General features: G+C 67.6%; 47 protein-coding genes and 1 pseudogene. 25 read left to right on the top strand and 23 right to left on the bottom strand.

Going from position 1 to position 46,065, the window contains the following annotated elements:
- Positions 1-110 precede the first annotated feature (110 nt).
- On the bottom strand, positions 111-440 hold the full coding sequence (locus ABZV44_RS43715) for a hypothetical protein (protein WP_354850718.1): 330 nt from the start codon (positions 438-440) through the stop codon (positions 111-113).
- A 104-nt stretch (positions 441-544) separates the two neighbouring features.
- On the opposite strand from ABZV44_RS43715, the gene ABZV44_RS43710 reads away from it, so the two are divergent.
- Positions 545-958, top strand: a complete 414-nt coding sequence (locus tag ABZV44_RS43710; RefSeq protein ID WP_354850715.1) for an alcohol dehydrogenase catalytic domain-containing protein — start codon at positions 545-547, stop codon at positions 956-958.
- 44 nt (positions 959-1,002) lie between these two features.
- Here ABZV44_RS43710 and ABZV44_RS43705 read toward each other — a convergent pair whose 3' ends face one another.
- Both ABZV44_RS43705 and ABZV44_RS43700 read right to left on the bottom strand, forming a co-directional pair.
- Positions 1,003-1,596: a TetR/AcrR family transcriptional regulator gene (locus ABZV44_RS43705; RefSeq protein ID WP_354850712.1), complete on the bottom strand. Its 594-nt coding sequence runs from the start codon at positions 1,594-1,596 to the stop codon at positions 1,003-1,005.
- 189 nt (positions 1,597-1,785) lie between these two features.
- Entirely contained in the window at positions 1,786-2,703 is a 918-nt protein-coding gene (locus ABZV44_RS43700) for an SDR family NAD(P)-dependent oxidoreductase (RefSeq protein WP_354850710.1), read from the bottom strand.
- Positions 2,704-2,823: 120 nt separating this feature from the next.
- On the opposite strand from ABZV44_RS43700, the gene ABZV44_RS43695 reads away from it, so the two are divergent.
- Positions 2,824-3,522, top strand: coding sequence for a TetR family transcriptional regulator (locus tag ABZV44_RS43695; RefSeq protein ID WP_354850707.1), 699 nt, complete (start codon positions 2,824-2,826; stop codon positions 3,520-3,522).
- A gap of 12 nt (positions 3,523-3,534) precedes the next feature.
- On the opposite strand, the gene ABZV44_RS43690 is transcribed toward ABZV44_RS43695, so the two are convergent.
- On the bottom strand, positions 3,535-4,719 hold the full coding sequence (locus tag ABZV44_RS43690) for a helix-turn-helix domain-containing protein (protein ID WP_354850705.1): 1,185 nt from the start codon (positions 4,717-4,719) through the stop codon (positions 3,535-3,537).
- Between the two features lie 126 nt (positions 4,720-4,845).
- Between ABZV44_RS43690 and ABZV44_RS43685 the strand changes: the two genes are divergently transcribed.
- The 3 genes from ABZV44_RS43685 to ABZV44_RS43675 are packed head-to-tail and all read left to right on the top strand — an operon-like array spanning position 4,846 to position 7,969.
- Positions 4,846-6,105 (top strand): acyl-CoA dehydrogenase family protein, encoded by a 1,260-nt coding sequence (locus tag ABZV44_RS43685; protein WP_354850702.1) that lies wholly within the window; start codon positions 4,846-4,848, stop codon positions 6,103-6,105.
- Positions 6,106-6,134: 29 nt separating this feature from the next.
- Positions 6,135-6,884: an SDR family oxidoreductase gene (locus tag ABZV44_RS43680; RefSeq protein ID WP_354850699.1), complete on the top strand. Its 750-nt coding sequence runs from the start codon at positions 6,135-6,137 to the stop codon at positions 6,882-6,884.
- A complete protein-coding gene (locus tag ABZV44_RS43675; RefSeq protein WP_354850696.1) occupies positions 6,881-7,969 on the top strand; it encodes a phosphotransferase family protein in 1,089 nt (362 codons plus the stop codon). The genes ABZV44_RS43680 and ABZV44_RS43675 overlap by 4 nt, the downstream gene beginning before the upstream one ends.
- 143 nt (positions 7,970-8,112) lie before the next feature.
- On the opposite strand, the gene ligD is transcribed toward ABZV44_RS43675, so the two are convergent.
- Positions 8,113-9,159, bottom strand: a complete 1,047-nt coding sequence (gene ligD, locus ABZV44_RS43670) for a non-homologous end-joining DNA ligase (RefSeq protein WP_354850694.1) — start codon at positions 9,157-9,159, stop codon at positions 8,113-8,115.
- Between the two features lie 111 nt (positions 9,160-9,270).
- On the opposite strand from ligD, the gene ABZV44_RS43665 reads away from it, so the two are divergent.
- Positions 9,271-9,939: a TetR/AcrR family transcriptional regulator gene (locus tag ABZV44_RS43665; protein WP_354850691.1), complete on the top strand. Its 669-nt coding sequence runs from the start codon at positions 9,271-9,273 to the stop codon at positions 9,937-9,939.
- 91 nt (positions 9,940-10,030) lie between these two features.
- Positions 10,031-10,696 (top strand): peroxiredoxin-like family protein, encoded by a 666-nt coding sequence (locus ABZV44_RS43660; RefSeq protein ID WP_354850688.1) that lies wholly within the window; start codon positions 10,031-10,033, stop codon positions 10,694-10,696.
- 127 nt (positions 10,697-10,823) lie between these two features.
- Here ABZV44_RS43660 and ABZV44_RS43655 read toward each other — a convergent pair whose 3' ends face one another.
- On the bottom strand, positions 10,824-11,522 hold the full coding sequence (locus ABZV44_RS43655) for a response regulator transcription factor (RefSeq protein WP_354850685.1): 699 nt from the start codon (positions 11,520-11,522) through the stop codon (positions 10,824-10,826).
- A 218-nt stretch (positions 11,523-11,740) separates the two neighbouring features.
- Here ABZV44_RS43655 and ABZV44_RS43650 point away from each other — a divergent pair, with 218 nt between their 5' ends.
- The 4 genes from ABZV44_RS43650 to ABZV44_RS43635 all read left to right on the top strand — a co-directional run bounded on the left by ABZV44_RS43650 (position 11,741) and on the right by ABZV44_RS43635 (position 15,197).
- Positions 11,741-13,408, top strand: a complete 1,668-nt coding sequence (locus ABZV44_RS43650; protein WP_354850682.1) for a cytochrome bc complex cytochrome b subunit — start codon at positions 11,741-11,743, stop codon at positions 13,406-13,408.
- Positions 13,409-13,577: 169 nt separating this feature from the next.
- The gene (locus ABZV44_RS43645) at positions 13,578-14,048 is read left to right on the top strand and encodes a hypothetical protein (protein WP_354850679.1); all 471 of its coding nucleotides are present in this window, start codon (positions 13,578-13,580) and stop codon (positions 14,046-14,048) included.
- Positions 14,049-14,074: 26 nt separating this feature from the next.
- A complete protein-coding gene (locus ABZV44_RS43640; RefSeq protein WP_354850676.1) occupies positions 14,075-14,227 on the top strand; it encodes a hypothetical protein in 153 nt (50 codons plus the stop codon).
- A gap of 52 nt (positions 14,228-14,279) precedes the next feature.
- Positions 14,280-15,197 (top strand): 2-hydroxyacid dehydrogenase, encoded by a 918-nt coding sequence (locus ABZV44_RS43635; protein ID WP_354850673.1) that lies wholly within the window; start codon positions 14,280-14,282, stop codon positions 15,195-15,197.
- 24 nt (positions 15,198-15,221) lie between these two features.
- Here the strand turns inward: ABZV44_RS43635 and ABZV44_RS43630 are convergent, their stop codons facing one another.
- Positions 15,222-15,815 carry a hypothetical protein gene (locus ABZV44_RS43630; protein WP_354850670.1) on the bottom strand — a complete coding sequence of 198 codons (594 nt, stop codon included), beginning with the start codon at positions 15,813-15,815 and terminating at the stop codon, positions 15,222-15,224.
- Positions 15,816-16,150: 335 nt separating this feature from the next.
- Entirely contained in the window at positions 16,151-16,744 is a 594-nt protein-coding gene (locus ABZV44_RS43625) for a dihydrofolate reductase family protein (RefSeq protein ID WP_354850667.1), read from the bottom strand.
- Positions 16,745-16,896: 152 nt separating this feature from the next.
- Between ABZV44_RS43625 and ABZV44_RS43620 the strand changes: the two genes are divergently transcribed.
- Complete coding sequence (locus ABZV44_RS43620; RefSeq protein WP_354850728.1) at positions 16,897-17,907, top strand: sigma-70 family RNA polymerase sigma factor; 1,011 nt, start codon at positions 16,897-16,899, stop codon at positions 17,905-17,907.
- Between the two features lie 115 nt (positions 17,908-18,022).
- Here ABZV44_RS43620 and ABZV44_RS43615 read toward each other — a convergent pair whose 3' ends face one another.
- The 4 genes from ABZV44_RS43615 to ABZV44_RS43600 form a co-directional block, all read right to left on the bottom strand.
- The gene (locus tag ABZV44_RS43615; protein ID WP_354850664.1) at positions 18,023-18,973 is read right to left on the bottom strand and encodes an alpha/beta hydrolase; all 951 of its coding nucleotides are present in this window, start codon (positions 18,971-18,973) and stop codon (positions 18,023-18,025) included.
- Between the two features lie 104 nt (positions 18,974-19,077).
- Entirely contained in the window at positions 19,078-19,734 is a 657-nt protein-coding gene (locus ABZV44_RS43610; RefSeq protein ID WP_354850661.1) for a TetR/AcrR family transcriptional regulator, read from the bottom strand.
- 33 nt (positions 19,735-19,767) lie between these two features.
- A complete protein-coding gene (locus ABZV44_RS43605; protein WP_354850660.1) occupies positions 19,768-21,327 on the bottom strand; it encodes a multicopper oxidase family protein in 1,560 nt (519 codons plus the stop codon).
- A 99-nt stretch (positions 21,328-21,426) separates the two neighbouring features.
- The gene (locus tag ABZV44_RS43600; RefSeq protein ID WP_354850657.1) at positions 21,427-21,837 is read right to left on the bottom strand and encodes a DUF6153 family protein; all 411 of its coding nucleotides are present in this window, start codon (positions 21,835-21,837) and stop codon (positions 21,427-21,429) included.
- A gap of 245 nt (positions 21,838-22,082) precedes the next feature.
- Here ABZV44_RS43600 and ABZV44_RS43595 point away from each other — a divergent pair, with 245 nt between their 5' ends.
- Positions 22,083-23,369, top strand: a complete 1,287-nt coding sequence (locus ABZV44_RS43595) for an MFS transporter (RefSeq protein ID WP_354850726.1) — start codon at positions 22,083-22,085, stop codon at positions 23,367-23,369.
- 61 nt (positions 23,370-23,430) lie between these two features.
- Here ABZV44_RS43595 and ABZV44_RS43590 read toward each other — a convergent pair whose 3' ends face one another.
- Positions 23,431-23,937: a nitroreductase family protein gene (locus ABZV44_RS43590; protein ID WP_354850654.1), complete on the bottom strand. Its 507-nt coding sequence runs from the start codon at positions 23,935-23,937 to the stop codon at positions 23,431-23,433.
- Positions 23,938-24,032: 95 nt separating this feature from the next.
- On the opposite strand from ABZV44_RS43590, the gene ABZV44_RS43585 reads away from it, so the two are divergent.
- The 5 genes from ABZV44_RS43585 (at position 24,033) to ABZV44_RS43565 (ending at position 27,313) form a co-directional block, all read left to right on the top strand.
- A complete protein-coding gene (locus ABZV44_RS43585) occupies positions 24,033-24,371 on the top strand; it encodes a hypothetical protein (RefSeq protein ID WP_354850651.1) in 339 nt (112 codons plus the stop codon).
- A gap of 77 nt (positions 24,372-24,448) precedes the next feature.
- Positions 24,449-25,645: an AI-2E family transporter gene (locus ABZV44_RS43580; RefSeq protein ID WP_354850648.1), complete on the top strand. Its 1,197-nt coding sequence runs from the start codon at positions 24,449-24,451 to the stop codon at positions 25,643-25,645.
- Between the two features lie 199 nt (positions 25,646-25,844).
- A complete protein-coding gene (locus tag ABZV44_RS43575) occupies positions 25,845-26,093 on the top strand; it encodes a hypothetical protein (protein WP_354850645.1) in 249 nt (82 codons plus the stop codon).
- Between the two features lie 9 nt (positions 26,094-26,102).
- Complete coding sequence (locus ABZV44_RS43570; protein WP_354850643.1) at positions 26,103-26,699, top strand: transglutaminase family protein; 597 nt, start codon at positions 26,103-26,105, stop codon at positions 26,697-26,699.
- Positions 26,700-26,806: 107 nt separating this feature from the next.
- Positions 26,807-27,313, top strand: coding sequence for a flavin reductase family protein (locus tag ABZV44_RS43565; RefSeq protein ID WP_354850640.1), 507 nt, complete (start codon positions 26,807-26,809; stop codon positions 27,311-27,313).
- Positions 27,314-27,491: 178 nt separating this feature from the next.
- Here the strand turns inward: ABZV44_RS43565 and ABZV44_RS43560 are convergent, their stop codons facing one another.
- From ABZV44_RS43560 to ABZV44_RS43550, 3 genes are all read right to left on the bottom strand, one after another.
- Positions 27,492-27,764: a hypothetical protein gene (locus ABZV44_RS43560; RefSeq protein ID WP_354850637.1), complete on the bottom strand. Its 273-nt coding sequence runs from the start codon at positions 27,762-27,764 to the stop codon at positions 27,492-27,494.
- 278 nt (positions 27,765-28,042) lie between these two features.
- Complete coding sequence (locus ABZV44_RS43555) at positions 28,043-30,349, bottom strand: glycosyl hydrolase family 65 protein (RefSeq protein ID WP_354850635.1); 2,307 nt, start codon at positions 30,347-30,349, stop codon at positions 28,043-28,045.
- Positions 30,346-31,119, bottom strand: coding sequence for a beta-phosphoglucomutase family hydrolase (locus ABZV44_RS43550; RefSeq protein WP_354850632.1), 774 nt, complete (start codon positions 31,117-31,119; stop codon positions 30,346-30,348). The genes ABZV44_RS43555 and ABZV44_RS43550 overlap by 4 nt, the downstream gene beginning before the upstream one ends.
- A gap of 134 nt (positions 31,120-31,253) precedes the next feature.
- Between ABZV44_RS43550 and ABZV44_RS43545 the strand changes: the two genes are divergently transcribed.
- The 5 genes from ABZV44_RS43545 to ABZV44_RS43525 are packed head-to-tail and all read left to right on the top strand — an operon-like array spanning position 31,254 to position 39,516.
- Complete coding sequence (locus tag ABZV44_RS43545) at positions 31,254-31,544, top strand: hypothetical protein (protein WP_354850629.1); 291 nt, start codon at positions 31,254-31,256, stop codon at positions 31,542-31,544.
- 14 nt (positions 31,545-31,558) lie between these two features.
- Positions 31,559-33,508 (top strand): aconitate hydratase, encoded by a 1,950-nt coding sequence (locus ABZV44_RS43540; RefSeq protein WP_354850626.1) that lies wholly within the window; start codon positions 31,559-31,561, stop codon positions 33,506-33,508.
- Positions 33,509-33,530: 22 nt separating this feature from the next.
- Entirely contained in the window at positions 33,531-37,997 is a 4,467-nt protein-coding gene (locus ABZV44_RS43535; RefSeq protein ID WP_354850623.1) for a cation-translocating P-type ATPase, read from the top strand.
- A gap of 47 nt (positions 37,998-38,044) precedes the next feature.
- Positions 38,045-39,070, top strand: a complete 1,026-nt coding sequence (locus ABZV44_RS43530) for a DoxX family membrane protein (RefSeq protein ID WP_354850621.1) — start codon at positions 38,045-38,047, stop codon at positions 39,068-39,070.
- 14 nt (positions 39,071-39,084) lie between these two features.
- Positions 39,085-39,516 carry a hypothetical protein gene (locus ABZV44_RS43525; RefSeq protein WP_354850618.1) on the top strand — a complete coding sequence of 144 codons (432 nt, stop codon included), beginning with the start codon at positions 39,085-39,087 and terminating at the stop codon, positions 39,514-39,516.
- Positions 39,517-39,563: 47 nt separating this feature from the next.
- Here the strand turns inward: ABZV44_RS43525 and ABZV44_RS43520 are convergent, their stop codons facing one another.
- A complete protein-coding gene (locus ABZV44_RS43520) occupies positions 39,564-40,334 on the bottom strand; it encodes an RNA polymerase sigma factor SigF (RefSeq protein ID WP_354850615.1) in 771 nt (256 codons plus the stop codon).
- Positions 40,335-40,431: 97 nt separating this feature from the next.
- On the bottom strand, positions 40,432-40,899 hold the full coding sequence (locus ABZV44_RS43515; protein ID WP_354850612.1) for a DUF6328 family protein: 468 nt from the start codon (positions 40,897-40,899) through the stop codon (positions 40,432-40,434).
- A 143-nt stretch (positions 40,900-41,042) separates the two neighbouring features.
- On the opposite strand from ABZV44_RS43515, the gene ABZV44_RS43510 reads away from it, so the two are divergent.
- Positions 41,043-41,198: a hypothetical protein gene (locus tag ABZV44_RS43510; protein ID WP_354850610.1), complete on the top strand. Its 156-nt coding sequence runs from the start codon at positions 41,043-41,045 to the stop codon at positions 41,196-41,198.
- A 75-nt stretch (positions 41,199-41,273) separates the two neighbouring features.
- On the opposite strand, the pseudogene ABZV44_RS43505 reads toward ABZV44_RS43510, so the two are convergent.
- The 5 genes and pseudogenes from ABZV44_RS43505 to ABZV44_RS43485 all read right to left on the bottom strand — a co-directional run bounded on the left by ABZV44_RS43505 (position 41,274) and on the right by ABZV44_RS43485 (position 44,572).
- Positions 41,274-42,441 (bottom strand): annotated as a pseudogene (locus ABZV44_RS43505) (SulP family inorganic anion transporter).
- 46 nt (positions 42,442-42,487) lie between these two features.
- Positions 42,488-43,012, bottom strand: coding sequence for a hypothetical protein (locus ABZV44_RS43500; protein ID WP_354850607.1), 525 nt, complete (start codon positions 43,010-43,012; stop codon positions 42,488-42,490).
- An 87-nt stretch (positions 43,013-43,099) separates the two neighbouring features.
- Positions 43,100-43,747, bottom strand: a complete 648-nt coding sequence (locus ABZV44_RS43495; protein WP_354850724.1) for a PAS and ANTAR domain-containing protein — start codon at positions 43,745-43,747, stop codon at positions 43,100-43,102.
- A 77-nt stretch (positions 43,748-43,824) separates the two neighbouring features.
- Positions 43,825-44,220: a CBS domain-containing protein gene (locus ABZV44_RS43490; RefSeq protein WP_354850721.1), complete on the bottom strand. Its 396-nt coding sequence runs from the start codon at positions 44,218-44,220 to the stop codon at positions 43,825-43,827.
- A gap of 97 nt (positions 44,221-44,317) precedes the next feature.
- Positions 44,318-44,572 (bottom strand): hypothetical protein, encoded by a 255-nt coding sequence (locus ABZV44_RS43485; protein ID WP_354850604.1) that lies wholly within the window; start codon positions 44,570-44,572, stop codon positions 44,318-44,320.
- 168 nt (positions 44,573-44,740) lie between these two features.
- Here ABZV44_RS43485 and ABZV44_RS43480 point away from each other — a divergent pair, with 168 nt between their 5' ends.
- The gene (locus tag ABZV44_RS43480) at positions 44,741-45,868 is read left to right on the top strand and encodes a glutamate--cysteine ligase (RefSeq protein WP_354850601.1); all 1,128 of its coding nucleotides are present in this window, start codon (positions 44,741-44,743) and stop codon (positions 45,866-45,868) included.
- The last annotated feature ends 197 nt before the right edge of the window (positions 45,869-46,065 follow it).

The raw sequence follows: 46,065 nt of genomic DNA, 5'->3' as shown, positions 1-46,065 counted from the left end.
ACACCCACCCCCCGCCCCCCCCCACAAATTTCGGCCCTCCAACCCCGGGCGCGGCGGGCGCCCTGGGCGGTGTCACCGCCCAGGCCGAACGTCTTGCCGCGCAGTAGTTGTCAGGCGGCTTGCGGGATCGCGACCGTGCCGCGCGGCGTCCGCGTCAGTTCCTTCCGGTCGTAGAAGGTGGTCGCCAGCACCCCGGAGATGACGCCGATGGCCAGGCCGATGGCGGTCATCCAGAATCCGCGTTCCAGTCCCGCGGCGGCGCGGCCGTCGAAGAACATCAGTGAGCGCACCGCGAGGTAGACCTGCCGCAGCGGCTCGAAGTCGGCCGATCGGCCGAAGAACCGCGGTGTCGCCTCGGCCGGGATGGTGCCGCCCGCCGACGGCATGCCGAGGATGACGAACAGGACGAGGTTGACCAGCACGCCCACCGAGCCGGCCACCGCGGTGCACGCCCGGATCGTGATCCACGACTCGAATGTTGACGGCGCTTATTTCGAGGGTAATGTAAGCGGTGTACACATTACGGTGACCGAAAGGGGATGACATGTTCGCGGTGACACTCGACGGCTACGGCGGTCTGGAGGTCATGAAGTGGTCGCAGGTGGACGACTTACCTGCCCCCGGCCCGGGGGAAGTGACAGTGGACGTGGTGGCCGCCGGAGTGAACCGTGCCGACGTCATGCAGCGCTACGGCCTCTACCCGCCGCCGCCCGGGGCCAGCGACATCCTCGGACTGGAGGTGTCGGGCATCGTCGCCGATGTCGGCGGCGACGTGCAGGACTGGAAGCCGGGCGATGCGGTCTGCGCGCGCCGACGGCTGTGGCCGCTGATTTCCGCGGGCACCGTCGCGCCGGTCGTGTCCGCCGTGGTGCCCATCCACGATGTCTCCGAAGCGCACCCGCTGCTGGATTCCGCCGATACCGTAGGCAAGGTGTTGTTGCAGGTACGCGAGCCCTGAGGCGCCCCTCCCCCACCGGCGAGCCCAGTCGCCCGCGGCCCGGATCAGGCGCCCGAGGGCTCGCTGGATGTGACCGTCGCGTCGAGCGCCGCGAAAACGGCGTTCCGGACGCGGCTTTCGACGGAATCGGCCTCGAACTTGCCGTGCAGGTACAAGAAGGCCAGGCCGTGGACCAACGCCCACAGCGCCGTCGCCAGGTCTTCCTCGCTGGCCGTGGGAAAGATCTGCCGCACAATCGATTTCACGTACTCGTGGATCGCGGTGGTCGCCGCCACCCGTTCCGGGCTGCTGGGATCGCACGGCTCGGAGAACATCACCCGGAAGAGCCCGGGCCGCGTCAGGGCGAACCGCACGTAGGCGACCGCGATCTCGGCGAGGTCCGCGGCATTGGCCGGCGCGGCGGCCGCGGCGACCAGTTGCGCGGTGAGCTCGCGGTAACCCACGGCGGCGACGGCGGACAGCAGGGCATCGCGATCGGCGAAGTGACGGTACGGCGCGGCGGTCGACACGCCCGCCCGCCGCGCGGCGGCGCGGAGCGAAAGCTCACCCGCACCGCTCTCCTCGAGGAGTTCCACAGCCGCGCGCACCAGCGCGCTGGGCAGATCGCCGTGGTGATACGGCGCGTTCGACGTTGCCATGGAACCAATTTAACAAGTGTTGACAGCGCTTACATCTCATCCTGACGTCAGCGTCTGCACACACGGTGGTCCATGTCAGCCTGATGTCGGCCGTGCTCGCCGATCAGGGTCTGCAGGTTCGCGCATTGCGCCGCTACACCCGGCGGCTGGAAGCACGGCGCGAGAATCGGCCACCTGCGACAAAGCCGGTCAGACCTCGAAGGCGACTCCGGTCAGCTGTTCGGAGACGGTCCACAGCCGCCGCTGCGCGGCCAGGTCGTGAGATCGGTTGCTGGAGGCCACGACTCGCGGATATCCCCGGACCTCTGCGAAGCCATCGGGGCCGAAGTACTGACCCCCGAGCACACCCGGATCCGTCGCGGCACGCAGTGTGGGCAGGGCGCCCTTCGCCGGGCTCTGTGTGACCAGCGGGGCCACCGCCGGTGCGAGCCACCGAATGACCGCCGGGGAGTTGCGCATGAGTTCCGTGTTCGAACCGCCCGGATGCGCGGCGACGGCAATGGTGTTGGCGCCGTGCGCGGTCAGCCGGCGCTGCAGTTCGTAGGTGAACATCAGGTTCGCCAGCTTGGACTGGCCGTAGGCGGCGACCCGGTCGTAGGACCGCTCCCATTGCAGGTCGTCGAAATGGATCTTGCCGCGGAAGCGGTGCGCGAGGCTCGCCACCGTGACCACCCGGGAATTCGGGGTCTTCAGCAACAGGTCGAGGACCAGTCCGGTCAGGGCGAAGTGCCCGAGATGATTGGTGCCGAATTGCAGCTCGAATCCGTCCGCCGTGTTCTGCCGTGGCGGGTACATCAGGCCGGCGTTGTTGATCAGGAGATCGATCCTCGGATGTGCGGCGCGCAGCTCCGCGGCGGCCGCGCGGACCGATTCGAGCGAGGCCAGGTCGAGGGCGAGCACGCTCAGGCGCGCGCCGGGCACGATCTCGGTGATCCGGGCAACGGCCTGTTTGCCTTTCTCGACGTCACGGACCGCCAGCACCACCGACGCCCCGTGCGCCGCCAGCACGCGGGCGGTCTCGAAGCCCAGTCCGGTATTGGCCCCGGTGACCACCGCGAGCCGGTCCTGCTGTTCGGGGACATCGTTCTCGGTCCACTTGTGCGCCATGGTTCCTCCGCTGCGGGAATCAATCGAAATTAAGGACCACCGGTCTTTTAACCGGTTGCGATCCACAGTAAGAGACCGCCGGTCTCTAGTCAACGAACCGGTGGTCGGTACCATCGGTGCGTGGGATTCCAGAGAGCGCGCACCCAGGAGCAACGGGAAGTGCGCCGCAGCACGATTCTGGATACCGCCGCGGCCATGCTCGATGACATGCCGGTCGCCGACGTGACCCTCAATGCGCTCAGCCGCCGGGTCGGGTTGGCGAAATCGAATGTGTTGCGCTACTTCGAATCTCGCGAGGAGATTCTGCTCGAACTGCTCGATCGGGGATTCCGCCGGTGGCTTGCCGAGTTGGCGGATGAATTGCCGGACGCCATCGATCCGCACTTGCCGGTGGAGGAACGGATCGATCGGCTCGCGGCCGTCCTGAGTTGTTCGCTGCAGGACCACACCGCGTTCTCGGATCTGGTGAGCGCCCAGGCGAGCGTGCTCGAGCACAATGTGTCGGTCGACGTGGTCGTTCGGTACAAGCGCTCCACCCTCGAGAACCTCACCATCCTCGCCGACCGGGTCCGCCAGGCGGTGCCCGAACTGGGCGACAAGGCATTGACGATCTGCCTGATGGGCGTGGCCATGGTTGCGGGCCTGTACGCCCATGCCCGGCCCTCGGCGAGCACGGTGGCGGCCTACGATGCCGACCCCGGCCTGGCCGCACTTCGCATCGACGTGTGCGCCGCGCTCGAAGAATCCCTGGCGACGCTGATGACCGGTGTTCTGCATCGTCCGAACGGCTCGAAATATCTTCCGCGCGAACCGAAATGAAGACTCGGGGCGTTATGCGCCGATGCCCGATTCGCGGTTCCGGCGGTAAGTGAGCAGCCACCAGGCCACGATCAGATCGTCGGTGCGGTCGAGGTTGAGGCCGGTGATCTCGGCGAAGCGCAGCAACCGGTTTCGGACGGTATTGCGGTGGAGGTAGAGCTTGGCGGCGGTTTCGTCGATACGACGGTCGCAGTCGAGGTACGCCTCCACCGTGGCAGCCACCTCCGCGCCGGCGCTGTGACGCAACAGCGGCGCGAGGTGCTTCGCGGCGAGCACGTCGACCGCCTCGTCGGGATACGCGAGCAACGGTAGCGGTCCCAGCGTCGCCAGATCGACCAGCCCGGTCCGATCGTTGCGGGCGGCGAGCTCGAGGGCCTGGCGGGCGTGACGATAGGACAGCGGAGCCTCGGTCAGCGGCACCGAAGGCCCCAGGGCCACCGTCCCCGCCGGGAGCGGGTCATCCGGTGTGTGCGGGAGCAGCGCGACCAGGTGGCGGTCGATGACCGTGTCGACGACCGGCAGTTTCGATGTCGATCCGCGTGCGCGCAGGTAGGCGAGCAGTTCGGAGGCGGCTTTCGTCTCATCCCAGGCGACATAGGCCACGTGGTAGCGGTGATCCGGATCCACCCGGTGGTGCCCGGCCTCGGCGGCGATCGCCGCCGAGGACAGGCTGCCGTCGACCAGACGGCGCAGGAAGTCGGCGCGCCGGGTGGCGCCGTCGATGGCGCGGTCCTGCAGGACCATGTGCACCGCGGTGGCCGAGGCGGTTGCCCACTCCCACATGAGGTCCTGCATGGCGTCGATCTCGGCCGCCGGTATCTCGGCGGCGACCGCGCGTTCACGGACGATGGCGAATATCCGGCGTGCCCCGATCTGGATGCTGTGCGCGACGAGCTCGAGCGGGATCTGCTGGTCGGCCCATACGCGAGCGAGGGCGGCCAGCTCATCGAAACTCGATTGCGCCAGGTCCGTGCGCAGGTGACGGACCGCGATCTGCAGCACGGCACGCGTGTTCTGCTCGATCGAGTCCGGGTCCACCTGGTCATAGACGGGAATGCTGTCGCGGTACAGGCGGGTGAGGTCCGCGGAGATCTGGCGCAGTTCCGGATCGGCCGCGGAGATCATCGACGCTATCCGGGCGGCGGTTTCCCTGCGGCCCGGCCCGAGTGGAACCGCCGGCCGGTCTGTGTTCGTCACCATCGCTTCCTCGTCAGCTCAGCATATGCATATGCACACCCGATGGGGTTCTCATGCCCATTCAATCGATGTTCGGACCCCACCAGAATGGCATATGCACATCTTGCCTCAGGAAATCGAGGAGTCATGGACTTTGCACCCAGCGCTCGCGCTGCCGATCTCGTCGAGCGCGTACGCCGTTTCGTGGACGACGAGATCCTCCCCGTCGAGCCCGGGTATCACCGGGAGCTTGCCGCGGTGCGCGACGCGGGCGGGGATCCGTGGCAGCCATTGCCGATGCTGGCCGAGTTGCGGGCCAAGGCCCGTTCGGAGGGCCTGTGGAACCTGTTCCTGCCGGCCGCGCACGCGGGTGAGTACGCCGCACGATTCGGCACCGACGGCGATGCGGGCCTGACCAACACCGACTACGCGCCGATCGCCGAGGTCACCGGTCGATCGTTCCTGGCCCCGCACGTATTCAATTGCAACGCACCCGATTCGGGAAACATGGAAGTCCTGTTGCAGTACGGGGATCAGGCTCAGCGCGACCGCTGGCTGGAGCCCTTGCTCGACGGTAGGATTCGCTCGGCGTTCGCCATGACCGAACCCGGGGTCGCGTCCTCGGACGCGACGAACATGGCGGCCACCGCAGTGCTCGACGGGGACGAGGTCGTCCTCAACGGCCGGAAATGGTGGACCACCGGGATCGGCCATCCGGACTGCGAGGTCATTCTCTTCATGGGGTTGACCGACCCGGACGCCGGCAAGCACCGCCGGCACACCATGGTGATCGTCCCCCGCGACACCCCCGGCGTCCGCGTCGAGCGGATGCTGCCCACGATGGGCCGATACGACGAGCCCTTCGGGCACGGCGAAGTCTCGTTCACCGATGTTCGTGTGCCCTCGTCCCATATCCTGCTCGGCCCCGGCCAGGCCTTCGAGATCGCGCAGGGGCGGCTGGGCCCCGGCCGCGTACACCACTGCATGCGCCTGATCGGACTCGCCGAGTCCGCCCTCGAAGCCGCCTGCCGTCGCGCACTCGATCGCACCGCATTCGGAAAACCGTTGGCGAACCTCGGGGGCAACCGCGAGCGGATCGCGAAGGCGCGCATCGCCATCGACTCCGCGCGGCTGCTGGTGCTCAATGCCGCATGGAAACTCGACACGGTCGGTGCCTTCGGTGCGCTCAGCGAAATCAGCCAGATCAAGGCGCAGGTGCCGGCGGTGGCGCAGGACGTCATCGACTTCGCCATGCAAATCCACGGCGGCGCAGGCATATCCGACGATTTCCCACTCTCCGCGGCGTGGACGGCCGCGCGGGCGATCCGGCTGGCCGACGGGCCCGACGAGGTGCACCTGGACCTCGTCGGACGTGTCGAACTCGCCAAATATGCCGAGCGCCGGTGAGAGAACCCGAGAAAGCGAGACGGCACTCCATGAGCAAGGGCACGATCATCATCACCGGAGCCAGTTCCGGTCTGGGCGAGGAGATGGCGCGCCAGTTCGCCGCGCGAGGGTATGACCTCGGGCTGTGCGCACGGCGTGTCGATCGACTCACCGCACTGAAAGATGAGCTCGCCGAGGCCCATCCGGGCGTCCGGGTCGAGATCGCGGCCCTCGATGTCACCGATGACGACGGCGTGCGGGCTACTTTCGGAGTCTTCCGCGCGGCCTTCGGGACCGTCGATCGGGTCATCGTCAATGCCGGCAGTGGCCTGGGCGCGGCGCTGGGCACCGGCGGCGCCGCAGCCAACCGCACCACAGCGATGACCAACTTCGTCGGCGCGCTGTCGCAGAGCGAACACGCGCTGGAGATCTTCCGTGCGCAGCAGCGCGGCCATCTGGTGCTGATCTCGTCGTTCTCGGCGGTGCGGGGGATGCGGCGCTCGATGACCGTCTACGCGGCCAGCAAGGCCGGGGTGGCCGCGCTGGCCGAGGGGCTGCGCTCCGAACGTATTCCCGGCGTGGACATTTCGCTGATCCTGCCGGGATACATCCGCTCCGAGATCAATGCCGCGGCCGCGGACCGCACCAAATTCATGGTCGACACGGTGCCCGGTGTCGCGTCCATGGTCGCCGCCATCGAGGCTCGCCGAGCCGTCGCGTATGTCCCGAGCTGGCCGTGGGTTCCGCTCGCGGTGGCCATGAAGGTGCTGCCCCTGTCGATCGTGAGGAAGCTGACGTGACATCGACCCCCGGCCCGACGCGGACGGAGGCCCGCCAGGTGCGGTCCGAGGACGCCTTCGACGTGGACGCGCTGGCGGCCTGGCTACGTACTCAGGTCACCGACGAAACGCTGACCGGTATCCCCGCGGTGCGCCAGTTCTCCGGTGGCGCTTCGAATCTGACGTACCTGCTGGAGTACCCGGGCCGTGACCTCATTCTGCGGCGGCCCCCGGCCGGGCGGCACGGCGAAGGGGCGCACGACATGGCCCGGGAGTACCGCGTGCAGACCGCGCTCGGGCCGGTGTTCGACTACGCGCCGTCGACCGTCGCGTTGTGCGAGGACCCCGAAATCCTCGGGGCCCCTTTCTATCTGATGGAACGGCTCGACGGCATCTTCCCCCGCAAGGAGTTCCCCCCGGACCTGGAGCTCACCACGCTGCAAGTCGGCAAGCTGTGTACGAACGTTCTCGACGTTCTGGTCGATCTGCACACGATCGATCCCGAAGCGGCGGGGCTGAGCTGGATGTCGAAGGGACCCGGCTACGTCGCCCGCCAGGTGGCCGGCTGGTCGAAGCGCTACCGACGGGCCAAGACCTGGAATGTGGGCTCGTTCGAATCGGTGATGGCGTGGCTGGCCGCCAATCAGCCGCCCGACCGCGGGGCCGTGCTCGTCCACAACGACTTTCGTTTCGACAACATCGTCCTCGACCACTCCGATCCGACCCGGCCCATCGGGCTGCTCGACTGGGAGATGGCCACCATCGGGGACCCGCTGATGGACCTCGGCAGCGCGCTCGCCTACTGGGTCCAGCAGGACGACGGCCGCGCGTTCAGGTTCTTCCGCCGCCAGCCCACCCACACCCCCGGCATGCTGACGCGCCGTGAGGTCGTCGAATACTACTGCCGGCGAACAGGAATCGGTCTCACCGATCGCGAATGGGCCTTCTACGAGGTCTTCGGCCTGTTCCGGCTGGCGGTCATCTGCCAGCAGATCTATTTCCGGTACCACCACAGGCAGACCACCAATCCGGCATTCCGGTTCTTCGGGCTCGCCGTCGTCCTGCTGGAACGCCGCTGCCGCAAGATCATTCACAGGAACAGGTGACATGACCGTCGACTTTCCCGAGGCGTCCGGTGCACGCCCCACCACCCCGACCCTGACCCGGATCCTGGCCGATGCCGCACACCCCGCCGCCTTCGTCGTACCCCGCGAGGTCGTGGACGCCGGGGTGAGCGCATGGCGCGGCACTACGGCTCTCGGCGGACTTCGCGTGGGTTCTTGTCGAACCGCAATCCACGCCACGATGGATGCCTGAGTCGGGCGTCGCTGGTCCAGCCGGTGAAGGTCACCTCGCCGACGAGTTCGGGTTCGACCCAAACCGCGTCGGGCACGGGAGCCGCGACCGAGGGCGTGTTGCGTTGCAGCGGTTGGAGTTTCGCACTCAGGTCGTCGAGCGTCGCCTGGGTGAAGCCCGTGCCGACGTTACCGATGTAGGTGAGCTCGCCCGTGTCGTCGTGAACTGCCATCAGTAGTGAGCCGATGTGACCGGCTCGCCGCCCGGCGCCCGGGCGCCAGCCGACGATGACGACTTCCTGATCACGAACGTTCTTGACCTTGATCCAGAGCGGGCTGCGCCGCCCCGGCAGATAGGGGCTGTCGAGGCGTTTGCAGACGATGCCTTCCAGCCGTAGCTGTCGCGATTCGTCGAGCACCGCCTCCCCGGGACCCTTCAGGCGGGGTGGCGTCTGCCAGTGCGGTCCGCGTAGGTCGAGTTGTTCGAGTAATTCCCGCCGCTGCCGGTAGGGCAGGTCGATCAGCGAGCGATCACCGACGTGGAGCAGGTCGAAGATCATGTAGGTGGCCGGGGTCGCAGTGGCCAGGGAACGAATCATGGCAGGGTTGCGCTGATGCATCCGCGGCTGAAGAGCTTCGAACGAGGATCGTCCATCCTCACCGAGCGCAACGATTTCGCCGTCCACGACGAAGGCGGGACTCGAGGGTCCGAGCGCGGCGAGTTCCGGCCAGGCCGCGGTGATGTTCTTGTCGTTGCGGGACATCAGCCGCAGATCATCGCTGACATAACAGATGGCGCGGATGCCGTCGAACTTGACTTCATAGTTCCATTTCGCGTCATCGCGGGGAACCACGCCGGCCGTGGCCAGCATCGGCGCGTAGCGCGGCAGCCCGGTCACTTCCGTCTCACTGCCATCGCCGGTCCTCTCGCGAACTCGAACGGTGTGTCTTGACAGCTGCTCGAATAATACCGACCGGTATGACATGTCGAGACCGTTCATTAGGCCAGGTTGTTCGGGAAATCCCCTCGATGGAGAGATCTGGCTCGATTGAGCCAATCACGTGCCGAGAAAACTGGAATATAGATTCCAGAAATTGCGATATCGTAGGTTATGAGCAGCACAAAGCCACGGCGCCTGACACCGAAGGGCGAGCAGACGCGGCAACGGATCGTGATGGCGGCAGCGCAGTTGATGTTCGAGCACGGTGTCGCCGCGACCACCGTCGAGGACGTCCGCGATGCCGCCGGGGTGAGCAACTCGCAGGTCTACCACTACTTCGCCGACAAGAACGCCCTGATCCGCGCGGTGATCGCCTATCAGAGCGACACTGTCGTCGGCGGGCAGGAACCCATGTTCGCCCGCTTGGACACCGTCGATGGTTTCCGGGCCTGGCGCGACTTCCTCGTCGCGCACCAGCGACGGATGCATTGCCGGGGCGGCTGCCCCCTGGGTTCCCTGGGTAGTGAACTGGCCGAGATCAATTCCACTGCCCGCGCCGATGTCGCCACCGCGTTCCGTCGCTGGGAATCCGGGGTTCGGTCCGGGCTGCGATCCATGGCCGAGGCCGGTCGCCTGGACCCCGCCGCCGACCCGGACAAACTTGCCACCGCCACCCTGGCCGCGCTACAGGGCGCGCTGCTGCTGACCCAGCTGCAACGCGATACCGCGCCACTGGAAATCGCCCTGGACACGATGATCGACCACATCGCGTCCCACACCCGACCCTCCTCGGACAATACCGAGAAAAGTGGCATTGATATTCCAATTTCTTCTCGATAGAAATGGAGTAGCGAATCCATTTTTGCCGAGCGCCGGGCCGAATGGGCCGGGTGCTTGCCTCCTCGCTTCCACTGCCTGGAAAGGGACGGATGTGACCAGCACGAACACCACCATCGCCCAGCGCGTCGAGCTCATGCACCAGTCCATGACCGGCCAAATCCCCGAGAGCGCCTTGGCCGCCTTCGGTGCCGAGCAGGCCGACCTCACCAGTGACGGGATCCCCGAGGGCGTCGCCCGGGCGGGAACCGCGATGCCGGACGCCGACCTCCTCGACGTGCATGGCAACCCCACCGGCCTGTACGCGGCCTTCGCCGGGAAGCCGGCGGTCCTCGTCATCTACCGCGGTGCCTGGTGCCCCTACTGCAACCTGGCCCTACGGGCATACGAAGAGCAGCTGGCGCCCGCCCTCACCGAGCGGGGCATCGGTTTGATCGCGCTGAGTCCGCAGAAGCCCGATGGCTCGCTGACCATGGCGGAGAAGAACGATCTGACCTTCACCGTGCTCTCCGATCCCGGGAACCAGATCGCCCGAGCACTCGGCGTCCTCACCGCACCCACCGACCAGGTCCGTGAAGCCCAGCGCAGCCTGGGCCTGGATCTGTCAGCATTCAACGCCGACAACGGATACGGCCTGCCGATGCCGACCGTACTGGTCATCGACGGTGACAGAACAATTCGCTGGATCGACGTCCATCCCAACTACGCCACCCGCACCGAAACCACCGACATCCTCACCGCACTCGACATTCTCGACTGACCGCCCGCGGGATGCCGAGCCGATCCTGCGCGGGATCGGTCTGCGGGCGTACCCCACCGTCGCGAGCCCCGCCGCCATGTCCGGGTGAAAGCGACGGTGAGCTTGATGCGGATCGGCCAGCGGCGAATCATGCTGGGGGACTTTCTATCCGGCCGCCGTCGCTACGCAGCCGATATCCCGCGCCGCGCACGGTCTCCAGCGATATCACGCCGAATGGACGGTCGATCTTTTCCCGTAGTCCGCGGATGTGGACGTCCACGACATTGGAACGCGATTCGTATGCGAAATCCCAGCAGTGCTCGGTGAGCAGTTCCCGGGTCAGCACCGCGCCGGGCTGCCGCGCGAACATCTCCAGCAGTGCGTATTCCTTTGCGGTGAGCACGATTTCATCGTCACCGCGCCAGCATCGCCGTGCCGCGGTATCGATGCGAAGATCGCCGACCCGCAGCACGGTCGGCCGTGGGACCGGGCCGCGGCGGATCAGAGCCCGCAACCGGGCGAACAGCTCGTCGAGATGAAACGGCTTGATGAGGAAGTCGTCGGCACCGTCATCGAGGCCCGTGACCCGGTCGCGCACCGCGCCGCGCGCGGTCAGCATCAGCACCGGCACCCAGACGCCCTCGTTCCGCAAGCGCCGGCACACCTCGAACCCGGAGAATCCGGGCAGCATCACATCCAGTACGACCGCGTCGTAGGCGCGGCTGGCCGCCGCACCGTAGCCATCGGGTCCGTCCGCCGCGACGTCGACGGCGTACCCCTCCTCGGTCAGCCCATGCCTCAGCAGCCGCGCCATCTTCGGCTCGTCCTCGACCACCAGTACCCGCATATGGATCAACCTCCCGCCCACACTCTCGGCATCGGCAACGCCGGGCAACCCCGACGCGAAAGTCCATCCCCTTCATGACCACGCCTACACCGCGCCTCCGGAACGCAGCGAGTTGATCTTCATGAATGCTTCATCTTCGCGGCGTAGACCAAGATCGACAAGGCGTTATGTCACGCTCTGCCGGGCGACGCGACCCGGCACGCCCAAGGAGACCGGTCATGGCACGGATCCGACGCCACACATCAGCTCTCGCCGTCCAGGCCAACGCGGCCGACGAGCGTTATCGTCTCGCGGCGTTCATCAAACGGTCGATCAACAAGGTCTTTCCCACGCACTGGTCGTTCCTGCTCGGTGAGATCGCCCTGTACAGCTTCATCATCCTGGTGCTGACCGGCGTCTATCTGACGCTGTACTTCGATCCGTCGATGACCGACGTGGTCTACAACGGGCCGTATCAGCCGCTGCGCGGAGTGACGATGTCCCGGGCCTACGAATCCACCCTGAACATCTCCTTCGAAGTCCGTGGCGGCCTGTTCATCCGTCAGGTCCACCACTGGGCCGCACTGCTGTTCGTCGCCTCGATGATCGTGCACCTGTTCCGCGTCTTCTTCACCGGCGGGTTCCGCAAACCACGCGAGGCCAACTGGGTCATCGGCGCCATCCTGTTGATCCTGGCCATGTTCGAGGGCTTCTTCGGCTATTCACTGCCCGACGATCTGCTCTCGGGCACCGGGCTGCGGCTGGCCTTCGGCGGCATCACGATGGGCCTGCCCATCGTCGGCACCTGGCTGCACTGGCTGCTCTTCGGCGGCGATTTCCCCGGCAACATCATCGTGCCCCGGATGTTCATCACCCACGTGCTGCTGATCCCCGGCATCATGCTCGCCCTGATCGCCGCCCACATCGCCCTGGTCTGGTACCAGAAGCACACGCAGTACCCCGGTCCGGCGCGAACCGAACGCAACGTGATCGGCACTCGGATCGTGCCGGTCTTCTCCCTGGACCAGGGCGCGTTCTTCGCGTTCACGCTGGCCGCGCTGGCGCTCATGGGCGGCCTGCTGCAGATCAATCCGATCTGGAACCTCGGCCCCTACAACCCCTCCCAGGTGTCGGCGGGATCGCAACCGGACTTCTACATGATGTGGACCGAGGGACTGGCCCGCACCATGCCACCGTGGGAACTGTATCTGGGCCGGTACACCATCCCGGCGGCATTCTGGGTCGCCCTGATCATGGGCCTGATCTTCGCGGTGCTGATCGTCTATCCGTGGATCGAGAAGCGCCTCACCGGCGACACCGCCCGTCACAACCTGCTGCAACGTCCCCGGGACGTCCCGGTGCGCACCGGCATCGGCGCCATGTCCATCACCACCTATGTGATCCTGACCCTGATGGGCGCCAACGACATCATCGCCTACAAGTTCCACATCTCCCTCAACGCGACCACCTGGGCGGGACGTATCGGCATCCTGGTCCTGCCGCCGCTGGCCTACTTCATCGCCTACCGGCTCTGCGTCGGATTGCAGCGAGCCGACCGGACCGTACTCGAGCACGGCATCGAAACCGGCGTCATCCGCCGCCTCCCCCACGGCGAATACATCGAGCTGCACCAATCACTCGGCCCCGTCGACGACCACGGCCATCCCATCCCGCTGGACTACCAGGGCGCAACGGTGCCGAAGAAGATGAACCGGCTCGGGATCGCCGGCAAACCCGGAAGCGGCAGCTTCTTCCTCGCCGACCCACCCGACCAAGTCGCGGCCATCCGCCACGCCGATCATGCCGCCGAATCGGCCCAGCTGACAGTCCTACGGACCTACCAGCAGCGCATCACGGAGCGCGAACAGTCCGCGGACGCGACACCGGATGGCCGTGGGCCGACATGAGATTCCAGCACCGGCACGCCAACTGACCACGATCCGACAAGGGCGCTCTCAACCCACACCGCAATTGCCGCAACGGAACCGACCGGCGCCGCAGACTCCCCCGGCGGGACTCGCCGGACAATCCACCGGTCCAGGGTTTGACCAGCGGATGAACGGGCATTGCCCCACTATGTTCACAATCATCGGGCTCATCGCTCTGCTGGGTGCTGTGACCGTGGGCGTGGCCGGGATCCAGGCCAACAGCGGTGGCGCACATGCGCTTCCCAATGGCTTCACCGTTTTCGACCACACCTATCACGGATCCGCCGGGCTGCTGTTCGCCTACGGAATGCTGATCGGCGCGATCGGCACGGCGGGATTCATCCTCACGCTGGCCGGAATCTGGACCACGTCGCGGCGCGGCACGGTCGCGCGGCGCGAGCTGCGCCAGTCGCGGCGCGAGATGGCCGCGGCGCGAATGGAACTCGCGGAACCGGCGCCGGCGGGCACGGCGGCGCGTAACGTGGAGCAGCCTCGAAAGCCGGCGGTTCCCATGGCCAAGACGACGCCGAAACGTGTATTCGCGAAGCCGAATTGGTCGGTCAACCGCTTCCTCAACCGTCCGGGGACACCCGCGAAATCCGAATCCGCCGCCAAATAGGACTCCGGTCCGCAGAGGACAATCGAATGCTCGCCGTGCTCGGCCTCGCATTGCTCGACGCGGGCTGGCTCATCGCCACCCCGGCCCTCACCGCCCTCGGCATCATCGTGCTGACCGTCGCCCTGATCCGCTGGCTGCTGGGCGCACCCGCCCGCTACCTCGCCCATCCCCGATACTGATCGGAACCGACCGCGCCGACCAGGATTCGCCCGGTCGGCTAGCGTCGCTGACATGACGGTGACGGTGCTGGTTCCCGACGACCATGGTTTCGCGACGATCTCCCGGCTCGAGGGGGCGCGGCCGGTGCGCTACACCCTCGGCGAGCCGCTGCCCGCCGGGGCGGATGCGGCGGAGGTGCTGGTGCCCGCGTTCCTGGCCGGCCGGCCCGAGAGCATGGCGCTGGCGCGGTCGCTGCCGAAGCTGCGGCTGGTGCAGCTGCTGACCGCGGGCGCCGAGGCCTGGGTGGGCGAGCTGCCGGATCAGGTGATGCTCTCGACGGCCCGGGGTGCGCACGGGGCGAGCACCGCCGAGTGGACGATCACCGGATTGCTCACGGTCTACCGGGAATTCATCGAATTCGCCGTGGCGCAGCGCGAGCACCGCTGGATCCAGCACCGCACGGACACCTTGCACGGCAAGCGAATCCTGATCATCGGTGCGGGTGATCTGGCGACGGAATTGCGGCGCATGCTGCTGCCGTTCGACACCACAGTCGAACTGGTCGGTACGCAGGCCCGGGAGGGCGTGCACGGCGTCGGCGAAATCCCCGACCTGCTCCCGCATTTCGATGCGGTCGTGCTCATGGTTCCGGTCACCACGGCCACCATCGGCATGGTCGACGCGGCGTTCCTGGCCCGCATGCCCGACCGCGCGATTCTCGTCAATGCCGCCCGCGGTCCGGTGGTGCGCACCGACGACCTGCTGGCCGAACTGCAATCCGGCCGGCTGCGCGCCATCCTCGATGTCACCGATCCGGAACCACTGCCCGCCGGCCACCCACTGTGGGACGCACCGGGCCTGCTGCTGACCCCGCACGTCGGTGGCAGCAGCAGCGGAAACCTGCAGCGCGGCTGGGCCATCGCCACCGCGGAGATCGCACGCTACCTGGCGGGCGAGCCGCCACAGAACCTGATCAACGGCGAATACTGAACCGGCGCAGCCGATCCCACCCCGTTACAGGGTGTCCTTCCCGATCGGCCGATTGATGCCACGCCACTCACGCTCCCAGCGCGCATAGCGTCTGGCATCGAAGACCGTGCCCGTGAACCACACGGTCGCGGCGGCCGCACACCACGTCTCGACCAGCACCGCGAGCCCGGTCCCGATCCCCTCCGCGGCCGCGGCTCCCGGCCGGGCGGGCGCCTGCGTCGGCTGCCCGTTCTTGATCCACACCGTCACCGTGGCGCCCGCGACCTGCGGCCCAGGCACGTCCACGGTGGCGGTCTCGGTCTTGCCGTCGCTGTTCCACTGCACGGGCGCCTGATACCGCGCCTGATTACCCGCGTAATGATCCGAATCCGGCAGCCGCACGGCATCCGCGGTCTCGGTGGCCGTCACCCTGACCTTCCCCGCATCCTGCGCCGCGATCCGATCCTGCGCGCCGGTATAGCTCACGCTCCCCACCGCCCCCGCCACCGGCACCGCCGCGGCCACGACCACCACGGCCACCGCCCGCAGCACCACCTCGGCCCGATCCGAGACACGCAGCAGCGGATTCCGGTTCCACGGCCGCACCCGCCAGAGCCGAGTCGGCAACGAAGGACGCATCGACACCTGGACCGCCTCTCTCCACGCGCCGTCGTACCGCTTACATAGGTAGCTCTACCCCATTCGATACGCCACCAACCGGCCGAACGTCAAGGTCAGCGCGTCGCGACTCCTCTACGGACCAGCCAAATCCCACGTCACGCACATCGGCGGCCGAAGCACCTTCGCTAGTCGACGACCCGGTACAGCGGCGGCCGGAAGATGTGCGGGCGTCCCGAGTGAGCAGCTCCGGAGCGCCCGCCTCGCCGGCGCGAGTGGGTCTCGTTCACGACCTACGACAGCATCCGCGATCCCATCGACCCACCCGCCATCAAGCTTCTCCCCGAATTCAGCCGTTAGCCTTGCACGAATTCGTAGGTGTTGAGCACCAGGCCGTCACCGATCTTTCGTGTGTCGACCAGGTGCAGCGGCTTCTTGTCGCTGGTCTCGTCGAAGAGACGCAGGCCGGTTCCCAGCACGACCGGGAAAACTACCAGCCGCAGTTCATCGGCCAGGTTCTGTTCTGTCAGTGTGCGCACGAGCTGATAGCTGCCGTAGACCAGGATTTCCCCGTCCACTGTCCGCTTCAGCTCCGAAATCTCCTTTACCGCAGCGCCGTTGAGGACCGTGGTGTTGCTCCACTGAGAATGTTCGAGAGTCGACGATACGACGTACTTGGGGATGCTGTTCATTCTGTCCGCCCACTCGCGGCTCACGCGGATCTCCGCGCCATCGCGCATGCGGGACTCGAACCACTCACCGCTCCGCCTGCCCAGCAGTAGCGCCTCGGCACCCAGCAGTTCCTCCGTCTCGTTGGCGGCCCAGTCTTCGAGGTCCTTGCCCCCTACGAACTGGTGGAACCAGCCGCCCAGTTCGAAGCCTTCCTGGCCGTCCGGGTCCTGGACCACTCCATCGAGTGTGGCGTTGGTGCTGATGACGATCTTTCCCATTTCCGTGCTCCTTTGACAATGTTGTCGGCTATCACTGGTCCAGACGCCGCGGCATCGGAAAAGGAGGCGCTCCGCGACCGCCCCGTTCGTGCCTCGGCCGGCGTCCATACGGTGTGGAACTGCACACAAGGAATGAGGTGGCGGGAGTGGAGTTGGCGAGAACGGACCTGATGTCGAGGGCACAGGGCGGCGATGGCGAGGCATTCCGAGCGCTGACCGAGCCACACCGTCGCGAGCTACAGGTGCACTGCTATCGGATGCTCGGATCGTTTCAGGATGCCGAGGACGCTCTCCAGGACACGATGCTCGCCGCTTGGCGAGGTCTCGAACGATTCGACGGGCGCGCCTCACTTCGCACCTGGCTCTACCGCATCGCCACCAACCGGTGCCTCGACGCGCTGCGCTCTGCTCGCCGACGTCCTGCGAAGCAGTGGGACATCCCGGGAATCGAATTACCGGAACCCACTGGACTCGGCGAAATCCACTGGCTCGAGCCCTATCCCGACGCCCTTCTGGATGGAGCGATCAGTGTGCCGCTCGGTCCGGAGGCGCGCTACGAGCAAACCGAATCCATTTCCCTGGCCTTCGTGACCGCCCTGCAGATCTTGCCGCCTCGCCAGCTCGCCGTCCTCATCCTGCGCGACGTCCTCGGATTCCACGCGAACGAAGTAGCCGACATGCTGGACACGACCGTCGAATCGGTCAAGAGCGCCCTCAAACGCGCGCGTGCGGGAATGCAGCGCCGACTGCCGGTGACTACTGCCCGCGAGCAGCCGCCCGCTGGCAACTCACCTGCGGAGGATGCGATCGTGGCGAAGTTCGTCAGCGCCTACGAATCTGCCGACATCGACGCGTTGGTGGCTCTGTTGACCGACGACGTCTTCATGTCGATGCCACCGATGCCGCTGGAATACCAGGGCCGAGACATCGTGGCCCGCTTCTTCGCACTCATTTTCGGCTCGGCACAGAGATTCGAACTGGTGCCGACGCGAGCCAACGGTCAGCCGGCCTTCGGGGTCTACCGATACCCCTCCATCGGCATCCACGGATCCGGCCTCTTCGTCCTCACTCTCGCGGGCGACCGGATCGGCGCCATGACCCGCTTCGAAAACACAGTCCTCCCCATATTCGGCCTGCCGCAATCCCTCCCGAGTGCACAGTAGACCGCTGATGTGAGCCCGCTCGGGCCGCGACGCGATGGTCATGCTCGGTGAGGAGGAGCGTCCGGAGCGGGCTGTTGTGTGAAATCGGTTCGGTGACAGTGAAATTCGATACGAGTCAAGGGCGGGTACCGGCTTCGGGCCGGTCGGCCGTGACGTCGCTGGTCGGGTGCGGGGTGAGGAGATGTCGGTTCAGGAAGGACAGTTCTGCTTCGACGGTCTCTTCGTGGGCTTCCAGATAGGTTGCGTAGTGACCGCCGGGTACGCGAACGAGCTCTGACTTCGGGGCTTGGGCGGCGACGCGGAGTGCGGGGGCGGTGAGGGCGGATTGGTCCTGGCTGCATGCGATGACCAGGACGGGGCAGTGGATATGGGAGGCGTGGCGGCCGGGGCGGTACAGGGCGGTGCGCAGAGCCGAGCGGGCGGCTACGCACTGTTGCCAGGCCGGGTATTTGCCGTGGGGGTCGAGCGCATGCGGCATGTCCGGGGCGTCCGGTGTCGTGAGGGCCGCGATGGTTCCCGGAGCGCCGACCAGGGGAATCAGCAGGGGTGGCCTGCCGATCAGACCGGCGGCGATGTCGAGGAGGGCGCGGCCGGTGAAGCGCAGCAGGGCGAGGGTCTTCTGGTAGCGAGAGGCGTTGCGGGAGATCGCGGGTCCGTCGGCGTGCGGCGATTGGGCGATCGCGGCCGCCACGCCCGGGTGATGCGCTGCGATGTTCAGGACGTGGCCGCCGGACAGCGAGTGGCCCCAGAGGGCGAGCTTGGCGGGGTCGACTTCCGGTAGGGCCGAGGCGAATTCGATGGCAGCCCGCCAGTCGTCGAGTTGCTCGCGGATGCGGACGAGCTGTCGGGGCATGCCGCCGCTTTCGCCGAGGTGCCGATAGTCGAAGGCGAGGACGGTGAATCCGGCCCGATGGAATCGTTCGGCGAAACGGTCGGTGCCGGGTTCTCTGGTGACCGCGATGGCGCCGGCCATGATCACGCAGGCGCCGTTGGTTCCTGGATAGTGCCAGGCCACGCATTCGTCACTGCCGCTGGTGAAGCGACGCTTCTCACGTTCGATGGACATTCGCGCACCGGCCTTTCGGTGGGTCCTTGACACCATGAAGTGAACCACCTGGTTCACTTCATGTCAACGGCCGGGACCCCGCTGTAATACCGTGCGGGACAGAGCTATTCGACGGCGGCCTCTTCCCGGTCCAGGACACGGGAGAGCGCCTCGAGCCCGGCCTCGGCACCGGCGGTATCCCCGCTGGTCAGCCAGTCGATCAGGAAGCCACGCAGGGCCGCGAGGATCAGCTCGGCCACCTCCCGCTTCCGGCGCTCCGGCCAGGCCACCGGGCACAGCGAAAGCAACAGCGGCAGATACTGTTTCGAAGCCTCTCGGCCCAGTGCGGCATGCCGCTGCGGGTCGTACATCGCCAGTCCGATGGCCTGATCGAGAACTCGCAGCCCGGTTTCCGCGTCGACGAGCACCGGCCACAGCGCCCGCACCCGCGCCGACAGCGTCGGTTGCTGCCGGTCGAGGATCGCGAAGGCGGCGCCGATCCGCCTGTCCCGCAATCGCACGATCGCCTGCGCGAGCAGGTCGTCGACGCCGTCGAAATGGTAGAGCAGCACCTTGTGAGTGGTACCGGCCGCCCGCGCGGCCCGCCGCAGCGAGAAATCCACCAGGCCGTTGGCCGCGAGATCGTCGGTGACGCGGTCGAGCAGGTCGTCGCGCCGGGCCGTACCGCGGGCCGAACCCGTGGATCGCCGGTAGCCCGCGGGCCCCGGAGCGCCGGGCTCGGTGTCCGCTTCCTCGCGCTGGGACGGTGTCGTACGGGCCATGCGGATGAACCTACCCGCGGCGGGGCGGCGGGCTCAGCGCACGTAGGACAGGATGCTCATCATGCCCGCTTCTCCGTGGTAGGCGTTGTGGCAGTGCAGCATCCACTGGCCGGGGTTGTCGGCGTCGAGGTCGACTTCGACCGTCTGCATGGGCAGCACGATGGAGGTGTCCTTGCGCGGCCCCGATCCGGCCCGGTTGACGAGCTGGAAGGTGTGGCCGTGCAGGTGCATGGGGTGGTACATCATGGACTGGTTACGGAAGCGCAGGCGGATCCGTTGCCCCTGGGAGACATTCAGGGCGGTGTGGTCGGGATAGGCCTTGCCATTGATGGTCCAGACGTATTTCTTCATGTCGGAGCCGAGGGTGACGTCGAGGGTCTGATCGGGCTGCTTCGCCTGCAGGCGAACCGGTTCCGCGGCGGTGAGGCGATCCGCCGTCAGCGGCGCCACCGCGAGTTCGGCCGGCTGCACGTCGGCCGGGGGTGGGGTGCCGCCGCCGGTGCGGATCAGCGCGAAGCCGCGGCCGGTCTTGCCTTCCGCCGCGGCGACCAGCGGGAAGACGCCGTCCGCCAGTTCGACGATGGCGTCGTAGCGTTCGCCCATGCTGATGAGCAGGCTGGAGGTCGTGATCGGCTGCACCGGGAAACCGTCGGTGTGGGTGACCCGCAGCTGGTGTCCGCCGACGGCGACCCGGAACGCCGTGTCCGCGGCGGCATTGATGATCCGCAGCCGGATGCGCTGCCCCGGTCGCGCGGTGACGACGGTGGGATCACTGCCCAGGCGGCCGTTGATCAGGAAGTACGGGTAGGTGACGTCGCCGGCGTCGGAGCCGAGCGGCGCGTTCGGGTCGGCGGTCGTGGACATTCCGCCCGAGCCCATGGTCGTGCCGTCGTGGTTCATGCCAGGCATCCCGCCCATGGCCATGCCCGCCATGCCCTTGTCCCGCAGGGCCTGCAACTCCTTGTCCGGGTCACGCCCGTTCACGCCGTCGAGCCAATCGTCGAGCACCACAACGGCTTCGGTGTCGTAGTCGCGGCCGTCGGCCGGATCCTCGACGATGAGCGGCGCGTACAGGCCGCGGTCGAGCTGCACCCCGACGTGCGGGTGGAAGAAGTAGGTGCCGGAGTCCGGCGCGGTGAACTCGTAACCGAAGCGGCCGCCGGCCGCGATCGGCGCCTGGGTGACGTCGGGGACGCCGTCCATATCGTTGCGCAGGGCGATACCGTGCCAGTGCACCGTGGTCGGCGCCGGAAGCGCGTTGATGAGGTTGGCGCGCACCACCTCGCCTTTGGCGATGCGGATTTCCGGGCCTGGCACCGTGCCCCCGAAGGCCCAGGTCGGCACCTGTACGCCACCGAGGTCGAGGGTGGTCGGCTCGGCGCGCAGCGTCACGTCGCGGACGGTGGCGCCGGCCGTGCGACGCGCGGCCTCCGCGGCCCGGACCGCCTCGGAATCGGGCTGCACGAGGCTGGGCGCGCCTGCCGTGTTCTTCGCGCACGCGGCCAGGGTCGCGGCCGCCGCGGCACCCGCTCCGAGCGCTAGGAATCCCCGCCGGTTCAGTGGCGACGCGAGTGGAAATCGATTGGAGGACATGGCTTCTCCCTGGTTGGTCGAATGTGGGGCACGCCGCGCCGTGGTGGGCGGCGGCCGGGATCACGAAGTCGGCCGCGACCGGTGGGCGCGGCGGACCTGTCAGATCCGCAGAATCGACAGTTCGGCCAGGGTGGGGACCGCCCACGGCGGTGGGCGGGCTCGGTGGATTCGCAGGGTCGGGAAGTTCGGTGGGCGGGCGTCACGGGGCCGGTCTCCGGCCCAGTGCAGCAGCACTAGGCCGATCGCGACCGTCACCACGGAGAGGACGAAGAATTCGCAGCCGTGGGTGAGCCCGTGCCCGCCGGGCTTGTCGCCGTGCATTCCCGCGTCGTGTCCCGGCTGCGGGGCAGAGGGCATCGCCATCGTCGCTGCGGACATCTCGGAAACCGGCGTGCCATGGTGTACCGAGAACACACCCGCATGCATGGCGGCGATCCCGAGCAGGAGCGCCAGCACTCCGAGCAGCCGGACGCATCCGGTCGCTCGCGGCGCAACGCGCTGATCAGCCACGTCAGCCAGCATAGCCCGACTTGACATGTCACCCCCCTGGGGTATTCGCCGCGAACCTGATGCGCGGTGGCCCACATCACGGCGCACCTACTTGAGCATACCCCCTAGGGGTATTAAATTCCCCCGTATCGAACCACCCACCCACCGAGGAGCCACGAGATGTGCGAATGCGAATGCGACTGTCCCCGCCCCCGCGACCCGCCCCAGCCCGTCTCCAGGAAGTGATTCCGATGCGTTCCGCGCCCATGCTCACCTCGCTCCTCCGCAACCGCGACTACCTGCGGCTGTTCACCGCCCAGGTCTCCGGGCTCTTCGGTACCGGATTGACCACCGTCGCACTGGGATTGCTCGCCTACGACCTCGCCGGCGGTGCTGCCGCCGGTGTCCTCGGCACCGCGCTCACCATCAAGATGCTTGTCTACGTCACGGTCGCGCCGATCGTGGCCGCGTATGCCGATCGCTTTCCCCGCCGGGCCTTTCTGACGGCCCTGCACCTCACGCGCGCCGCCGTCGTCCTGGCACTGCCGTTCATCGACCAGATCTGGCAGATCTACGTGCTCATCGCGGTCCTCCAAACCGCTTCCGCCGCATACACACCCACCTATCAGGCGGTCATCCCCGACATCCTGCCCGATGAGCGGGAATACACCCGGGCACTCTCGGCCGCGCAGCTGGCCGCCACCATGGAGACCCTGCTCAGCCCGATGCTCGCCGCCGCCGCACTGACGATCATGAGCTTCCACTGGCTGTTCGTCGGTACCGCCATCGGATTCGCCGTCTCGGCCGCACTGGTCATCGCGACCAGGATCCCGGACGCGACCGCCACCAGCGGAGACTCGTTCCGGGAGCGGATCACGGTGGGCCTGCGGATCTTCGCCGCGACGCCACGCCTGCGCGGGCTGCTCGGCCTGAACCTGGTGGTGGCCGCCGCGGGTTCGATCATCATGGTCGACACGGTCAACTACGTCCGCGACACCCTCGGCGGCACTCAGACCGGAGTGGCAATGCTGCTGGCGGCCAATGGATTCGGCACCATGCTCGTGGCCCTGTCACTCCCCCGGGTGCTCGATCGCAGCGGCGCTCGCCCGGTCATGCTCACGGGCGCGGCCATCCTGCTGGCCGGTCTCGGCGCGGCCATCGCCCTGTCGCTCGCCGGCTCGGGTGGCTGGCGGTGGGGCGCGGCCATCGCGGTGTGGGCGACCGTCGGCGTAGGTACCGCCGCGATCCTGACCCCGACCGGCCAGGTGCTGCGCAGCTCCTCGCAACCGGCCGACCGCCCCGCCGTCTTCGCCGCCCAGTTCTCGCTCTCGCACCTGGCCTGGCTACTCACCTACCCGGTCACCGGATGGCTCACCACCACAACCGGATACACCACCACCTGGGTGACGCTGGCGGTGTTCGCCACCATGGGAATCACGGTCGCCCACCGGATGTGGCCTCGCCACGACCCGGAGCAGGTGATTCAACTGCACATCGAGCCTGGCCCTCAGGCGACCGCGGACCAACGACCCGAACTCGCCGCCGCGGCCTGACCATCCCGATCGCCGCGTCGCCCAGCGTCCGGGCGGCGCGGCGGCATACATCTATCGACCGCTACTTCCAGGTCAGCAGCTCACCGACCGAGAGCCTGCCGCTCGGAATCGCATTCGGCGCACCGGCCGGCAGCGGATCCGGGTACCCGAGGGCGATGACATGCCGCGGCAGCCATCCCGGTGCGAGCTCGAGCAATTCGGCTGCGCGAGAAACATTCTCGGCGGGATACAGCGTGGTCGGGCAACTGCCGAGCCCCTGTTCGGCGGCGGCCAGACACAGCGACTGGGTCAGCCGGCCCATGTCGAACTCGGTATCGGCGAAGCCGTTGTCCTGCGAGGCCAGGACCAGCACCAGGGGCGCGGCGGCGAGATGGACGGCATAGCCGCCGAGCCGGGACAGCTCACGCCGCGCCGCCGAATCGGTGACGGCGACGAAGCGCCAGGGCTGCCGATTGCGCGCGGAGCCGGTCCAGCGGGCCGTGTCGATGATGCGCTCGATCACGGGGAGCGATACGGGATCCGCCCGGAAATGTCGCACCGCCCGCAGTCCCCGGATCGCTTCATCCACTCGGCAACCCTATCGGCTCGAGCGGTGCGCGGAGATTGCCGACCCGATGTCCGGGTACCCGCCGAACATCGGCACCTGCACCGAAGAGGAGGAACATGCCCGATCGACAACAAGATGCAGCACAACCCGACAGCGCCGGGCAGCACGGCGACCGCACCGAGCAGTTCCCGGACCACGCCAGGACCACCCGATCACACGCGGGTGAGTCCATGGTGGACGCGCGAAACTGGCCCGGTCTCATCCTGTTCGCGTTCGGAATCATCGCGCTCGTGGCCGCGTTGGCCGCGGCCGGTTACGGGTTTACGGGGCGGGCGGTACTGGCCGGGGTGGTCTGCGTCGTATGGCTGGCCTCGGGCGCAGCGCTGGTGATCAGCGAGCATGTGCGGGTCAAGCACGGCGAAGGTCGAAAGCTGGGCGATCCCGGCGGCCACTGAGCGGAAACGGGACTCATATCGGGGCATCGCTGACGGACGACGGCCAGCGCCCGCCTTCCCGACCGGATAGAGAATCGATGAACGACGAAAAAGCGCACAATCATTGGGTAGCGCAGCCGCATTCCGACAGTGAACCGGCGCCGATTTCGGAAGCCGAGGAGCGTGCTGCCGAGCTGTCCAGCGATCAGCATCCGCTGGGCAGGCCCGGACGCAGGTTCGACCGGCACTCGCCGTTCATGGTGGGACTGATGGCCTCCGCGGGTGTGCTGGTCACTGTGGGGACCGTGCGTGTCGTGCTCACAGCCCATCAGGCGCTGCTGCTCGTCGCCGCGGCGCTGTTCCTCGCCATCGGCATGGAGCCGGCGATCTCGTGGCTGGTGCGCCACCATGTCCGCCGCGGTTTCGCTGTCACGCTGGTGTTCCTGATCGTGCTCGGCGGCCTGGCCGGATTTCTCTGGGCCGCGATCACACCGTTGATCGGCCAGGGTCAAGGCCTGATCCACCATGCGCCCGACGCCCTGCACCATCTCGAGGACCGCTACCCGCTGGTCCGGGAGGCAACCGACCGCTTCCACCTCGACGAGTGGCTGCAGCACGCAACCGGCGCCGACTTCGGCAAGGTGTCACAGGGACTGGTCGGAGCGGGCAGGGTGGTCTTCAGCTGGGTCACCGCCACGATCCTGGTCGCGGTGCTCACCGCGTATTTCTCGGCGAACTTCCCGGCCTTGCGCGCAAACCTCTATCGGCTGTTTCCGCGGGAACGCCGGCCCCGCGCCATCCTCATCGGGGACGCGATCTTCGCCAAGGTCGGTGGTTACGTGCTGGGCAACCTGCTGATCTCACTGATCACCGGAATCCTCACCTTCATCTGGCTGGCCGCCTTCGGAGTCCCGTTCCCTCTGGTGCTGGCCGTGCTGGTCGCGGTGCTCGACCTCATCCCCCTGATCGGCTCCACGCTGGCGGGTATCGCCATAGCGCTTGTCGCGCTGACGGTTTCGCTGCCGGTCTGCCTGGCGACCGTCGTCTTCTTCATCGCCCTGCGCTGGCTCGAGGACTACCTGCTCGTCCCCCGCATCATCGGGCGCACGGTACAGGTCCCCGCTGTGCTCACGGTCGTCGCCGTCCTGGTCGGCGGCTCGATGCTCGGCGTCCTGGGCGCACTGCTCGCCATCCCCACCGCCGCGAGCCTGCTCCTGCTGGTCCGGGAGTTGCTCTACCCCAGGCTGGACCGACCCCAGGCTTCCGGTGCGGCCAACCCGCCCGATAGCCGGTGAGCCGGTCAGGACGACCCGTTCGAGTCGGTCTCGGTCGCGGTGCGGTCGTCCACCCCGTCGTTGAGGTACCGTCGCCATGGGCGGTGGGCCTCGTACGGACCGCAACTGCCGCCGTGGTCCCGCATGCGGACCGCGTAAGCAGGCGAAAAATGGGCAAACCGCTAGCGCCGGTCAATCCACCATCGTTCAGGAGGCTGTCATGGTCGACGAAGGTGTCTATCGAGTGCGGTTCTGCGAGTCGTGCACCGCGACCGCCGAGGAGGCCACGAAATTCCACGATCTCCTCAGAGCCCTGGGTGGAATGGTGGTCTACGGCACCTATCCCGGCCCGCTCGTGATCGGCATCGCGGTGGAAGCCGCCGAGCACGTCGCGTCCTTCCCGTTCGTCGAATCCGTGGTGTCGGTCAGCGACAACTCGGCGGTGAGCGGCCAGCCGACGCCGCACTAGGGTGGACCGGTGTCCTTCGCGCCCGTGTCGATGCTCAGCCCCTCGGCCTATCTCTCCGGCGATCCGATCGTCGAGGTCGATCACCCGGCGGTCCGGGCGCTCGCCCGCGAGATCCGATCGCAGTCCGACAACGATATCGACTGCGCCCGAAGGGCATTCGAGTGGGTACGGGATGAGGTCGCGCACTCCTACGACGCGCAGGACTCCCGTGTGACGCTACGCGCCTCGGACGTGCTCGAGCAGCGTGTCGGCCTCTGCTACGCGAAGTCCCACCTGCTCGCCGCGATCCTGCGCGGGCAGGGCATCCCCACCGCGCTGTGCTATCAGCGGCTCACCCACGGTGACGGGCACGTCCTGCACGGCCTCGTGGCGGTTCATCTCGACGGCGCCTGGCATCGCCAGGACCCGCGCGGGAACCGGGCGGACATCGCCGCCGAATTCTCGCTCGGCACAGAACGACTCGCCTTCCCGGTCGACCCGCAGTTGGGCGAGATCGACTACCCGCACCTGCACCGCACACCGGCAGACGTCGTCGTCGATGCTCTGCGGCAGGCGACCGACATACTCGCCGTGTACGACGCCGGATTGCCGTCGCAACTCACCTGAATCGGCGTCGTTTCCACTCACGCGGCATACAAACCAAATGGTCTGTGTAGGCTGAAGCCCGGCTCCTGGACCACTGTCCCGACCGGCCCGAAACGGGGAGGTGCGGCGTGTCACGCGAGGTCGACGATTCCAGCGGCGCATTCGATCTCACCGTCGCGGCCGCCGACGCACCGGTGTGGATCGTCACCACCCTCGCCGACGGCCACCGCGCCGGCTGCCTCGTGGGGTTCTCCACACAGGTCAGCATCGAGCCGCGGCGATTCCTCGTCTGCCTGTCGAAACGGAACCACACCTATCGTGTCGCGGCCCGGGCAGACCACCTGGCGGTCCACCTACTGTCACACGAGTCCCTCGCACTGGCGCACCTCTTCGGCTCCGAGACCGGACTCGAGCTCGACAAGTTCGAACACTGCGACTGGCAGGAGGGTCCGCACGCGCTGCCGATCCTGACGGCCACGGCCGGCTGGTTCGTCGGCGAGATCCTCGACCATGCCGATTTCGGCGACCACGTCGGCTTCCTTCTCGCCCCCACCGCGGCTCGACCACCCACGCCGGACACTCCCCCGCTCCGCTACGCCGCGGTCGCCGGCCTCATCCCCGGCAACCAGCCCTGAGACCGGTCACATGGCCATGTTCGGGAACATCATGTTCCACATCTGTCGGATCATGTCCATTATCTGTGTCCACATCACGGTAATCACCTCCTGATCATTGCGAGGTCCTCCGCCTACGCGATACGCGTCGGCGTCGAAGGTTTGCGAGGCGATCGCGCGGCCGGAGTGAACCGGCGGTTCAGCGCTCCGCCCGGTGCTCCGGTGCGATCAGGATGTCCGAGCCCTGTAAACGGGTGGCCAGTAGTTGCTTGCCCAGCTCGCCGCCCGTGCGGCTCTCGGTCTGGGCGCGGCGGAAGAAGTCGGCCAGTTCGGTACCGGCGTCGCGTTCGGCGTCGGCGATGAAGGTGTCCAGCCGGAGCGCGTTGTCCAGCGACGCCTCGACGAACCAGATCAGGTTGTAGTCCTTGTCGCGGGTACCGGTGATGATGCCGGTTTCGCTTGTCTTGCCCATGGCGTTGGTTCCCTTCCGCCGAGTGTTCGTTTCATCTCCCCGCTTGCCGCTTACCCTCGCCCGCGCCGGGTAAGCGGGCGGTATGGAACTTGTACATCTCGATCTCCGTGCCGGACCGTACGCTGTTCCGGTTCCACCGATACGGCCGTCGGAACCGATCCCGCCGGTGGAGCCGGGGCAGCCCATTCCGGAACCCGCGCCGCCCGTGCCCTTCCCCGCACCCGGGCCACCGATTCCGGCGCCGCCGGATCCGCTTCCGGAGCCCGGGCCATCGGAACCTATTCCGCAGCTGCGCCCGCGGTTGCCGTCGGGTTGGGCAGGTCCACCGGGCTGTCGGTCAGGGTGATGCGCCGGCCGTGGTGGGTCAGGGTGACGCTGTCGCCGGATTCGAGTCGGTAGGTGGTCGACTCGGCGGTGATGTGGACGGATATCCGGCTGCCGTGCCACAGGATTCGGAAGCACAGCCGATTCAGCTGCTCCGGGAGGCGCGGGGCGAAGCCGAGGTCGCCGTCGAGGTCGCGCATGCCGCCGAAGCCGCCGACGCAGCTGATCCAGGTACCTGCGACCGAGGCGATGTGGACGCCTGCGGCGACGTCGTGGTGCAGGTCGTGCAGATCGGTGAACGCGGCCTCACGGAAATAGTCGTAGGCGAGCGCGAGGTGTCCGATCTCGGCGGCGAGGACGGCTTGGGTGCACGCCGACAGTGAGGAATCGCGGACGGTCAGCGGGTCGTAGTACTCGAAGTTGCGGATCTTCTGATCGCGACTGAAGGCGTTGGGGCACAGGTACATTGCCAATACGAGGTCGGCCTGTTTGACCACCTGCTGGCGATACAGATCGAAATACGGATAGTGCAGCAGCAGTGGATAGTTCTCCGGCGGGGTGGCGGCGAAATCCCATGGGGCGTACCGGGTGAACCCTTCGGACTGCTCGTGTACCCCGAGTTCGTCGTTGTAGGGCAGATACATGGAGTCGGCACAGTGACGCCAGCGGGTGAGCTCCGCGGGCTCCACACCGAGTCGTTCGGTCAGATCGGGCCGCCGCGTACAGGATTCGGCGGCCTCGCGCAGGTTCCGGGCCGCCATCAGATTGGTGTAGATGTTGTTGTCGGCCAGGGCGGAGTACTCGTCGGGGCCGGTCACGCCGTCGATGCGGAAGTCCCCGGCCGAGTCCTCGTGCCCCAAGCTCACCCACAACCGCGCCGTCTCGACCAGCAGCTCGACACCGCACTCGGTCTCGAATTGCTCGTCGCCGGTCGCGGCCAGGTAGCGGGCGGTCGCGTCGGCGATATCGGCATTCACGTGGACGGCCGCGGTGGCGGTCGGCCAGTACCCGGACGCCTCCTCACCGTTGATCGACCGCCACGGGAACATCGCCCCGGCCTGCCCCAACTCCCGGGCCCGCTGCCGCGCCTGCCCGAGGGTCGAGTGCCGCCAGCGGAGCGCGTCACCCGCCGCCATCGGCATGGTGTACGTGAGCACCGGCAGCACATAGGTTTCGGTGTCCCAGAATGCGTGGCCGTCGTATCCGGGACCGGTGAGGCCCTTCGCGGGAATCGCCCGCGCCTCACCGCGCGCGCCTGCCTGCAGCACATGGAACAGCGCGAATCGCACCGCCTGCTGCAGTTCGGGGCTGCCGTCCAGTTCGATGTCGGCCTGCGCCCAGAAGTCGTCGAGATAGACGCGCTGACGGTCGAGCAGCTGCTGCCAGCCGATCTCCAGCCCGGCCGCGAGCGCGGCCTCCACCTGGGCCCGCAGCGCGGACGCCGAGCGCCGCGCCGACCACCCGTAAGCCAGAAACTTGGTGAGGCACAGGCGATCCCCCGCGGGCACGCCCGCGGCGATCGTCATCCGGGCGAGGTCGTTCTCGGCGTGCACATCGCAGCGGGTGGCCACCGCGACATCGAACTCGTGGTCCATCGCGGCCGCCATGCGCAGCTGCGACCGCCGGGTGTGATGGACCAGCACCGCGGAGAGGTCGCGCGCCACGGCGCACTCCCCCACGAGCGGGTGATCGAGCGCAGCGGCCAGGCGGGGATCGTCCGGTTTCGCCGGATCCGGTTCATTGGCGAGCAGATCCGACTGCACGACCACTTCGAGATCACCATCGAGCGGCTCGACCTCGTAGCGGATCGCCGCCAGTGCCCGCTCGGTGAACGACACCAGGCGTTCCGAACGAATCCGCACGCGGCGGCCGGTCGGCGAGGTCCACACGGTGGAGCGGCGCAAGGTGCCGGACCGGAAATCCAGGACGCGGTCGTGCTCGACCGTAGTGCCATAGCGCAGATCCATCGGCTCGTCCTCGACGAGCAATCGGATGATCTTGCCGTCGGTCACGTTGACGACGGTCTGGCCCTCCGCCGGATAGCCGTATCCGGCTTCGGCGTACGGCATCTTCCGGGATTCGTAGAAGCCGTTGAGGTAGGTGCCCGGTTTGCCGACCGGTTCGCCCTCGTCGAGGGTGCCGCGCAGGCCGATGTGCCCGTTGGACAGCGCGAAGATCGATTCGGTGCGTTGCAGCGCATCGAGATCGAGCCCGCACCAACGCAATTCCCAGGGCGCTACCTCGAATCTCGCATCGCTCATGAGGATTCCCGTAAGTCGGCCAGGTCGTGGACGACGACGTCGGCTCCGGCCCGGTACAGCTGATCGGTATGGTCCGGGTCGCCGGTACGGTCGACGCCGACGACGAATCCGAACGCGCCCGCGCGGCCGGCCTCCACCCCGGCGACCGCGTCCTCGAACACCGCCGTGGCCCGGGGATCGACGCCCAGGGCGTCCGCGCCCGCCAGGAACCCATCGGGTGCGGGCTTGCCGGGCAGGTCACGCTCCGCGAAGGTGTTCCCGTCGATGCGGATCTCGGCATAGCGGTCCAGACCGGTGGCGGCCAGCACCGCCGCGGCGTTCGCCGACGAGGATACGACGCCGATTCGCAGCCCGGACTGCTGCACAGCGGTAAGATAATCCACCGACCCGGGGTAGGCGTGCACGCCTTCTCGTTCGATCAACGTGTGCACGAGTTCGTTCTTCTTCTCACCGATACCATGCACGGTCTGCGCGTCGGGACCGTCTTCGTCAGAACCCTCGGGCAGCTCGATATCTCGCGACTTCAGGAATTCGCGCACCCCGTCCAACCGAGGTCTCCCATCCACGTACAGTTCGTAGTCCCGCTCCGAGAAGGGCTGGAATCCAGCGCCGCAGCGCTGGTGCAGAAAGCCGTCGAAAGCGCTCTTCCACGCCTGCTCGTGCACCCCGGCGGAATCGGTCAGCACGCCGTCCATGTCGAACAACACCGCGCTGATCGCATGCGGCAGCCCCAGGCGGCGGGTCCTGGTGTCCCGGTCGTCGTGGTCCATACCGGTGCCTTACCCGCGGCAACCCCGGACAAACACGATTCCCCCGGCGCGAGATGTTTCGCGGTGATTCTTCCGGTTACTCGACCGACTGCCGGCAGTCCGGCCGGCGCTCACGACAGCGGAAAGGCAAAACCATGCTGATGCTCACCCCCACTGCCGTCGAGGCAGTCCGCGATATCACCTCCGGAGACGGCGCGCCGCAGGACGCCGGACTGCGGATCTCCACCCCCGATGACGCCCAGAGCTTCCACCTGGCCGTCGCCGCCGAGCCGTCGCAGGACGACGAGGTGCTGACTGCCGAGGGAGCCCGCGTCTTCATGGACCGCAAGGCCGCCGAATTCTTCGACGACAAGATTCTCGACGCCGGCCTCGACGCGAAGGGCAATGCCACCTTCGTGGTCGGACCGCAGGCCGCCACCTCCTAGACTCGTCCGCGACGATGTCGGCGAATCTGGCTCGGAAACTGATCGAGTCGCACCTGGTGTCCGGTGCGATGAAGCCGGGTGCGGAGATCGCGATCAGGATCGACCAGACGCTGACCCAGGACGCCACCGGCACCTTGGTGATGCAGGAACTCGAGGCCTTGAACCTCGAGCGGGCGCGCACCGAGGTCAGCGTTCAGTACGTCGACCACAATCTGCTGCAGACCGATGAGAAGAACGCCGAGGACCACGAGTATCTCCGCACGGCCGCCCAGCACTTCGGCCTGTGGTTCTCCAAGGCGGGCAATGGTGTATCGCACCCGACGCACATGCAGCGGTTCGGTATACCGGGCAAGACTCTCGCGGGTTCGGATTCGCACACTCCGGCGGCCGGCGCGCTGGGCATGCTGGCCATCGGAGTGGGCGGATTGGAAGTGGCGCTCGCGATTTCGGGTCGGCCGCTGCACCTGAGGATGCCCGAAGTGTGGGGTGTCCGGCTGGAAGGCGAACTGCCGCAGTGGTGTTCGGCCAAGGATGTCATTCTCGAGATGCTGCGCCGCCACGGCGTGAGCGGCGGGATCAACCGCATCATCGAGTACCACGGCCCGGGCCTGTCGAGTCTGTCGGCGATGGATCGCCATGTGATCGCGAACATGGGCGCCGAACTCGGGGCCACCACAACGGTATTCCCGAGCGACGCGGCCGTGCAGGCCTTCCTCCGCGAGGAGGGACGCGAGAACGAGTGGGTCGAGCTGGCCGCCGATGCCGACGCCGGTTACGACCTCGAGGACTCGATCGACCTGTCCACTCTCGAGCCACTCATCGCGAAGCCGTCCTCGCCCGGCAACGTGGTGCCGGTGCGCGAGGTCGCGGGCACCGATATCGCGCAGGCGGTGATCGGCTCCAGCGCCAATCCCGGCCTGCGCGATTTCGCGATCGTGGCGGCGATGGTGGCCGGGCGGCAGACCGTGCCACAGGTCAGTTTCGACGTGAACCCCACCTCGCGGGAGATCCTCACCGATCTGACCGCGATGGGTGCCGTCACCGACCTGGTGGCCGCCGGGGCCCGCATCCATCAGGCCGGATGCCTGGGCTGCATCGGCATGGGCCAGGCGCCGGCCGTGGGTCGCAACTCACTGCGCACCATGCCGCGCAACTTCCCCGGCCGCTCGGGCACCAAGGAGGACTCGGTCTGGCTGTGCTCGCCGGAAACCGCCGCGGCGTCGGCGCTCACCGGCGTGATCACCGATCCACGGGAGTGGGCGCGCACCGTGCGCATGGACTATCCGAAGCTCGACCTGCCCGCACGCGCCGCGATCAACACCATGATGCTGGTCGCCCCACTGGATCCGGAACAGGCCCGGCAGGTGCGGCCGGTGAAAGGGCCCAATATCTCCAGTCTGCCGCCCCTGGCCCCGCTGCCCGAACGGATCGAGGCGCCGGTGCTGCTGAAGGTCGGCGACAATGTCTCGACCGACGAGATCTCTCCCGCCGGAGCACGGGCACTGCCGTTCCGATCCAACATCCCCAAGCTGGCGATGTTCACCTTCACCCAGATCGACGAGACCTATCCGGAACGGGCACAACGGGTTTCCGAATCCGGCCATCTGATCGTCGGCGGCGAGAACTACGGTCAGGGCTCCTCCCGCGAGCACGCCGCGATCACCCCTCGCTATCTCGGGCTGCGAGCGGTCATCGCCAAATCCTTCGCCCGCATCCACTGGCAGAATCTGGCCAACTTCGGTGTCCTGGCACTCGAATTCGCCGATCCCGCCGACTACGACGGCATCGACCGTGACGACTTCCTGCGCATCGACGATCCGGGCGAGATCGCGCACAGGACGACATTGCAGGTGCTCAACATGAGCAAGGAAACGACTTTCACCGTCCGGCATCGTCTTTCGCCACGACAGGTACAGGACATCCTCGCCGGCGGCCTGATACCCCGCCTGGCGCAACGCGCATGACCGACGCGGAAGGGAGGCGTTCGTGCTGTCCCGCCTGATCGGCCTTACCACCGGTACGGCCCGGGGGCTCGCCCGTGGCCTGGGAACCGCGGCCGAGGTCGGCGCACTAGTGCGCCACGATCTCGGAACGCTGCTCGATCCCAGCCTGCACCGCGACCGCCGGGTGGCACGTGTAGGTGATCGGGTGTTCGTGGAAGTGCACGGCCTCGGTTCCGAGCGCGGCCCGAAACTGGCCGCGGAACTGCGCGGCACCTTGCGCGCGGTCCCCGGCGTCCAGCACGTACGGACCAATGCGATCACCGGGCAGGTCATCATCACCACCGATGCCGACATCGCCGACCTGGTGGCGGCGGTGGCCGGGATCGAGAGTGACTTCGGGGTCGCCGACCGTCCCTGGGATCCCACCACCCCGCATCCCGGAGACCTGGAACCCGCGCTGTCCGCGGCCATTTCGCTGGCCGGCGACACCCTGGCCCTCGGTCTCGCGGTCGCCGGCGCGCTGACTCCCCGGCGAGCACCCGTTCAGTTCTTCCAGGCCGCCGCCGCCATGTTCGATACGCAGCCGCGGCTGCGGGCCGTGCTGGAACAGCGCATCGGACTCGCGCGCACCGACCTGCTGGTGACGACCGCCAATGCTCTCGGGCAGGCGGCCGGTGAGGGTGTGGGCAGCCTGCTCGTGGACGCCGGGCAGCGAGCGCTGGTCCTGGCCGAGGCGGGGGCTCGGCACGCTCGGTGGCGGCAGTGGGAGCTGGACGGGGATCACTCCCGGCGGCTCACCGGGCCCCGGGAGCCGCTGCGACTCGGCCCCCGCCCCGTCGAGCTACCGCCGGGACCGGTCGAGCAGTGCGCGGACGAGGTCGCCACCGGATCGGCGCTCGCCGCCGCCACCGCCCTGTTCGGCCGCGGCGCCGCCGACGTCGCACCCACGCTGGGTCTCGCCGCGCCGAAAGCCGCACGCACCAGCCGGGAATCGTTCGCGGCGGCCGTCGCCATCCGCCTTTCGCTCGCCGGGGTGGTGACCGTCGATCCCGGAGTGTGGCGGCGGTTGGACCGGCTCAGTGCCATTGTCATCGACGGTGAGGTGCTGCTCGGCTCCCACCGCCTGGTGCTCGACGCCGAGGCGGCGGACGAGCGTGAGCTGCGGCGGATCTGGAGCGGCGCGCAGGAGCGACTCTGGATCGCCGACGACGCGGATTCCCCGGCCGCAAGCGATGATTCGGACGCCGATGGACCGCTACGCCTCGTCGAGAAGGAACAGCCGGGATCGGATGGACTCACCTGGTTCGACGTCCACGATGGTTCCCGGCAGATCGGGCGCGTCCTCGTCGGACATGAACTGCATCCGCATGCCCAGGCTATCCTGCTGGCAGCTCGTGACGCCGGGTTGCGAGTGATTCTGGCCGGGACACCGGACACCGCCGAATTGCGCTCCTCCACGGACGAATTCGTTCCCCACACACAATCCCTGCACGACCTGGTGCGCCGATTGCAGGAGCACGGCCATGGCGTCGCGGTGGTCTCCGCGTCAGCGGATCGCGCGCTCGCGGCGGCCGACGCGGCGATCGGCGTGGTGCGTTACGACCCCGCGGGCGGGCGGCAGTCCCCGTGGGCGGCCGACGCCCTGTGCACCGACCTGGCGCAGGTATTGGGTGTCCTGGCGTCGATCGCACCCGCACGCAATGCCAGTGCCCGGGGCCGCGCCCTGGCCCTGTCCGCGGCCTCGCTGGGCGCCCTGCTGGTCGCGGCCGCGCCGCAGCGCCACAACGAGCAGTTCCCGGTCACGGCCGCTCAGGCCACCGGCCTGCTCACCGGCGGCGTGAGCGGTTGGCAGGCAACCGATTCCGACCTCGACGCCGCCGGCGCACCCCTGCTGCCCTGGCACGCACTCGAAGCGCACGAGGTGCTGACCCGGCTGCCCGAACCGGAGCCGGCCACCGAAATCTCCCGGCCGCATCCGCTCACACCGATCCTCGACCGGGCGACCGCGGCCGTCGCACCGTTCGGCCGGTTCGCCGGGCAGCTGCGCGCGGAGGTGGCCGACCCGCTGACGCCGATCCTGGGCGTCGGCGCCGCGGCTTCCGCGATCCTCGGTGCGCCGGCCGACGCACTGCTGGTGTCCTCGGTGATGACCGTCAATGCCGTGGTGTCGACGGTGCAGCGCCTGCGCGCCGAAGCCGCATTGCGCGATCTCCTGCACGGCGAGGAGCTGCACGCCTGCCGAATCGAACGGCGGGACGCGCTGGAGCGGAGCCCGGACGATTTGGAAGACCTTGCCGGACAGCGTATCCCGGCCGAGAACCTGCACGTCGGCGATATCGTGCTGGTGCGCACCGGCGATGTGGTGCCCGCGGACGCCCGGCTGCTGTGCTGCGACGACCTCGAGATCGACGAGTCCGCACTGACCGGCGAATCGGTCACCGTGGAGAAACGAGTGGCCGCGACGCCCGGAGCCGCCCTGAGCGACCGATACTGCATGCTGTTCCAGGGCAGCACCGTCGTCAACGGCATCGCGGCGGCGATCGTGGTGGCCGTCGGCGCCGACACCGAGTCCGAACGTGCTGCCGCGGCGGCGATTCCACCGCGCCGGAGCGGCGTCCAGGCGCAGCTGCGCCGCCTCACCGATCAGGCGTTGCCCACCACCTTGGCCGGCGGGTCGGCGGTGACCATCCTGGGCTGGCTGCGCGGCCGGCCGCTGCGTGCCGCTCTGGCCGAGGGCGTGGCGGTCGCGACCGCCGCCGTCCCGGAGGGGCTCCCGCTGGTCGCGACGGTGGCGCAGTCGGCGGCCGCCCGGCGGCTGTCGCGCAGCGGAATTCTGGTGCGCGCCAGCCGGACCGTCGAGGCGCTGGGCCGGGTCGACACCATGTGCTTCGACAAGACCGGCACCCTGACCGAGGGCAGGCTGCGGCTCACCAACCTCGCCTCACTCGATCGAGAATGGGAGCCCGGAGATGCCGATCCCGCCGCCCGGCAGCTGCTGCGCGACGCCGCCCACGCCTGCCCGGATCCCGACGGCCCGATCGTGCACTCCACCGACCGCGCCGTCCTGGACGCGGCCGCCGACCTGCCCGCCGGCGAGGGCTGGGAAACGGTGGAGGAATTGCCTTTCGAGTCGAATCGGGGCTTCGCCGCCACTCTCGGCCACAACCCGCAGCGGCTGCGCCTGGTCGTGAAAGGTGCGCCCGAAGTGGTGCTCGACCGCTGCGCCCGGGTGCGGCAGAACTCCGGAAAGCCCTCCAGCACCCCATTTTCCGACTCCGACCGCGAACGGGCCGACCACCTGGTGCACGACCTCGCGGACCGGGGTCTGCGCGTGCTGGTCGTGGCACGCCGCGAGCTGCAGTCGGCGCCGGACGATATCGAGAGCGCGGTCGAGAAACTCACCCTGATCGGCTTCCTGGGCCTGGCCGACACGCCGCGCCCGCAGGCGCAGCCATTGATCACCGCCCTGCGGCACAACCGGATCGGCGCCCGCATCATCACCGGTGACCATCCGGTCACCGCGGCCGCGGTGGCCCGCGAACTGGGTATCGAGGCCACCACCGTGACCACCGGCGCGGAACTCGACGAGCTCGATGAATCGGGTCAGGCCGACCTCATCGAACACAGCACGGTTTTCGCCCGGGTGAGCCCGCGGCACAAGGTCCGTATCGTCTCCGCGCTGCAGCAGAGCGGTCACGTGGTGGCGATGGCCGGCGACGGCGGCAACGATGCCGCCGCCATCCGCACCGCCGATATCGGAATCGGTTTGGCCGCACGGGGTTCCACGGCCGCCCGGAACGCCGCCGATCTGGTGCTCACCGATCCGGACCCGCTGGTGCTGCTCGAGGCGCTGACCGAGGGGCGCAGCATGTGGCGGCGGGTCAGCGACGCGGTGGGTGTGCTGGTCGGCGGCAACGCCGGCGAGGTCGCGTTCACCGTGCTGGGGACCGCGGTGGCCGGGCGCGCGCCGCTGGGGACCCGGCAGTTCCTGCTCGTCAACCTGCTCACCGACATGTTCCCGGCCATGGCCGTCGCGGTGTCGCCCGACCCGGCGGCCGAGGAGAACGCCGAAAGCTCCAGCCGCGCCGAGGAACTGGGCGCGCGCCTGGCCGCCCGGCCGCCCGCCGATCTGGGCGCCGAACTACTGCACGCCATCCTGTCCCGGGGCGCCACCACGACCGCGGGCGCCACCGGGGCCTGGCTGGTCGGCCGATACACCGGGACCGCCCGCCGGGCGAGCACCATCGGGCTCGTCGCCCTGATCGGCACGCAGCTGGGCCAGACCCTGCTGGCCGCCCGGCACAGCCCGCTGGTGTGGTTCACCACCGCCGCCAGCGGCGCCGTCCTGGTCACCGTCGTCATGACGCCGGGCATCTGCACCTACTTCGGCTGCCGACCGCTCGGCCCGGTGGGCTGGGCGATCGCCGGCGGCGCGGCCGGCATCGCGACCGCGATCGGCGCGTTTGACGGCGGGCATGCCGGGAACAGCGACAACGTCAGGCCCACGTAAGGAACGTCAAGCCCACGTAAGGCAACCCTTCCGGAAAGGAGTCCACCATGCTGCGGCGAATTGCCCACCCCATGCTCGCGACCGTCTTCGTCGTCGACGGAATCGACACTCTCGCCAATCCGGATCCCCGGGTCAAGACCGCGACCGCCGCGGTGCAGAAGGGCGAGCAGAAGCTCCCACCACAGCTGGCGAAGTACCTGCCCGACGATCCGGGGCGCGTGGTCCGGATCAATGCGGCGGTCCGCATCGGCGGCGGTGTGCTGCTGGCGCTCGGGAAGCTGCCGCGGCTGTCCACCGCGGTGCTCGCCGCGACCGTGATCCCCGCGGCGCTGTCCGAACCGGGATATTGGACCGAGGAGGACCCGGAGCGGCGCGCGGCGAAACGCACTGCGCTGCTGAAGGATGTGAGCCTGCTGGGCGGCCTGCTCATCGCCTCCACCGATCGGCAGGGCAAGCCCTCGCTCGGCTGGCGCGGCCGTCGCGCTCTCGACAAGCTCCACTCGGAAACCGGCCCGGCCCATGATCGCGTCGCCCAGCTCGCCGATGCCGCGAAGGAACACGGTCCGGAACTGGCCGCGACGCTACGGGAGCAGGGCGAACGCCTCGCCGAGTCCGCCCGTGAGCATGGTCCCGAACTCGTTGCGGCAGTGCGTGATCGGGGCGAACGCCTCGCCGAGTCCGCCCGCGAGCATGGTCCCGAACTCGTTGCGGCAGTGCGTGATCGCGGCGAACGCCTCGCCGAGGCCGCACAGCACCGCGGCGAACAGCTCGCGGAGACCACCCGTGACGTCGGCGCCCAGTGGGGCAGGACCGCCTCCGATCGCGGCGGCCAGCTCCTCGATGCGGCCCGCGAGCACGGCGGCCACCTCGCCGAGAGCGCACGGGAACACGGCGGGCCGCTGTCGGACACCGTCCGGGAGCACGGGGCACAGCTCGCCGGAACAGCGCGGGAGCAGGGCGCACAGCTGGCCACCACAGCGCGCAAGCGCGGCAGGCGGCTCGCCCGGGCCGCCCGGGAACGCGGCGAGCGGGCAGCGGACGCGGCTCGCGACGCCGCCGGCCGGACACGATGACGGGAGTCGGCGCCATGACGTCTCAGCACGTCGTATCCCGAACGGCCCGACCGGGTTTGTGGCTGTGCGCGGCGGCGACGGCGGTCGCCGTCGCCGCCGGCTGCGCGAACAGCACGGCACCGGGCGTTCCGGGAACCGGTGCGCCGCAGCCCTCCGGGCAGTCGTCCGGCGGGCCCACCATCACCGCGGATGCCGCGAAGCAGCTCTGCGACATGATCCGGCCCGAGGTCGACAAGTGGCGTGCCGACGGCCCCACCGAGGCACGGCTGAAATTCAATGCCACCGTTCAGGATTGGGCGTTGCGCAACAACGGCGTGAATTTCGCGGTGATGCGCAATCGCTCCGTCATCGACCAGACCACCACCGCCACCTGCCCGGATGTCCACGACGCGGCCATGCAGGCGATCCAATTGCCGGACCTGGCTTCGGGATTGGTGGGCTTCTGACATCCGCCGGGGCGACGCGAGCCGCCCCGGCGAGATCGGTCACGAGCTCAATTCGCGAGGGATTCGGCGCGGAGCTGTCCGAGGGTCTTGGCCAGAATGCGCGAGACCTGCATCTGCGAGACGCCGAGGCGTGCGGCTATCTGATTCTGGGTCAGCGACTCGAAGAATCGCATCACCAGGACCCGGCGCTCCCGATCCGGCAGCTCGGCGATGAGCGGGCGAACCGCGAGCAGCTGGTCCACATGTTCATAGCCCGTCTCTTCGGCCCCCAGCGCGTCCAGCATCGCCAGCGGAGTGTTCTCCCCGTCATCCGGGCAGGCCGCTTCCAATGAGGCGCTCTGGTAGGCGTTGGACGCCAGCATCGCCTGTGTCAGCTCTTCCGGATCGACGTCCAGCTCGGCGGCCAGTTCGCGGGCCTTCGGCATCCGGCCCAGGCGCTGCGCCAAGGTCTCGATGGCGGTGCCCAGCCGGACCTGGGTCTCCTTGATTCGCCGCGGCACCCGCACGGCCCAGGTGCTGTCCCGGAAATAGCGGCGGACCTCACCCATGATGGTCGGCACCGCGAAGGACAGGAAGCGGGAGCCGCGATACACATCGAAACGATCGATGGATTGGATCAGCCCGAGCCGTGCGACCTGGAGCAGGTCTTCGAACGCCTCGCCGCGACCGGAGAACTTGCGTGCGATGTGATCGGCCAGCGGCAGGCAGCGATCTATCGCTTCCTCTCGCAAGGCACTTCGCTCGGGAGCATCGGTTTCGACGGCGACAGCCAGTTGTTTGAGCAGCGGCTCGATATCGTCGTAGCTGTCACCCGTCATCGGAATCACCCCGTATTCGGCTGAACTGCATGAAGAAGGGGTACCCAGTCCACGCACCATTGAACGCCTTCTTCGCAATTGACCGCAAATTACCAGGTCAGACGCTTTTGCCACGGTGCTGATGCCAGGGATGGATCACCCATATCGCCGTGAACAGCGAGCCGAAAACAATTCCTGCCACGATCCCCGCCCAGGTCCCGCCGACGGTGTCGAAAATGAGCACGGACACCCCGGTGAGTGCGATACCGAACAGTCCCAGACCCACGATGGCGTAACGGTGAGCGGCATTCACGACATTCTCGATCCGATGCCGCCGGAACAGCATCCGATGCGCGGCGACCGGCGCCACCAGGCAGATGGTGGCACCGATCGACGCGGCGACGATCACCAGATACAGCACACGCAGCGGCCCGGACAGCGTTCCGAACCGATTCTGGAACGGAATCGTCAGCAGGAATCCGGTCAGCAACTGCACGCCCGTCTGCACCACGCGCAACTCCTGCATCAGGCTGTTCCAGTTCCGATCCAGCTGCTCGGTAGCGGTTTCATTCCGGCCGCCTCTCATTGGATTCGATTACCCGCGACCACCGGGATCAAGCGCTGTGGCAGCAGATATGTCGCCGCTCAGCAAATTTCGGTAACCCGAGTTTGAGCGCCCGTGCGCCGGGAACAGCATGGATGTATCAATCGCCCCACAAAGGAATAATCATGATCATCCTGGGCCTCATTCTGCTGATCGTGGGAATTGTTTTCGGCCTCTCGATCCTGACGACCATCGGCGTCATCCTGATGCTCGTCGGCGCAGCGGCCTGGCTGCTCGGCATGGCCGGCCGCCCGATCGGCGGACGCTCCCACTACTGGTGATGCAACGGGCGACCCCCTGACCGATTCGATTGCGGGTCAGGGGGATACCGCTCCCAAACGATCTCGCCACTCGGTTCACTCCGACGACGGTCCCGGTTTCTCGCGGCGATACGCGTCCACCGCCGTCGGCAGTGTCGGGTAGAGGCGGTTCGGTCCGATCCGGTCGATCAACCCGGCGGCAGCCAGCGCGTCGCGCAGGTCCTGCTTCACCCGGGCAATCGCGAAAACGATTCCACGAGAGCACAGTTCCTCTTGTAGTCGTACGAGCGCATCCAGCGCGGTGAGATCTACTTCGACATTCGCCTCCGCGTTGAGGACGAACCAGCGGATGGCGGCTGAACCGTCGGTGCCATCGGCTGCGGCCAGTGCGCGGCGCCGGAAGTCCTCGGCATTGGCGAAGCACAGGGCGCGTCGTAACGGTAGATCACCAATCCCGGAACGGTTTCGGCCTCGGCATAGTCGTCGACGTCGTGCATTCCGGCCAGTCCAGGGACGAAACCCTGAACGGCGTCAGACCAGGCGCCGGAAGTCCCGCCGGCACCTCGCCGACGACCGCTATGCCGTGATCCCGCAACGAGAACACCACTACCGCGAGCGTCCCGGCGAGGATCGCCAGCAATGGCCACGGTACCCGGGGGAGAAACTGCGTGAGCACCAGCAGAGCGACCAGTGTGGTTGTTGCGAGAATAGCTGTCGGCCAGTTGATTTCATTCATGTGCCGGACGAATGAGACCACTTGATCAGGCACCGTCTCTCCCGCCACGGCCACCCTCGTGACCCGGCCGAGTTGCCCTGCGATCATGATCCCGGCCGTGCCCGCCAGAAACCCGACCAGTACCGGCTTCGACAGCAGGTCAGCCAGCAGACCCAGCCGCGCGAACGCGCCGACCAGGCAGATCACACCTACCCCCAGCGCCAGCATCGCGGCGAGCGCGGCATACCGCCGCGCATCGCCCGCCACTATCGGCGCGAGCGTTGCAGCGGTCATCAGCGCAGTCGCCGACTCCGGCCCCACCGAGAGCTGCCGGGACGTCCCGAACAGCGCATACAACATCAAAGGTCCGATCGACGCCCACAACCCGACAACAGCCGGCAGTCCCGCGACCGTGGCATATGCCATGATCTGAGGCACCAGATACGCGGCAACGGTGATTCCCGCCAGCACGTCCGGCCGAACCCACTCCCGCCGGTATTCCCGGAACTGCTTCAGCCCCGGCATTATTCGCGTCGGCCCAAAGTTCATGGCACCCGGCCACCCCGCGCCGCATTGCTACTCACCGAACTGGCTGTCACCAGTCATCGGTTTCATTCCGTGATCGACTGAATCGCACGACTACGGGGTATCCGGCGAGCGCCACATTGAATTCCAACGTCGTAGTCTGTATCGAATCGGTCAGCATGCCGAGTGCCTTCCGGGTGAATCCATCCTCCTCCAGTGGGCTGTCGGTCTCGCACACCGTGGTCACCCGAATTCGGATTCTCCTGGCGTCATAGCGGAATTCGCACTCGATCACCGCACCGTGCACAGCGGACACCATCAGCTCGCTCGCGACTTCGTCGAGGGCGACGCCGACATCGGTCATCACATCGAGGGTGAAATCCGCTGTCAGCATGATGTTTTCGGTCACCGTGCGCAGCAGCCACAGGTATGACACCTCGGCGGGAACGTGCAATCCGACCGTTCCCGGATCGGATTGCCGCGCCGACTCGAAGTACGGTACGAATCGTTCGGCATCAGGGTCCGCGATCATCCTGACGGCCACGGCGTCCGGTACCCGACCGCCGTTTCCACCCTTGTTCCGAGGTGAGTACATGTGCGTCCACCATTCACTGGTGCCGCTTCCGATCACGGCTGTTCACTACTCGCGTACCCGTTCTGCGAGGCGGAAAACACCGTGGAATCAATAGCCTTCGACGAATGGCGTGGATCGAATACGTTCGTGGACCGTCAGCAGCAGATGGTCGAACCTCGTCCGGAGCCGGGCACTCGAATCGGCGACCGAAGGCAAATCCGCGACCAGCTGGGTCGCGAGCACACGCAATTTGATGTTGGTTTCCTGAGACCGCCAGATCAGAATGCGAAACGCCTGGTCCGCGCTGATGCCGTAGACGAGCATGAGCGCGCCCTTGGCCTGCTCGACCACCGCGCGCGCGGCGTACAACTCCGGCAGCCGGTGGTCGAGAGTCTCCTGGCTGTGCTCGGCGAGCGTCTCGGTCATGTCCATGTAGTACCCGGCGGTTCCGACCACCTGGCCTGCTCCGTCGAGCATTTGATCACCGACAACCAGGACGTCGTGCACTTCCCCGGCGGTGTCGATGATGCGGTGGCGACTGCAGAACGGCTCCGCGTTCTCGACCGAACGGGCAATGGTGCCGGCCACCTGTTCCCGATCCTCCGAATGCTTGTGTGCGAGAAGAAGTTCCGTGGTCGGCTGCACGCTTCCAGGTGGATAGCCGTGCATCTTCGCCACCTCGGCGGACCACTCCCACCGCTGATCATCGAACCAGAAGCGGAAGCCACCGACGAGACACGGGCCTTCCACACCCATCACCGATTGGAACGCCCGGGTGCCCTCGGGTGAGATACCGCCACCCTCTGCCACACCGCGATTATCCGCCCGCCCGGTCATTCTTGGGAAATCGCTTCCACAACTTCACCGGAATCCCGGTGGCTGAGTGTTCGCGCGATATCGGCCTGGGCAATGATGCCGACCAGGTGGTCATTTTCGACCACCGGAAGCCGCCGCACCTGGTGCTGAGCCATCAGCTGCATGACGGTGGACACGTCGTCGTCGGCCTCGGCCACCACCAGCGGGCCATCGACCAACTCCCCCACCTTCACGTCGAGCGGATTCTCGCGCTGGGCCACCACGTTCACAGTGATATCCCGATCGGTCAGGATGCCGTGCAACCGAGAGTCCTCGCCGACGATCGGCAGGGCGCCGACGCACAGTTCCGCCATCATGCGTGCGGCGTCGACCACCGTGTCGGTCGACCGGGCACAGCGGCAGTCCGGCGTCATTATTTCGCGCGCGGTAGTCATCGGCTATCTCCTCGATTCCCCGCGGAGCCGGTCAGCCGAGCGTCAATTCGCCGCCACGCCGGCCTGATGGGAGTGCTCATTGACTGGGCTGCGGCACATTGACATGGCAATTGGCGATTTTCGGGTTCACGCCGAGATAGTTCAGCGGGCCCGCGATGATGGTCACCGCGATTGTCCCGGCGCTTGCGCAGTTGGACGGCGCACTGTCGTAATAGTGCCGTTGACCGGCGGCCACGGCACCGATGACCAGCCACGCAAGCACCAGCACCACGATGAGGCTGCCCGCACTCGTGCGTCGTCCCAGCCAGCGGTCGTTTGCGTATGTTCTCACTTCGCATCTCCTTGTTCGACCACCCCACTGCTGACGCAGGTTCCAGATGCGGGCAGTCGCGATATTTCCTCTCTCGACGACCGGATACCCCGTCGAGTACAGGCCTAACAAGGCCGTTCCATGGTGTTCCGGACGAGCAACACGGGACCCGCGAGTAACCTCATGGCAATGGACGCGGCACTGTCGACCGTCGGCGTTGAGGAAGAATTCCTGCTTGCGGACCCTGTGACGGGTGCGCCCGCCGCGAACAACGCAGAAGTGGCACGCACCGCCGCCGAGAGCGGGATCGACCTGAAGCTGGAGCTCACCCGATGCCAGGTGGAGACCAATACCCGCGTGCACTCCACCACTGCCGGGTTGATTCAGGAATTGCGCGCGCTACGTCTCGGTGTGACATCCTGCGCGGAGCAGAACGGCGCTCGCCTGCTCGCGGTGGCCATTCCGCCGACCGTCCCGCACCAGTTCCCGTTCACCGACACACCCCGCTACCGGCGCATCGAGCAACATTTCGGCCTGCTCGCCCACGAGCAGGGGCTCTGCGGCTGCCATGTCCACGTCGCGGTTCCGGATCGAGAAACAGCCCTCCAGGTCAGCAATTTCGTGCGCCCCTGGTTGCCGCTGTTCCTGGCACTGACCGCGAATTCCGCGGTCTACCGCAGCGTCGACAGCGGGTTCGCCAGCTGGCGAAACATTCTGTGGCAACGCTGGCCCAGCGCCGGACCTCCACCCTATTTCACGTCGACGGAGGATTACGACGCCCTGGTCGCCATGATGATTTCGAGCGGCAGCATTCTCGACGAGACAATGGTGTATTGGGATGTCCGTCCGTCCTTGAACTATCCGACCGTCGAGATCCGGGTCAGTGATATCCCCGCCACGGTCGAGGAGACCGCGCTGCTCGCCACCCTGGTGCGAGCCACGGTAATGACCGCGCGAAATTCATTGGAGCAAGGGATCATCGCGCCCCCGGTCCAGCATGAATTGCTGCGCGCGGCGTACTGGAAGGCTGCTCGTACGGGCATCGACGGCAACGGTGTCTACCCTATGAACGGCAGTGTCATGCCGGTTCGCGCGCTACTGGCCGAACTCGTCGACCACGTCGGGCCGGCGCTCGAGGAGTTGGGGGACCGTGACTTCGTCACCAGCACCCTCCGGACCGTTCTCGCCCGCGGCAATGGCGCGCGTCGCCAACTCGGGGCCTTCCGGATGCGTGGAGATGTCGGCGATGTCGTCACCGAGTTGGCGAATGCCACCCTGGAGGGTTGCCACCGGCACCCCGTCAACCTGCCTTCCTGAGGAGGATCAGATCGGCGGAGGTCGCTGTCACCCCGGAGAGCGCACCACGCTCGCGAGCTGGGCTCGCTCATCATGGGACGCCCGCAACTGCTCGACGTTCGTATCGGCCGCGACCCGTCACCGATTCTGCTGCGCCCGCTGACGCGCTTCCTGAGCCTGGGCCACGGCACGGTCCTTCTCGGCCTGGGCCTCGCGCT

The sequence above is a fragment of the Nocardia sp. NPDC004860 genome (genome assembly GCF_040609015.1).
Taxonomy (GTDB): Bacteria; Actinomycetota; Actinomycetes; order Mycobacteriales; family Mycobacteriaceae; genus Nocardia.
The sequence above is the reverse complement of the archived record's forward strand: the minus strand, read 5'-3'. Positions and strand labels throughout refer to the sequence as shown.

What these genes read in the sequence shown, in the direction of transcription:
- ABZV44_RS43645 (WP_354850679.1), top strand. Translation starts at nt 13,578, where the DNA reads ATGTTCACAATCATCGGGCTCATCGCTCTGCTGGGTGCTGTGACCGTG.
- ABZV44_RS43665 (WP_354850691.1), top strand. Translation starts at nt 9,271, where the DNA reads ATGAGCAGCACAAAGCCACGGCGCCTGACACCGAAGGGCGAGCAGACG.
- ligD (WP_354850694.1), bottom strand. Translation starts at nt 9,159, where the DNA reads ATGAACGGTCTCGACATGTCATACCGGTCGGTATTATTCGAGCAGCTG.
- ABZV44_RS43520 (WP_354850615.1), bottom strand. Translation starts at nt 40,334, where the DNA reads ATGACGGGTGACAGCTACGACGATATCGAGCCGCTGCTCAAACAACTG.
- ABZV44_RS43650 (WP_354850682.1), top strand. Translation starts at nt 11,741, where the DNA reads ATGGCACGGATCCGACGCCACACATCAGCTCTCGCCGTCCAGGCCAAC.
- ABZV44_RS43545 (WP_354850629.1), top strand. Translation starts at nt 31,254, where the DNA reads ATGCTGATGCTCACCCCCACTGCCGTCGAGGCAGTCCGCGATATCACC.
- ABZV44_RS43635 (WP_354850673.1), top strand. Translation starts at nt 14,280, where the DNA reads ATGACGGTGACGGTGCTGGTTCCCGACGACCATGGTTTCGCGACGATC.
- ABZV44_RS43685 (WP_354850702.1), top strand. Translation starts at nt 4,846, where the DNA reads ATGGACTTTGCACCCAGCGCTCGCGCTGCCGATCTCGTCGAGCGCGTA.
- ABZV44_RS43495 (WP_354850724.1), bottom strand. Translation starts at nt 43,747, where the DNA reads ATGGGTGTGGAAGGCCCGTGTCTCGTCGGTGGCTTCCGCTTCTGGTTC.
- ABZV44_RS43580 (WP_354850648.1), top strand. Translation starts at nt 24,449, where the DNA reads ATGAACGACGAAAAAGCGCACAATCATTGGGTAGCGCAGCCGCATTCC.
- ABZV44_RS43640 (WP_354850676.1), top strand. Translation starts at nt 14,075, where the DNA reads ATGCTCGCCGTGCTCGGCCTCGCATTGCTCGACGCGGGCTGGCTCATC.
- ABZV44_RS43655 (WP_354850685.1), bottom strand. Translation starts at nt 11,522, where the DNA reads ATGCGGGTACTGGTGGTCGAGGACGAGCCGAAGATGGCGCGGCTGCTG.
- ABZV44_RS43530 (WP_354850621.1), top strand. Translation starts at nt 38,045, where the DNA reads ATGCTGCGGCGAATTGCCCACCCCATGCTCGCGACCGTCTTCGTCGTC.
- ABZV44_RS43480 (WP_354850601.1), top strand. Translation starts at nt 44,741, where the DNA reads ATGGACGCGGCACTGTCGACCGTCGGCGTTGAGGAAGAATTCCTGCTT.
- ABZV44_RS43595 (WP_354850726.1), top strand. Translation starts at nt 22,083, where the DNA reads ATGCTCACCTCGCTCCTCCGCAACCGCGACTACCTGCGGCTGTTCACC.
- ABZV44_RS43700 (WP_354850710.1), bottom strand. Translation starts at nt 2,703, where the DNA reads ATGGCGCACAAGTGGACCGAGAACGATGTCCCCGAACAGCAGGACCGG.
- ABZV44_RS43615 (WP_354850664.1), bottom strand. Translation starts at nt 18,973, where the DNA reads ATGTCCATCGAACGTGAGAAGCGTCGCTTCACCAGCGGCAGTGACGAA.
- ABZV44_RS43705 (WP_354850712.1), bottom strand. Translation starts at nt 1,596, where the DNA reads ATGGCAACGTCGAACGCGCCGTATCACCACGGCGATCTGCCCAGCGCG.
- ABZV44_RS43490 (WP_354850721.1), bottom strand. Translation starts at nt 44,220, where the DNA reads ATGACGCCGGACTGCCGCTGTGCCCGGTCGACCGACACGGTGGTCGAC.
- ABZV44_RS43585 (WP_354850651.1), top strand. Translation starts at nt 24,033, where the DNA reads ATGCCCGATCGACAACAAGATGCAGCACAACCCGACAGCGCCGGGCAG.
- ABZV44_RS43555 (WP_354850635.1), bottom strand. Translation starts at nt 30,349, where the DNA reads ATGAGCGATGCGAGATTCGAGGTAGCGCCCTGGGAATTGCGTTGGTGC.
- ABZV44_RS43540 (WP_354850626.1), top strand. Translation starts at nt 31,559, where the DNA reads ATGTCGGCGAATCTGGCTCGGAAACTGATCGAGTCGCACCTGGTGTCC.
- ABZV44_RS43710 (WP_354850715.1), top strand. Translation starts at nt 545, where the DNA reads ATGTTCGCGGTGACACTCGACGGCTACGGCGGTCTGGAGGTCATGAAG.
- ABZV44_RS43575 (WP_354850645.1), top strand. Translation starts at nt 25,845, where the DNA reads ATGGTCGACGAAGGTGTCTATCGAGTGCGGTTCTGCGAGTCGTGCACC.
- ABZV44_RS43680 (WP_354850699.1), top strand. Translation starts at nt 6,135, where the DNA reads ATGAGCAAGGGCACGATCATCATCACCGGAGCCAGTTCCGGTCTGGGC.
- ABZV44_RS43550 (WP_354850632.1), bottom strand. Translation starts at nt 31,119, where the DNA reads ATGGACCACGACGACCGGGACACCAGGACCCGCCGCCTGGGGCTGCCG.
- ABZV44_RS43605 (WP_354850660.1), bottom strand. Translation starts at nt 21,327, where the DNA reads ATGTCCTCCAATCGATTTCCACTCGCGTCGCCACTGAACCGGCGGGGA.
- ABZV44_RS43610 (WP_354850661.1), bottom strand. Translation starts at nt 19,734, where the DNA reads ATGGCCCGTACGACACCGTCCCAGCGCGAGGAAGCGGACACCGAGCCC.
- ABZV44_RS43515 (WP_354850612.1), bottom strand. Translation starts at nt 40,899, where the DNA reads ATGAGAGGCGGCCGGAATGAAACCGCTACCGAGCAGCTGGATCGGAAC.
- ABZV44_RS43560 (WP_354850637.1), bottom strand. Translation starts at nt 27,764, where the DNA reads ATGGGCAAGACAAGCGAAACCGGCATCATCACCGGTACCCGCGACAAG.
- ABZV44_RS43625 (WP_354850667.1), bottom strand. Translation starts at nt 16,744, where the DNA reads ATGGGAAAGATCGTCATCAGCACCAACGCCACACTCGATGGAGTGGTC.
- ABZV44_RS43500 (WP_354850607.1), bottom strand. Translation starts at nt 43,012, where the DNA reads ATGTACTCACCTCGGAACAAGGGTGGAAACGGCGGTCGGGTACCGGAC.
- ABZV44_RS43630 (WP_354850670.1), bottom strand. Translation starts at nt 15,815, where the DNA reads ATGCGTCCTTCGTTGCCGACTCGGCTCTGGCGGGTGCGGCCGTGGAAC.
- ABZV44_RS43525 (WP_354850618.1), top strand. Translation starts at nt 39,085, where the DNA reads ATGACGTCTCAGCACGTCGTATCCCGAACGGCCCGACCGGGTTTGTGG.
- ABZV44_RS43510 (WP_354850610.1), top strand. Translation starts at nt 41,043, where the DNA reads ATGATCATCCTGGGCCTCATTCTGCTGATCGTGGGAATTGTTTTCGGC.